General features: G+C 39.1%; 42 protein-coding genes and 1 pseudogene. 38 read left to right on the forward strand and 5 right to left on the reverse strand.

Annotated features, from left to right (window positions below; genetic code table 11):
* Positions 1–643: isopeptide-forming domain-containing fimbrial protein (locus BCAMP_RS06705; RefSeq protein ID WP_035314650.1), on the forward strand; the 643-nt coding region annotated here is incomplete at its 5' end.
* 180 nt (positions 644–823) lie between these two features.
* A complete protein-coding gene (locus BCAMP_RS06710) occupies positions 824–1,498 on the forward strand; it encodes a CPBP family intramembrane glutamic endopeptidase (protein ID WP_035314652.1) in 675 nt (224 codons plus the stop codon).
* Between the two features lie 120 nt (positions 1,499–1,618).
* Here the strand turns inward: BCAMP_RS06710 and BCAMP_RS06715 are convergent, their stop codons facing one another.
* A complete protein-coding gene (locus BCAMP_RS06715) occupies positions 1,619–2,380 on the reverse strand; it encodes a DeoR/GlpR family DNA-binding transcription regulator (RefSeq protein ID WP_035314654.1) in 762 nt (253 codons plus the stop codon).
* Between the two features lie 158 nt (positions 2,381–2,538).
* Between BCAMP_RS06715 and BCAMP_RS06720 the strand changes: the two genes are divergently transcribed.
* The 21 genes from BCAMP_RS06720 to BCAMP_RS06815 all read left to right on the forward strand — a co-directional run bounded on the left by BCAMP_RS06720 (position 2,539) and on the right by BCAMP_RS06815 (position 24,006).
* A complete protein-coding gene (locus BCAMP_RS06720) occupies positions 2,539–3,042 on the forward strand; it encodes a hypothetical protein (RefSeq protein ID WP_035314656.1) in 504 nt (167 codons plus the stop codon).
* A gap of 284 nt (positions 3,043–3,326) precedes the next feature.
* Positions 3,327–3,569, forward strand: a complete 243-nt coding sequence (locus tag BCAMP_RS06730; protein ID WP_035314658.1) for a hypothetical protein — start codon at positions 3,327–3,329, stop codon at positions 3,567–3,569.
* 15 nt (positions 3,570–3,584) lie between these two features.
* Positions 3,585–4,301, forward strand: a complete 717-nt coding sequence (locus BCAMP_RS06735; RefSeq protein WP_035314659.1) for a hypothetical protein — start codon at positions 3,585–3,587, stop codon at positions 4,299–4,301.
* A 161-nt stretch (positions 4,302–4,462) separates the two neighbouring features.
* On the forward strand, positions 4,463–4,864 hold the full coding sequence (locus BCAMP_RS06740) for a (deoxy)nucleoside triphosphate pyrophosphohydrolase (RefSeq protein WP_035314660.1): 402 nt from the start codon (positions 4,463–4,465) through the stop codon (positions 4,862–4,864).
* A gap of 101 nt (positions 4,865–4,965) precedes the next feature.
* Complete coding sequence (locus tag BCAMP_RS15035) at positions 4,966–5,496, forward strand: phospholipase D-like domain-containing protein (RefSeq protein WP_408605181.1); 531 nt, start codon at positions 4,966–4,968, stop codon at positions 5,494–5,496.
* A gap of 49 nt (positions 5,497–5,545) precedes the next feature.
* Positions 5,546–6,850: a DEAD/DEAH box helicase gene (locus tag BCAMP_RS15040; RefSeq protein ID WP_408605182.1), complete on the forward strand. Its 1,305-nt coding sequence runs from the start codon at positions 5,546–5,548 to the stop codon at positions 6,848–6,850.
* Between the two features lie 64 nt (positions 6,851–6,914).
* On the forward strand, positions 6,915–7,709 hold the full coding sequence (locus tag BCAMP_RS15045; protein WP_408605183.1) for a DUF3427 domain-containing protein: 795 nt from the start codon (positions 6,915–6,917) through the stop codon (positions 7,707–7,709).
* Positions 7,710–8,167: 458 nt separating this feature from the next.
* Positions 8,168–8,464 (forward strand): DUF2089 family protein, encoded by a 297-nt coding sequence (locus BCAMP_RS06750; protein WP_035314664.1) that lies wholly within the window; start codon positions 8,168–8,170, stop codon positions 8,462–8,464.
* Complete coding sequence (locus tag BCAMP_RS12610; RefSeq protein WP_051456937.1) at positions 8,457–8,693, forward strand: hypothetical protein; 237 nt, start codon at positions 8,457–8,459, stop codon at positions 8,691–8,693. Before BCAMP_RS06750 ends, BCAMP_RS12610 begins: the two co-directional genes overlap by 8 nt.
* Before the next feature lie 175 nt (positions 8,694–8,868).
* A complete protein-coding gene (locus BCAMP_RS06760; RefSeq protein WP_035314666.1) occupies positions 8,869–9,606 on the forward strand; it encodes a helix-turn-helix domain-containing protein in 738 nt (245 codons plus the stop codon).
* A 10-nt stretch (positions 9,607–9,616) separates the two neighbouring features.
* A complete protein-coding gene (locus BCAMP_RS06765) occupies positions 9,617–10,339 on the forward strand; it encodes a PRD domain-containing protein (RefSeq protein ID WP_035314667.1) in 723 nt (240 codons plus the stop codon).
* Positions 10,305–10,808, forward strand: coding sequence for a PTS sugar transporter subunit IIA (locus BCAMP_RS06770; protein WP_084038642.1), 504 nt, complete (start codon positions 10,305–10,307; stop codon positions 10,806–10,808). The genes BCAMP_RS06765 and BCAMP_RS06770 overlap by 35 nt, the downstream gene beginning before the upstream one ends.
* A gap of 500 nt (positions 10,809–11,308) precedes the next feature.
* A complete protein-coding gene (locus BCAMP_RS06775; RefSeq protein ID WP_035314669.1) occupies positions 11,309–11,776 on the forward strand; it encodes a PTS sugar transporter subunit IIA in 468 nt (155 codons plus the stop codon).
* Positions 11,773–12,048 (forward strand): PTS sugar transporter subunit IIB, encoded by a 276-nt coding sequence (locus BCAMP_RS06780; protein ID WP_035314670.1) that lies wholly within the window; start codon positions 11,773–11,775, stop codon positions 12,046–12,048. Before BCAMP_RS06775 ends, BCAMP_RS06780 begins: the two co-directional genes overlap by 4 nt.
* Positions 12,049–12,062: 14 nt before the next feature.
* Positions 12,063–13,334 (forward strand): PTS galactitol transporter subunit IIC, encoded by a 1,272-nt coding sequence (locus tag BCAMP_RS06785; protein ID WP_035314671.1) that lies wholly within the window; start codon positions 12,063–12,065, stop codon positions 13,332–13,334.
* Positions 13,335–13,358: 24 nt separating this feature from the next.
* Complete coding sequence (locus tag BCAMP_RS06790; protein ID WP_084038644.1) at positions 13,359–14,459, forward strand: zinc-binding dehydrogenase; 1,101 nt, start codon at positions 13,359–13,361, stop codon at positions 14,457–14,459.
* Entirely contained in the window at positions 14,422–15,471 is a 1,050-nt protein-coding gene (locus BCAMP_RS06795; RefSeq protein ID WP_035314672.1) for a galactitol-1-phosphate 5-dehydrogenase, read from the forward strand. Before BCAMP_RS06790 ends, BCAMP_RS06795 begins: the two co-directional genes overlap by 38 nt.
* Before the next feature lie 286 nt (positions 15,472–15,757).
* Positions 15,758–17,476: a DNA phosphorothioation-dependent restriction protein DptF gene (dptF, locus tag BCAMP_RS06800; protein ID WP_035314673.1), complete on the forward strand. Its 1,719-nt coding sequence runs from the start codon at positions 15,758–15,760 to the stop codon at positions 17,474–17,476.
* Positions 17,473–17,979, forward strand: a complete 507-nt coding sequence (locus BCAMP_RS06805) for a hypothetical protein (protein WP_035314674.1) — start codon at positions 17,473–17,475, stop codon at positions 17,977–17,979. The genes dptF and BCAMP_RS06805 overlap by 4 nt, the downstream gene beginning before the upstream one ends.
* 19 nt (positions 17,980–17,998) lie before the next feature.
* Positions 17,999–18,874: a DNA phosphorothioation-dependent restriction protein DptG gene (gene dptG / locus BCAMP_RS06810; RefSeq protein WP_035314676.1), complete on the forward strand. Its 876-nt coding sequence runs from the start codon at positions 17,999–18,001 to the stop codon at positions 18,872–18,874.
* A 74-nt stretch (positions 18,875–18,948) separates the two neighbouring features.
* On the forward strand, positions 18,949–24,006 hold the full coding sequence (locus BCAMP_RS06815) for an ATP-binding protein (protein ID WP_035314678.1): 5,058 nt from the start codon (positions 18,949–18,951) through the stop codon (positions 24,004–24,006).
* Here the strand turns inward: BCAMP_RS06815 and BCAMP_RS13520 are convergent.
* From BCAMP_RS13520 to BCAMP_RS06830, 4 genes and pseudogenes are all read right to left on the reverse strand, one after another.
* A complete protein-coding gene (locus BCAMP_RS13520; RefSeq protein WP_156921179.1) occupies positions 23,979–24,236 on the reverse strand; it encodes a hypothetical protein in 258 nt (85 codons plus the stop codon). The genes BCAMP_RS06815 and BCAMP_RS13520 overlap by 28 nt on opposite strands.
* Before the next feature lie 462 nt (positions 24,237–24,698).
* Positions 24,699–25,839 (reverse strand): annotated as a pseudogene (gene tnpB / locus BCAMP_RS06820) (IS200/IS605 family element RNA-guided endonuclease TnpB).
* A gap of 5 nt (positions 25,840–25,844) precedes the next feature.
* Entirely contained in the window at positions 25,845–26,252 is a 408-nt protein-coding gene (gene tnpA, locus BCAMP_RS06825; RefSeq protein ID WP_035314681.1) for an IS200/IS605 family transposase, read from the reverse strand.
* Positions 26,253–26,476: 224 nt separating this feature from the next.
* Positions 26,477–27,295, reverse strand: a complete 819-nt coding sequence (locus BCAMP_RS06830) for a hypothetical protein (protein ID WP_156921180.1) — start codon at positions 27,293–27,295, stop codon at positions 26,477–26,479.
* Positions 27,296–27,621: 326 nt separating this feature from the next.
* On the opposite strand from BCAMP_RS06830, the gene BCAMP_RS06835 reads away from it, so the two are divergent.
* From BCAMP_RS06835 to BCAMP_RS13525, 15 genes are all read left to right on the forward strand, one after another.
* Positions 27,622–28,185: a DUF981 family protein gene (locus BCAMP_RS06835; RefSeq protein ID WP_198015733.1), complete on the forward strand. Its 564-nt coding sequence runs from the start codon at positions 27,622–27,624 to the stop codon at positions 28,183–28,185.
* A gap of 85 nt (positions 28,186–28,270) precedes the next feature.
* Positions 28,271–30,847: a bacterial Ig-like domain-containing protein gene (locus tag BCAMP_RS06840; RefSeq protein WP_051456940.1), complete on the forward strand. Its 2,577-nt coding sequence runs from the start codon at positions 28,271–28,273 to the stop codon at positions 30,845–30,847.
* 240 nt (positions 30,848–31,087) lie between these two features.
* Entirely contained in the window at positions 31,088–31,720 is a 633-nt protein-coding gene (locus tag BCAMP_RS12615) for a hypothetical protein (RefSeq protein WP_051456941.1), read from the forward strand.
* A 29-nt stretch (positions 31,721–31,749) separates the two neighbouring features.
* Complete coding sequence (locus BCAMP_RS06850) at positions 31,750–32,094, forward strand: hypothetical protein (protein ID WP_035314682.1); 345 nt, start codon at positions 31,750–31,752, stop codon at positions 32,092–32,094.
* A gap of 125 nt (positions 32,095–32,219) precedes the next feature.
* Complete coding sequence (locus tag BCAMP_RS06855; RefSeq protein WP_035314684.1) at positions 32,220–32,753, forward strand: hypothetical protein; 534 nt, start codon at positions 32,220–32,222, stop codon at positions 32,751–32,753.
* Between the two features lie 18 nt (positions 32,754–32,771).
* Positions 32,772–34,511, forward strand: coding sequence for a BspA family leucine-rich repeat surface protein (locus BCAMP_RS06860; RefSeq protein ID WP_035314685.1), 1,740 nt, complete (start codon positions 32,772–32,774; stop codon positions 34,509–34,511).
* Positions 34,483–34,719 (forward strand): hypothetical protein, encoded by a 237-nt coding sequence (locus BCAMP_RS06865; protein ID WP_035314687.1) that lies wholly within the window; start codon positions 34,483–34,485, stop codon positions 34,717–34,719. Before BCAMP_RS06860 ends, BCAMP_RS06865 begins: the two co-directional genes overlap by 29 nt.
* A complete protein-coding gene (locus BCAMP_RS06870) occupies positions 34,709–35,341 on the forward strand; it encodes a bacterial Ig-like domain-containing protein (protein WP_035314689.1) in 633 nt (210 codons plus the stop codon). The genes BCAMP_RS06865 and BCAMP_RS06870 overlap by 11 nt, the downstream gene beginning before the upstream one ends.
* A 551-nt stretch (positions 35,342–35,892) precedes the next feature.
* Complete coding sequence (locus BCAMP_RS06875; RefSeq protein WP_035314690.1) at positions 35,893–38,484, forward strand: BspA family leucine-rich repeat surface protein; 2,592 nt, start codon at positions 35,893–35,895, stop codon at positions 38,482–38,484.
* Positions 38,485–38,586: 102 nt separating this feature from the next.
* Positions 38,587–38,904: a hypothetical protein gene (locus BCAMP_RS06880; protein ID WP_035314692.1), complete on the forward strand. Its 318-nt coding sequence runs from the start codon at positions 38,587–38,589 to the stop codon at positions 38,902–38,904.
* Positions 38,905–39,030: 126 nt separating this feature from the next.
* Complete coding sequence (locus tag BCAMP_RS06885; protein ID WP_035314694.1) at positions 39,031–39,270, forward strand: hypothetical protein; 240 nt, start codon at positions 39,031–39,033, stop codon at positions 39,268–39,270.
* Between the two features lie 674 nt (positions 39,271–39,944).
* Positions 39,945–41,168 (forward strand): BglG family transcription antiterminator, encoded by a 1,224-nt coding sequence (locus tag BCAMP_RS13850; RefSeq protein ID WP_198015734.1) that lies wholly within the window; start codon positions 39,945–39,947, stop codon positions 41,166–41,168.
* Positions 41,169–41,238: 70 nt separating this feature from the next.
* Positions 41,239–41,847: a PTS sugar transporter subunit IIB gene (locus BCAMP_RS13855; protein ID WP_198015735.1), complete on the forward strand. Its 609-nt coding sequence runs from the start codon at positions 41,239–41,241 to the stop codon at positions 41,845–41,847.
* Positions 41,848–41,882: 35 nt separating this feature from the next.
* On the forward strand, positions 41,883–42,146 hold the full coding sequence (locus BCAMP_RS06895) for a PRD domain-containing protein (RefSeq protein ID WP_269479273.1): 264 nt from the start codon (positions 41,883–41,885) through the stop codon (positions 42,144–42,146).
* Between the two features lie 21 nt (positions 42,147–42,167).
* The coding region (locus BCAMP_RS13525; protein ID WP_269479274.1) for an SFCGS family glycine-rich protein at positions 42,168–42,291 on the forward strand (124 nt) is incomplete at its 3' end.

Consider the following 42,291-nt stretch of genomic DNA (forward strand, 5'->3'; position numbering starts at 1 on the left):
AAATAAAAAGCTGAGAAAAAACGTCTTCAATGCCAGCAATGATGCGATTGATCACAAAGCCGTTAAAGTTGGCGCGGTCATTAGCTATCAAATTAAGGCAACGAACACATCAGCGCCAACGACGATTATTAACAAGGTGAAAATTGGCGATGCGATTCCAGCAGGACTCGTGTATCAACGAGGCAGCCTGAAAGTAACCGGAGTTGATGGCAAAGAAAAAGCGTTAACAGATGATGTGGTTACCGGTCAAAAACTAGCGACAGGTGACCTCGGGTCACTCAAAGGTGGCGAAAGCCTCTTTATCAGTTTCAAAGTGAAAGTAAGTGCGGAAGCTAAAGGCAAGGTTGTCAACGTGGCAACAGTCGATGGCAATGTGCCACCGCCAACACCAGGTGAGCCAGATGTGCCACTTGTACCAGAAAAACCAACCACCGATATTAACGTTCCTGAAATAGAAGTTCCAAACACTCCACCGAACAAGCCTAATATTACTGTTCCAGAAAAACCATCAGTTTCTAAGAAAATAACCATCTTACCGAAAACTGGTGATAAAGCTGAGAACAATGAATTAGGAATAGGGATGATTTTGTTAGTATTGACAACCTTGATTATCGTAAGAAGAAAAGAAGTTTTTAACAAATAAGGACGTATAAAAAAATTCTTCTTGAACAAATATAAAATCCTCCGAAGAATTTTTCGGGGGATTTTATATTTTATCTAATTATAATTAGTGACGAGGAAAAGGATCTAATAAAAGGGCTAACTAGCTACATTAGCTACTAGGTAATGTATTGAAATAGAAGATAGATGGAGGGAACATCAGATGCTAAACGCTATTTTGAATAATAATAAGTTTAATTATTGGACACTATTAGTGATAGTGCCTATTTTAGGACTGGGAATTTATGGTGAGCTGTACGGTGAAGATTTGTCATGGCTTTCTTTTTTAGGGGCAGGACTTATTTGTTTATGGCTGTCGTTTGGAACTAGTACCACACAAGCTTTTTTTCGGAAGATGGAAGGTCACTACTATGTTCACATTACATTAGCTATCGTGGCCGGATTTTTGATATCTTTTCTGTTTCTCTATCTGGGAGATTGGTTAGGGGTATCATCGGGAACAGATAATCCAATAATTAAAGATTTTGAGCAGGCTGATTTCATTGTATCGATAGTACTGTTAGTCGTAATATCAATTTCTGTTGCAGGTGAAGAAGTTATTACAGCCAGTATGACCTTCTTAATCTATCGGTTATTTGGAAAGAAACTAACGGAAAAAAGGGCATGGTACATTGCTGTGTTAGTCGGTTCGGTTATATTTGGTCTGCTGCATTGTTCAACTTATGATGGGGACTTATGGCAGTGTCTATTTGTTATTGGAATAGGTCGATTGCCATTCACATACGCTTGGAGAATGACTAATAGTCTCTGGGGCGGTATATGTGCCCATATCATATATGATTTAATCATTTTAATTCCTGTTATAGTGATGTATTAGTTCGTAATTGAGCTCAATGCGTATTGTTTTTTTATTGTATCAGAAGGTAGTTCGGAAGTAGTGATTGCTTTATTGAAAATAAAAGCCAGTCAACCATTCACTGTGGTCGTCTGGCTTTTATTAGTCTTGTACCTGTTCCACCGCAATTGATTGTGCTTCAAAATAAGCGAGGTAGCTGCGTGGAATAGAGGCAGAGGTAATCACCGTATCGATAGCGCTCAGTGGCGCATAGGTTAGCAAGGTCGCCTTATCGAATTTAGTCGCATCCGCTAGTAAAAGGACCTCATTTGCGACAGCGACAATGTTTTTCTTGATGTCGTATTCGAGCAAATCGCTATTCGTTACACCAGCAGTGAGTGAAACGGCTGTGGCAGCCATAAACGCCTTTGTAATATTATAATGCTGAATTGTGTCACCAAGATTGATGCCGACGAAAGAACGCGTCGCCTGCTTAAAAGTGTTGCCAATCGTGTGCAAGGTAATGTTGCTCCGATCGGCACAGGCATTCATAATATCGAGGTTATTCGTGAGCACCGTGCAGGCAATATCTGCGTCAAGATAGTCAATCAGATGGCGCGTTGTTGTACCTGAATCGATATAGACGAAGTCACCTGGTTCGATATGTTGTGCCGCCAGGGCAGCGATTTTATCCTTGTCAGCAGCTGCGACGACATCACGCTCAGTATAGGGTTTAAGAGGGTTTGTCTCAAGTGCTTGCACGCCACCATAGACCTTAGTAATGGTACCTTTTTTTAAAATAATATCGACGTCCCGACGAATGGTATTCTTCGAAACCTTAAAAACATCACATAATTCATCTAATGAGACTGAACCATGCGTATGTATGTATTTTTCAATCGCAATGATGCGTGAGGCTTTCATTGTAAGACTCCTTTCGGTGAGAAAAAGTTCTCTTCCTTTGAAATTTAGCATATTCCCCAACTATAAGCAAACAAACCTGACTGAAAGATGGATTAGCTGTTACTTTAACGCCATTTCAGTTAAAATAAAAGAGAGAATAGTCTTAAAGGAGGGCCCATATGAGTGGCGTAAAACAACTGATAATCGTGGCAATCATTGCCATCTGTGGTGTGGGAGGTACAATCTGGTATTGGCAAACACAACCACCAACAGCAACACAGGAGTTAGAAAAAGTGGTGGCCCAAAAAGAAGCCGATGCACAAGGCTTAGTTGATGATCTGAATAAACTGAAACGAGCGGCTGAAAGTGAAACCGCCGCAACGAATAATACACTCTCAGCAGAGGCGATTAATAGGATTAATAGCGGCATTTTACAAGCAACCGACCTCGGTGCCAGTTATACAGGCAAACAATTGTTGGTGACACCGTTAACGACCGCAGCAAATGATCGTATTCAAACAGAGCAAGCGTCACAGGATAAGAACGGTTATTTGAGCGATACAATTGCACCGTATTTGCGCCAAATTAGTGAAACACATCAGGATGTAACGACAGTTTTAGTGAATCAAACAGGCGAAAGCGTGATAGTGATTGAGGATGGCAAAGTGCGTTATAACTTTTAATAGGAGGCATTCGCCAAGCGACTAACCGAGTGAAGGGAGTGGATATCAATGACAGACTTCGAAACGAAGATTGCAAACATTCTGAAGAGCCATACGAGTGAGGGCTTTATTGATTATAAGAACTGTAATGCAGTCTGCCGCAGACTAGAGGATCTTTTAGAAGAAGTCTATACAAATTGTCTGAATGATCGCTTTGTACTAACAGCATCAGTTCGTGAGACACTCTACGTGTTACGCACAGCCGTGACAATACGGCCTATGCCGATAGCAGTTCAGGCTACTTAATGGAGTTATTCGAGTCGTCGCTAGCGACACTTGATTTAATCGTAGACCTGCTGGTGATAAGTGATGAAGTTGGTTGTGATATTGCAGGCAACATTACCGAATTGGTTGGGGAGGAACTTCAACTTGAGGTCTATCACGATTTTGTCGAATTTTTGTATCCATTGTTAGGAATCGTGCAACCCTTGATTACAACGAAAAATAAAGCAGCCTTAATCGCAGCGTCTGCGGCATTGGCAGAATGACATCAACAACCATATGTGACTGACTGGCATCATCAGTTTTGTAACGATTTAGCAGGAATTCCAGATAAACGAACGATTGAACTATCCACGGAAGAAACAGTCGAAGATGTGTTGATGGCTTATGACGAGGCGTTGGCTGCAGGGCATCGAGAGCGTGCCATTGCGCTTTGTCGAGCAGCTATCACCCAACAAATTGGTGAGCAAAGTACGTGGCAGTTTAAATTGTGCCTGCTTTATCTCGACTCGCAACAACCCGAATTAGCAGTGATTGAATTTCGGGCGCTGTTTCAATTAGATACGCTCGTTTTTAGTGACGAGTATTTCGCTTTACTTGAACGTTTAGGTTATGAGAAAGAACGTGAGGCAGCCTTCAATCAGCTGAGCAAGAGCTACTGGGTGCAGCAAGCCAATGAACTGTTTGCAAACAATCAAAAGTGGCACCATTTAAGTATCAATATTTCACGAGACTTAACTGAAATCACAACCTATGCAGAAGTGCTGCTTGCGCATGACCCTGAAGCAGTTTATCGATTGTACACTGCCTACTTAATGCATGCGGCTAAAGAATGTGAGAATCGCCGGCAATACCGGAGATTATGTCAGCAACTGCGACACTTAGCAAGTCTCGATTGTGATGGGAAACAGACAGCCGCAGTTGTTGTGGCTAATTTGCGGGAAACTTATCCCAAGAAACGAGCGTTGTTGGAGGAATTGGATGATGTATGGGAGTGATAGTCAGCATAATTGTGTATTAAAGGTGCAACTGATGATTGTTCGTTTTTATCTATTGAAGATTCTGTAATAAAATCATCTAAAATCAGATGAATATTAAAGGGATTCTAGCGTATAATTAACTATAAGACAATTAATGGAGGATTTCATGAAAAAAAAACATATATGTTGTAGGTGCGGTCATAATTAACGACGGTAAAGTGTTATGCGCACAGCGTGGTGAAACAAAAACACTGGCTCGTATGTGGGAATTTCCTGGCGGAAAGATAGAAAATGGTGAAACAAATGAGCAAGCTTTGACTCGTGAAATTAAAGAAGAAATGCATTGTGAAGTAGTAATTGGTGAACATATTACTACTACAACCTATGAATATGAATTTGGCACCGTTCATTTAGCAACCTATTTTGCGAAAATTAAAACAGGTACACCGCTTTTAACAGAGCACATACAAATCAAATGGTTGCACCCCCTGGAAATGGACGAACTGCAGTGGGCGCCGGCAGATATTCCAGCAGTGAAAATAATTAGTGAGACCAATATAGCAACACTGACATTTAATTAGGAGGCGCTCTTATTAATATTTTAAGTGATTTACAACAAGGATTAAACACAGGGTTTATAAATCGTCAAAGTGGTAATTCAGGACGTTTTTCTCCGAAGCTATTGACGAATGCAGCTAACGAGAATGTATTAGAACATTTAAAAGTTCAGCTCGAGACCTGTGAATCGTTTGTGATTTCAGTTGCATTTGTGACCGAGGCAGGTTTAGCTGCACTTAAAAGTCATTTTATCGATTTAAAGGCAAAAGGTATCCGTGGAAGATTGATAACATCTGATTATCTAGGTTTCAATAATCCTAAAGTTTTTTCGGAATTATTAAAAATAAAGAATCTCGATGTTCGTATTTTTCCAGAAGAAGGCTTTCATGCTAAAGGCTATGTATTTAAACAAAAAGATTATTATTCGATTACGATTGGCAGTTCAAATTTGACGCTGAATGCGCTACAAAAAAACTATGAATGGAACATTCAGTTAACATCATTAGAGAATGGTGATATTGTTAATCAAGTATTAGCGGCTGTCGATGACCAATGGCAAAAATCGTTTGAGCTAACATCAGAATGGATTAAAAATTATACAACTGTTTTCGAGACAATTATACAAGCGAAACGTGTACAGCAAAAAAAATTCTGACACAATTGAAATAACACCGAATACAATGCAAAAAGAGGCATTAACTTGTTTGGCTGATTTACGAAGTACCGGAGCACGTCGAGGGTTAATTATTTCCGCTACTGGTACCGGGAAAACATTTTTATCAGCCTTTGATGTTAAGGCATATAATCCTGAACGCATGCTATTCATCGTCCATCGTGAACAGATTTTGCAAAAGGCAATGACTGATTTCAAAAAGATATTAGGTGGTAAAAATGATGACTATACTCTTTTAACAAGTAAGACTTATAATAGAGCATCTAAATATGTTTTTGCAACAATCCAAAGCTTAGCTAAAGAAGAACGTCTAAATTCGTTCAATAAAAAAGCTTTTAATTACATATTGATTGACGAGAGTCATAAAGTGGGAGGCCATTCGTATCAGCGAGTCGTGGATTATTTCACACCTGATTTCTTATTAGGTATGACGGCAACCCCAGAACGAACTGATGCCTTTAATATATTTGAACTTTTTGATTATAATGTGGCTTATGAAATAAGGCTGCAAGGAGCAATGGAAGCAGAGATGCTTTGTCCCTTCCAGTATTTTGGTGTGACTGACTATGAAAGAAATGGAGAAACCATCGATGATCATACTAATTTAGACAAATTGGTTTCTAAAGAACGAGTGTCTCATCTGATAGAAAAAGTAGAATATTATGGTTATTCTGGTAAAACATTACGAGGTCTTATTTTTTGTAGTCGCAAAGAAGAGGCCAATGAGTTAGCTGTCGAACTATGTCACCGTGGTTATGAGACAGTTGCTTTAACAGGAAGTAACTCAATTGCTGAACGAGAAGCTGCAGTCGATCAATTAGAGCAAGGTACGATTAAATATATAGTAACCGTTGATATTTTCAACGAAGGTATTGATATACCAAGTGTTAATCAGGTCGTAATGCTACGCCAAACACAATCAAGTATTATTTTTGTACAACAATTAGGACGAGGATTAAGAAAAAGCAATGATAAGGAGTACGTGACTATCATTGATTTTATTGGGAATTATAAAAATAACTATTTGATTCCTATTGCTTTAACAGGAGATACGTCAAAAAATAAGGATAATATCCGGCATAAAATGTCTCAACTCAATTACATGTCAGGTTTATCGACAATTAATTTTGAAGAAATTGCTAAACAACGTATTTTTTCATCAATAAATCAAGTGAAACTAAATTCGATGGTTGCATTAAAAGAGGCCTATTTTGGTCTTAAGCAACGTTTAGGATATCAACCAAAGTTAACGGATTTTATAATGAATGACTCAATAGACCCAGAAGTTATTATAAAAGCAAAAAAAAACGTATCCTGCTTTTTTAAATGCGATTAAGGAAGATACAAGTTCACTGAGTGACTATCAACTTAAGGTAATACAATTTATCTCGATCGAGTTATTGAACGGTAAACGTCGCCATGAACTTTTAATCTTAAATAGTCTATTACAAAGGCCAGTTGCTAAGCATTCAATTTTAGATGAGATGAGAAAATTAGGATTGATCACAACAGCAGCAACAATCAAGTCTGTTGAAAATGTACTTAATTTAACCTTTTTTGTCGAAAGTCATAGAAAGGCTTATGGAGAAGCACCAATTGTAATTTTAGAAAATAGAAATTATCGACTAAATAGCCAGATTGAAAAATCAATAGAAAATGATGAATTTAAGCAAGCGATGCAAGATGTGATTACTGCAGGATTTTTAAAAAGCAAACAATATGATATTGATAAATTTCTAACAATAGGTAGGAAATACTCTCGTAAAGATGCCTGCCGTATTTTAAACTGGGAGAAAGATGAGTCGAGTACTGTATATGGATATAAAACTAAATTTGATACATGTCCAATTTTTTTCACCTATCATAAAAGTGCGGACATTGATGCAAGTATTGCTTATGAAGATGAGTTTTTAAGTCAAAAAGTTATTAAATGGTATACACGCTCACCAAGAACACTTAGTTCAGAAGAAGTCATAACGATTACATCATCGAATAGGACGGCCTTAACGCTACATGTTTTTGTGAAGAAAAGTGACGGCGAAGGAGCAGATTCTTATTACTTAGGAACTGCTACAGTAAATGAAACGAGTGCCCGTGAAGTGATAAGAAATGGTAAACCAATTGTTGAAATGCAATTAATACTTGATAATGAGATTGATCATGGACTCTATCATTATATTAGTGGAGAAGTTTAGGGTGTTCAATTCGAGAGTTAATTCTAAAAATTAATATTGTTAGATACAGTTTAAGAAAACCAACACAATCATTACTTGTGTTGGTTTTTTAGTGCAGGATAGAAAAAGATTCAACGTACGTTTCTTCTTTGTAAATCGATGATAACAAGCTTCAATTAGCGTATAAGTAATGATGAAACAAAGTAACTGAATAGATAGAGATAGAATCGTTGCCGATTTTTCACGGGTATGTTAAATAAATACTCACTTGCAATGGTAATACAAAAAATATAACAAGTTAGAAAAATGATTGTTTTAACATGCATAGAGCTGCTTTCTGATCTATTAAATAAGTAATGTTGTGGTCAACAGCATAAAGAGAAATGTATTAACTAAATTGAACATTAAATAAACAATGTCAATGTTTTGTTGATATTATTTATGTGTTAGCCTCTTATTTAGAGAGGGGCAGTGGGGAAATGTCTGAAACAGATTGGCTAAAAGAACTGAGCAATGAAGATATTGTTTTTATGAAAAATTTTATTGTAGCATCAGGTTCCTTAAAGGAAATGGCAAAAACCTATGAGGTTTCTTACCCGACAGTTAGAATTAGGTTAGATCGCTTAATAGAAAAAGTTAAATTAAGTGATAAAAAAGAAAATTCTTCGCTTATTCGATATATTAGAGAATTAACAATTGATGAAAAAATAGCGATTGAGGATGCGCAAGAAATCATTCGCATTTATAACAAGGAAGAAGGTAATAAAAATGAATGAGTTTATACGCTTGGTAATTTTAGCAGCAATGTTTGCAGCGCAATATTTATTATCAATGAACCGACATCTGTTTATGAGTTTTATTATACCAGCTATTTTCTTTGTGATGGTGACCATTGGGCTATATATGGGAGAATTAAATTGGATTATGTACATTGTCTTTCTAATTGTTGCCGCAATTCTTTTTACCGAAGAAGCGAGATCTGGTCGAAAAAAAATACAACGATAAAATCAAAAGTGAATTGAATAAAATGAAAAGTAAGGATTTACTATAAAAAGCTTCCTCAAAATCAAAAAAATAGTAAACGCTCCTGATTAGAAATGTCGGCAGAAAACTGCGAGAGGTAATCACTTTACGATCTCAAACGATCTTGCTAACCTATATGTATAGGGAGGCGAAATCGATGATATTAGACAGTCGAACAAGTAAGGTATTGCTCTATATCATTAAAAACAGACGCTCGCGAGTGACATCAATTTACCAACAATTCAGTGTTAGTGAAAGTCAGTTACGGTATACAATTGCTAAAGGAAATGACTTTTTAGCCAGCTATCAATTAGGCGTAATTAAGATTGATAAAAAATGCATCGAAGTGATAAGTCCACACGAAGAACAATTGTGTGGGCTTATTTCGCTTATTGTTACGTATGTGCCATCCGAGGCAGAACGACAACAGTTGCTCATTTTGATGGTGGCCACTTTAGTAGAAGAACTATCGTTGCTGAGCCTAGCGTTACAATTACAGGTTAGTAAAAATACGGTATTAAAAGATTTAAAAGAAACGAATAAGCTACTTGAAAAAAAGGGGATAAGGATTAAGTATTCACGTAAAAAAGGTTATCTTTTAACCGGTGATGAATGGCAGATTCGTTCGCTTCTCTTTGAAGCATTGGATCGCATCATGGACGAACGCTCAATGAGTCAAGTGCTACGCTACTATCTTGATGTTAAGGATGAAGAGGTCATTGCGGCAAAAGATAAAATTAAAAAAATAGAAGCGGCTCTGAGAGTACGTTATATTGAACGTCAGTCACATGTATTAGCCTTTTTTTTTGATTACGCTGTTACGACGTATAAACAGTCAGAATCAGCTAGATCGTTATTCGTTAATAAAGCTTACTGCGTTAGCAGATACGATTGAATATCGGATAGTGACAACGGTCATTGATAAAAATGAGCTGTTTTCTGAAAATGATCGGCTGTATTTTACACTCCAATTTTTAGCACTTGGCAAAGCCCGTCCATCGCCTCCGCCGTCACAAAAAGAAGCGTTAACGACTGCTTTAAACGCCTTTTTATTAAGCTTTGAATCAACAGCGGTTTACCTTCTCCCTAAAAAAGAACAGTTGTTACAAAAACTCTCCCGTCATTTTGAACCAGCCTATTATCGTATCATGTATGGTTTAACATTAAAAACGGTCTCTGTTGATAACCTCCCATTAAAATATAAAACGCTTAATCAGTACGTAAAAAATGCGCTGTTACCTCTCGAGAAATTAGTTGGTCGTACGATCCCTGAACATGAAGTTATTTACTTGACTATTTTTTTGGCAACTCATTTAATTGAGTGTCAGCATGCTATAAAGTTGCAAAAACAAGCGGTCGTTGTTTGTACGAGTGGAGAGAGTATTGCACAACTATTACGTATTCGTTTGATTGCTTTTTTTCCGGAATTCTCTTTTTTAAAAGCAATGAGTAAACGTACTTTTTACGATAACGCCCCAGTCGTTGATTTGATATTTTCGGTAATACCACTACAAATAAATCAGCCCTATTATTTTATCGAAACAATACCTAGTGATGAGGCGTTAAACCAACTTCGGAGTACTGTTTTGCAGGATGGTTTCGAAAAAAAAAGCAGCATTAGACCATAAGTTTGTCAGCAATTGCAGCATACATCCCTATCAAAAACTGTTAGCTTTATTACCGAGAAAGCACGTGCAACATACAAGTTATGCTAGCTGGAGGGAGGCGATGATACAAGCTGCCACACCGCTTTTAAAAGGAAATATTATCAAACCACGTTATCTTGAGGCAATGCTGCAACGATACCCTCGTATGCATGTGAGTATCTTTTTAAGGGAAACAATTGCGCTTCCACATGAGTCTTCACATCATGGTGTTAATGGTGTTGGTTTTAGCTTACTATTTATTAAAGAAGGGATTAAAACCGAGCTCGGATTGGTGCATTGTCTCGTGCTAATTGTGAGCGATGATGCCTTTAAACAACTTGAACCGCTTAAGTGTCTTGTGGAATTAGCAGAGAACAAAACCTTGTTAAAAGCCTGTGCTAATGAAAATTCAGCTGGGAAAGCGTATCAACGACTACTCAATGAAATCTGAATCAAAACGATAGCCTTCACACCTCCTTATTGGAGGTGAGAGACTGAAGATAAACGCTGTTCTAGGTCGTCAATGCCTCGCCTTCTCGAAGTTGAGTGCCATCTGTATACTCACCTCGAAGGCGCGTTTTTCCTAGAACGAAAGTAATTTAAAGCCGTTCTAAACTGCAGTGATTGGAGAAAATAACGTCTCGACTATTTCCCGTCGCAACTTTCCCATGAAAAATCATAGGATTTAGCTGATGTAACTAGAGGAGATAACCGCATTTCTATTAAGCCTACTCATTTCGTAGACAAAGTCACTGTCATATAATTTGAAAGGAAAAGTAGTTTAATTCGACGTTGTCAACAATCTGACACCTCCATATTGGAGGTGCTTTTTTACTTTCATCACACTGAAATCAATACGTCTGTTAAAAACTGTGATGAAAAGGTGTAGCTATGCTCAAAAAGCACTTTTATACTTGAGGTAAGAACTAAAAAGACAAAGAGGTGCAAGCAATGAGTTTGAAAGATATGATTGAAACTAAACTGCTCTATGTACAACAGCAAGAGGATAGTGTTGAGACGATCTTCAAAACCATTTGTAAAAAGGCCCAGCAACTCGGATATACGAAGGCAAGTTATTTTAATGCCCTACAAACGCGGGAATTAAGCTACCCAACAGGTTTAGCGTTACCTCATTGTGGCATCGCGATTCCGCATACTGATTTCAACCATGTGAAACAACCGTTTATTAGTGTGATGACCTTGCGGAAACCAGTGTTTTTTCATGCGATGGATGGTGTGAATGGGGTCGCTGTTCAAATTGTTTTTGTATTAGGATTGACGACAACGACAGCGCAATTAGCCAGTTTAAAAGCGGTGATGGCTATTTGTCGAAGTGAAACGCGGGTTGAACAGCTATTACATGCGACAGATGCGAGCGAACTATTCGCAATCTTAACGAAAGAGGAGGCGGAGTTATGAAGAAAATTCTAGTGGCCTGTGGTGCAGGCATTGCAACATCGACGGTTGTTTGTCAAAAAATAGAGGAGTTGCTAAAACGCGAACGGATTCAAGCAGAAGTTATCCAATGTAAAATAATGGAAGTTAAGGCGAAGCAAACACAGGCGGATGTCATTGTATCGACAACGATCTTGCCAACAAGTTATCACCTGCCAACTATTATTGCCACAGCCTATATTACAGGTATTCAGATGGAACAACTCGACCAACAAATTATTGATGCATTAATTTAAGGAGGAGTGAGGGCATGCAAACGTTATTAGCTGGTGTACAATATGTGCTGGATTTAGGACCCACAGTGATTTTACCGTTAGCTATCTTTCTAATTGCGGTTGCCTTTCGTGTCAAACTAGCAGAAGCCTTTGCAGCTGCAATTACAATTGGGATTGGTTTTGTTGGGATTAATTTAGTGATTTCGGTGTTAACAGGTAACATTGGCCCCGCGGCGCAAGCAATGGTGAAGCGGTTTGATTTACATTTAACAATTATCGATACAGGGTGGCCATCAGCTGCGGCTGCTTCATTTGCTTCACCAGTTGCGGCGATATTATTACCGATTTTATTAGGAGTGAACGTGTTATTATTAATGGTGAAGGCAACAAAAACATTAGACATCGACATTTGGAATTATTGGCATTTTATATCAGCAGGGGCCACAGGCTATCTCATTACCGGCAATTGGTGGTTTTCGATCGGGTGTGCGATTCTTTTTCAAGTCATCACCTTATATATTGCGGATAAAACCGCGCCAATGGTGCAACGTTTTTATGGCTTGCAAGGAATTTCATTACCAACAGGTTCAACCGTTGCGTTTGCCATCATTGGCATTCCAGCGGGGTGGCTAATTGCTAAAATCCCTGGTTTGAAAAAAGTGACAGCAGACCCGGAAACGATTCAAAAACGATTCGGTATTTTTGGCGAACCGATGATTATGGGATTATTATTAGGGATTGTGATTGGTTTTTTAGCAGGTTATGATATCGGCAATGTTTTTAAGCTCGGAATTTCAATGGGAGCAGTCATGCTATTAATGCCACGAATGGTAAAAATCTTAATGGAAGGTTTGATTCCAATTTCGACGGCAGCTCGTGATTATTTACGAGACCGCTTTAAAGGGCGTGATATTTACCTTGGATTAGATGCCGCGTTAGCAATTGGGCATCCTGCCAACATTGCCACCGGTTTAATATTGGTGCCTATCACGCTCTTATTGGCCGTGTTTTTACCAGGAAATCGAGTCCTGCCATTTGGTGACTTAGCAACGATTCCATTTTATGTGGCTTTCATTGTGGCCTCACGTAAAGGGAACATCATTCATTCCGTCTTGGCAGGTGCTGTCGTCATTATGGCAGCGTTGTTGATGGCGACCAATTTTGGGACAGTTCATACTGAAATGATGCAAGGAATATATGAATTTCCGGCAGGTGCTACCGAAGTTTCTTCGCTTGATATGGGGGGCAACTTACTCAATTGGTTGATTTTGAAATTATCAGAGGGGTATCATAGCATCTTTCAATAACTTTTACTAAAGGAGTGTGAAGTGATGAAGGCGTTACAGAAACAAAGGTCAGGTAATGGGCACCTAAAGTTAGTTGAACTAACAGAACCGGAAATTCAGCCTGATGAGCTTAAAATAGCAGTAGCATATTCCGGTATTTGCGGGTCAGATGTGAAAACGTTGCAAGGTCACTATCCCAATAGCACAGTTCCAATCATTCTTGGACATGAATTTTCCGGTGTTGTAGCAGCAGTTGGGTCTGCAGTGACGCGATTTAGCATTGGTGACCGTGTGACGAGTGAAACGACCTATGCCACATGCAGACGTTGTGAAGCCTGTATGAAACAGGCTTATAATCTATGTGATGAACGTCGGGGAATTGGCACACAAGTTAATGGCAGTATGGCGATGTTTGTCGTGAGCCGTGAAGCAAGCTGTCATCACCTACCACCGCAGATGACCTTAGCAGAGGGGGCGCTGCTCGAACCACTCGCGTGTTGTGTACATGCCGCGCTTGAATGTACAACAATTACAGCAGGAGAGGTGATTTTAGTGACCGGTCCAGGCCCAATTGGCTTGCTGATGGCTCAGGTGATTCGCTCACAAGGCGCAACCGTTATTTTGAGTGGACTTGCACGTGATACCCACCGTTTACGGTGCGCGCATGCATGTGGGATTCGAACAACGGTAATGACAGATAAGCAATCACTCGCAGCGATCGTTAATCAATGTACGAACGGTCAAGGCGTGACACAATTGTTCGAATGCAGCGGCGCGAGCGTTGCCCTCAATGAAGCGCTCCCACTTGTTGCCAAACAAGGACGTGTGATTCAGGTGGGATTATTTCCGACTGTGTGTGAGCCGATCAATGCTTATCTTATCCTGCAACGCGAATTGCAGTATTGTGGCAGTCGTTCACAAAAACCAAGCGCTTGGCAAACGGCATTGAGGCTATATCGAGAGCACGTCATTCAACTCGCCCCACTCATTAGTACTGTTTATTCGTTAGCTGAGTGGGAAACCGCCTTTGACACAGCAATGAAGGGTAAGGGTTTAAAGATACTGTTGGCATCGAATGAGACGTTAGCACAGCAGGAAGGGTGGTTACATGAAAGCACTGCGCTTTTATCAACAACGAACGGTTAGACTTGAAACAGTGCCAATGCCGACGATTGAAACCGTTGATGATGTCATCGTAAGAATTAAAGCAGCGGGTATTTGTGGTTCAGATGTGTCGCGTTATGCCAAACTTGGCCCCCATCAGGCTGGTATTACATTTGGTCATGAAGGCGGAGGCGTTGTCGTTGCAAGGGGGACGAATGTCACAGCAATTGAAGTGGGGGACCATGTGGCCATATGTCCCAGTCAACCGTGTCAAACGTGTCAAGCATGTTTACGTGGCCAGTACTCGCAATGTGACCAAATGCTTGTGCTCGGAGCGCAATTACCCGGCGTGTTTGCCGACTATGTTTGTGTGCCTCAAAAAATGCTGATTCCGATTCCGCAAACGATGCCGTTTGATGAACTCGCTTTTGTCGAACCGACGGCGGTTGTATTGCATGGTCTACTTAAAACGGAACTGCGCCCTGGGAGTACCGTCGCAGTGATTGGTTGTGGCACGATTGGTTTGCTTGCCATCCAATGGGCTCGCATCTTTGGCGCGAAAATGATTCATGCCTTTGATATTGATCAAATGAAATTACAACTGGCGACGACAGTTGGGGCTCATCAAACGTATCAAAGCCAAGAAGCAACGACCACCTTAGCCGCTTTCCAGCAGCAAACAAACACAGCAGGCGTCGACCTCGTGATTGAGGCGAGTGGCTCACCCGTTGCGACAGAGCAAGCCTTTGCCTATGCAAAGCGCGGTGGCGAGCTGTTGCTACTTGGTATTCCCTATGCCGATGTCACCTTACATCGTAGCTTCTTTGAAAAAATCATGCGACATGAACTGACGATTAAGGGGTCTTGGCATAGTATGTCAGCGCCATTTCCCGGTCAAGCGTATCACACGAGTATTCACTTTTTAAATCGACAGCAGCTCAAAGTGGCGCCTCTGATTACGCATCGAATTGGCTTGAGCGATTTACCAGCAATGTTTGAACGAATTGTAAGTGACAAAGAAATAGTAGGTAAAGTGATTATATATCCGGAGTGAGATGAAGAGGACAAACCGAGAGTGGTTTGTTCTTTTATTGAGATTTTTTTATGATGAGTTTATTTAAATGTTATATAATGAATCGAATTTTCTCTTTTTTAAAATTACCGATAATTTATGCAAGAAACATAGTAAGTAGTATGTTTCTTTTGGTATAATATATCATGCTACCACATCGTTAAAAGATAGTTAAGTTGAAGATTTTTTCTGTTTTTTAGATACATAATTAATTGAATAATTAGACAAGAAAAACAACATGAGGCAATAAAATACAGGAGGCTATAACATGAAACACATTCAAAAACGCTCCCACTTTATTGAAGCGTTTACATCGCTTAAGATATCTTCACAGGAGGCAGTCATTGACGGAAACAGCGGCCTTTCTGCTGACAAAAACTATTACCATGTAAAGCGACCAGTTGAAACTGAACTGATTGAGCGGTTGCAACATGTTCAACAACAACTTAAACCGCAGGTCGTCTTTTTATGTGGGAATGTTGGTGACGGAAAGTCTCACTTATTATCGTATCTCAAATCGGTTCATCCAGAATTACTCAAAAATGTTCGTGTCCATAATGATGCAACAGAGTCGTTCTCACCACAAGAAACCGCGTTAGATACATTGAAAAAATTACTCGCAGATTTTAAAGATAATCCTACACTATCGCATGCAGAGCCACAACATTTGTTAATCGCAATTAATATGGGTGTCCTTCACAAATTAATTTCAGATGAAGAGGTGATGGCTGAATACGCGACCCTTTGTCAATTCATTCATGAGAGTAATCTCTTTAATGATCAAAAGATCGGTGGTATAAAATCACATCAACACCTTCATATTGTGAATTTATTGGAACATCAATTATATACAATCAAAGAAGGCAAGTTAACATCAACCTTTTTTGAGCAATTACTCGTTAAAATTACACAGCCAACAGATGACAATCTGCTCTACCAAGCTTGGCTGCGTGATAAAAATAATGGTATTAAAGAAATAGCGCATCGTAACTACCAATTATTAATGGATAAAACGATTCAGCGTAATGTCATTGATGTATTACTTGAAGCGATATTTAAAGGGAAATTGATTTTATCAGTGCGTTCCTTTTTGGATTTTATCAACGGCATCGTCATTCCTGATACATCTCAGGCTGAGCCAACAATCGATGATTGTTTCCCGCAACTTATCTTTAATCAAACAGGAAAAACGAAGCTATTAGACGCTTTATATAATCTTGATCCAGCCAAGCAACGCACACTTGAATACGACCAAGTCTTAAAAAATTTCATGGTCGACACTAACTTTGATGAAATGATTGCCCGTTACATTGAAAACGATCAAATGATTGACTGCTTCTGGAAAAATGAAGCCAAAATAAAAGAAAATATTAGTCAATCGCTTGGTTTTTTGATTCGCAGTGTGTCATTAAGCAAACAAAGACCGACAGAAACATCGTTTAAACGATTCATTACAATGTTATATGGCTGCCTTACAGGCAAGGGTGATGTAGCAAATGAATTAGTTACTTTGATAAACAATGTCCAAACAACTCTCTACAGTGAAGGGTTTGGGCAACTGGTGTTTGATTACCGTCAAAAAGCTAAGTTTGCAATCGGTTTTGATATGAGTCAGTTTGAGGTGAAAGATTTGCATCTATTTGGAGCGTTTTCGAATGAAACAGAGATAACTAATTTCAGTACAACCATCAAAATTGACTACGGCTATAAAGAAAATGAAAATAGGCAATCGCTCGAAATTGATTACGCCTTGTATGATTTTTTAAGTCAAGTTGTAACTGGGTATCGTCCTAATCGTCAAGCCTTGAATAAAATGACAAAATACACCGATTTTATTCATCAAATGATAGATAATTATCCATTAACGCACAATGTCTTTATTTTAAATAAAGAAACGGGGTATCTTGTTGAAATGAATGAACAAAAAGCCCTCTTTGCAACGGATAAAAATGCCACACAAATGACAGCGAAGGAGTACAAACGATGAATCATACACTGAAAACAGAGCTGCTTTCAAAAGAGGGTAAAACCTACAAGCATACGCGTCAGGCTGTACTCCCTTTTATTACACGTGAACCAGAACGGGTTAAATTCACGAATGATTTTAGTCGGATAACTGCCGAGTTTATCCGCTTAATTCTGCGTATTAGCACACCAGATGAAACTAAAATGGAAGAAATTATTGCAGGAACCTTAGCTAAAATTACATTTGGAACCGCAGCAGATAAAGAAAACGTAAAAATGTATTTGAAAACAGCGTTAAATCAGCAAAATAAAACAGGTGATCTAACAAACATTACGAATATACCATTATCTACTGATAATACAAAAAAAGGTGAAAAAGAAATTGCTCATTTTTTATATGATGTCTTTGTTAGAAGTCACCGCACCGAGTTAGATGAGCTACTATTACAGCTAGAGGATGCCAAAAATATTTTTTCTAACTTAGTCGGTACTGTATCAAAAGAACAAGAAAAAAAACACCACTGAAATTAAAGCTAAATATAAAGTGTTTTCAGAAACGTTTACGGCAACTTTTATGCAGGACTTTAAAGCGATTTTAGCCAAACAGTCTGATTTACTAGCCAACCTTAATGCTCTTTTGAGCCACTATTATTTTGTTGCTACCACACAACTAATCCTTAGTTTGGATAAAAAAGCGGCATTTAATCCGCATCAGTTTACAAAAGTTGTTTATCTTTTAACAACCGAAAAGGCGAGTCAATCACGTGATAGCTACTTGTTTGGAATGAAAGATATTTCAAAAAAACTAAAGTATACCATCACGCATGATCATATTTTATACATTTTAAATACAAATAATTTTTCAACACTGTCAGAAACGCAAACGTACTGGGATTATCTCGATTTCAAAAACTACTTTAAAGACCAAGGACCTCAAGTAGAAGCGGAGTTTGTTGTTTCGGTGATGGCGTGGTTACGTGATTATTACTGTGTCAAAAACAAAATAGCGTATACCGCAGCACATGCCAATGTCGAAACGTTCAGTGAATGTATCGCTTATATGCATGATATGATTCAGTATAGTTGGTCAACAGACCCAACAAATCGAACTAAACCCGATGCGGTACACTCACGTTATCCCAAAAACTATACGGATTTTCAAAAAGCGTTTTTCCGTAAAAATGCGGGCTCTCTAGGTCAGTTAATTGCTCTCCCACAAAATTATTTGTTGTTATTGACAGGTTTAAGTGTGGGTGAAGAACCGCTACTTGTTTCTGATTTATGGCTTGAACTCGAAAAACGAGGCGTTTGGCTCGATTACCAATCGAAAAATGAAGTTGTTAATTTGTTAACGAAATTAAATTATATCGATAAAAAAAGTGATAGTGGGGATGCGCAATATGTTAAACGAATATTATAATTATATTTTAAAGGTTTTTAAAGAGATGTTTGATAAACCGATGTTTGGCGGACGCTACTTTCTTGATTTTCCGAATGAACCGACGGCAAAAAAAACATTTTGAAATGCTTGTGAATAGCGATGAGTTTGAAGTTTTTCGCTATGTTAATCCACATTCAAACAGTGTGTATGAGACAATTTCACTTAACCAAAACCAAAATAAAGTCTTATTTGTAGTTGAAGATGCGGCACAGGTAACGGTTGATTTTTTAGTCACCTTGCGTAATGAAGTGAGTAGTCAACAAGGTGCGTTTAAGAATACCAGCATCGTTTTTCTAACTTATAGTGATTTAGATAGTATTAAAGGCGGTAGTATCGATTTAACAGCAAAAGGTGGCGCCTTTAACATTGATTTACTTATCATGGAAGTTAAGAAGTTGATGACCTATTCACATTTATCAGATATTGATAAAACTTATTTAGAAGCTTATATTAACCAAAGTAATGTTTCTGAGTATAATAAACTTACTAACTTTTTGGAACTTGAAGATGTGATTGCGCTTGTTTATAAGTCCGCTTTGGATCAAGCTGACTATCGGCTAATGGGTTATTTTAAAGACAGTCAAATGGAAAAATTAGTGACTGAAAAGGAAACAGCACCCTCATCGAAAAAACGGAAAATGCAAAAAGAAATTGAACTGCGTTTGCAAGCGAATAAAGAGACTTTTAATGCTGTGAGAGGGGCTAAAGAATTTGGTAACCCTGAAGAAAAATTAGAAGAGGATTACACAAAAGAAGGCAAAAATAAATTGATGTCGGAACAGTGGGCCGATGAAGATTATAAAGATATCGAACGCTACCGTGACAAGGCTGCTGCTAGTAAGAAAATCGATATGTATAGCGATAATGTGCAACTAGAACCAGCTGCGCTTAAAGCGGATGTTTGGATGAAAGTTAATGGGTTAACAACCGTTGGAAAACGTACGTTAAATATCATCGTCTTTAACACGGGTAACTATGAAAAAATGAAAATTAAAGTGCCGTTTAGTACCCCTCTTAAAAATGAATTTTTAAGCTCACGAGGCAAGCAAATCGCAGTTGAAGCAAGTGGTAAGTCAATTGCCATCGAATTAAAGCGATTGAGCGAGGACAAAGCCTTCGATAAGGTTATATATAATACTAAAACTGGCAATAACTCGTTCACAATTAATGTCTTATTTATTGATTGGCAGGCAGACTTTTTAAAACGCTATAAAACACATTTTAAATTAAGTACTAAAGGGGCATTAGTTATCGAAGGTGATATTGCACGCAAACTTACATTCGGTGATGGCGAAAATAACTATCGCTATAACGATGAAAGTGATGATGCAGCCATCGATTTAGCAGAGGGTGGGGATGTCTTGTTTGAATCCGATGCCTTTGATAATTTAGGGAAGGTAAGCCTGCATTTAGTGCATAATAATGTCGTTTTACAGTTAAATATTAAAGATCGTTCAAGCAAAATTATACCTATAAACGAAAATGATATTTGGCAACGTAAACGGATAGCCCAGGCGAGCTATGAAACAAATGAAGACTTCAGTAAAGTGTCACTCAATAATATGACCTATACAACAGCTAGTGATATTCGAACGTTCTTGCAGTACGAAAAAGAAATCCGTGATCAACAGTATTGCTGTGCAGCGATTAATGAAATCGGTCTATCCGAGATTAAGCTCAACTTGAATGACGCCTTAGTTGCAAGTTATCGAGCATTATTATCCTATTATGTTGCGCACGATACAGTGCCATCTTTGGCTCATCTTACTGATGAACTACGTGAAAAAATGATTGTCTATGTAACCTGTTATTTTGAACAATTGAACAAGATTGAACAAAATGAAATTATGACAGACCAAGAAAAACAACTCGTCTATTTAGGCATGGTAAAAGGGCATAACGCGGTTTATTTAACGCCCTATTCGCCAGTCGTGATGGCATATAATTTACAAGTCGAAGCAATTGTGAAAACCGAAAAAATCGATTCAAAATTATTGCAGCGCTTAAATGCAGGTTACCTGTTACCTTACTTAGAAATCGATAACCAAGTCTTTCGTCCCAACGGTCATGAGACCTTAAAAGATTGGCAAAAATTCGTTCCCAATATGGCCTTTTCAATCGGTGAAGTGAATACTTACTTAGCTGGCTTAGTCGAAGAAAAAATCAAACAGTTTTCGGCTTACTATCCTTATTTATTCAATTATTCGAATAAAACCTCGTTCATTATTAATGTGGTCGACATTATTGACGACAAAGAGCTTTTACGGGGCATCATTAAATACATGAAAAAAAACATCGCTAAACAAGGCTTAGATAACTTAAAAGACATACGTTTGAATTTATACAGTGCAGATGTCAATACGCCAAGCGCCTTTGATGCCTTTAGCAACGCAGAAACAATCGCTGAGGCGTTTGAAATTGTGGATATTGACTATAAAATCATCAACAAAACAATTGATGAAATTGACGTGTTTGAGGCGATTCAAGCAGCAATTAGTTATACTAAAAAACCAATTGATGGCACGATTGATTATGCTCATTTGACCTTCTTTAAAATGAAATCAGTCGGAACATTGTCGTTGTTCGAAGCGGATAAACTACCTGATAGTTTAAGCTTTAAAGGACTTGTAAGTGAGATTAGTTACTTAAATCTTAACGATACGGATTACCGTTCGGGTTATGGTCAATCACAAGTGAGTGATAACCAAAAGTTTGAGCGTTTTATTAATCGAATGAATAACTATGTCGCTAATTTACATGACAATGGTGACTCAATTTATCAAGACAATGTCGTCTTATCCGAAAAAATTGCGGTATCGGGTCATACTAAATTGAAAAAATTATACGATGCATCGAACTGGGTGACCTTTGTTGAACCTTTGGCAGACATCGATTACTTCCAACGCCAATCCGAAAACCTCGTTGTTGTGCATTATAGCGATCAATTGAGCTCAACCAATCATTATGATGCCATCACTGTGACTGATAAATCGCAACAATATGAACGGGTGCTGGAATCATTTTTAAATAACCGTAATATTCGTGTCGGAAGTCCCGAAATACGCCAAACCATTCAAATGTTCAATACGTTCAATGGTGAATGGTTATTGCGTGTCATCCAAGATAAAGGACATGACGCCCGCGAAAAAATGAGTATTATTTCAGCCATCAAACATAGTTTGGTCGAATTGACGAAAAAACACCCGGATATTATATGGGTACCTATCTCAATGGAAGAAATTATCCGTATTAGTGGAGCAGCTGGATTGAAACAAACAGACTCGCCATTTGCTAAATTCTCGAGTGCCTATAAAGGAGCCGTTTCGGATGATTTACTATTAATGGGGCTGGAGCAAGGCAAGTGCTTAAAAATGCATCTGCTACCAGTCGAAGTGAAAGTCGGTCAAAACAGTAAAAGTGTGATCAAAAAGGCCGGTCAACAAATACAATCCTTAAGTAACCGTCTGAAAGAAGCCTTGACAAGTGAAGAAAAACCATTCCAATCACAGTATTTACGTTTATTCTTTATGCAACTTTTTTATAATAATATGAAAAAAATGCAGGCCAATAACATTTGGCCAGAACAACTTAGCCGCTACTCAATCAATGAAACAGACAAACACCGTCTAATGAATGATGACTTTACGCCTGTGTTTGATGAAATTTTAGAAGGTATGATTATTTCGTATCAAAAAGATAATCAGTTTGAAGGATTAGTGATGCATGAGAATAATACAATTATGGAATTAAACTACAGTGAACAAACAGGATACAATACAATAGCCCAACCGATTGAAGACGTATGGAACGGTGTCAAAGTGAAACAATATAAAACGATTCATACCGGTAAAATATCCGCTTTAATGGATAAACATAAGGGCAATCAGTTGAGTGATGCCAATGCAGGTGAAAATAAATTATTAAATAACTCGCAATCAGATGTGAAACAAGTCTACAATCAAGCAGTGGAAGCAGTGGAAGCAGTGGAAGCAGTGGAAGCAGTGGAAGTTAGTGATGTAGTCCAACCCGTACATGCGACTACGAACACTGATATATTACTCGGACACAGCTCGCGAATGACTCCAATCAAATGGGCCTATTGGAATAAAAGTTTAAACAATCGTCATTTGTTAATTGGTGGTAAGTCAGGTACTGGTAAAACGTACTTTATCCAAAGTTTACTTAAACAAATGACGCAATCACAGCTATCAACCTTAGTGGTCGATTATTCAAACAGTTTTTCGATGACACAGCTAGATGCACGTTTTGTAGCGAGTACAAATGGGAAAATCGTTGAAATTATTGTCAAAACGAACAAATTACCGATTAATCCGTTTAAAAAAGGCAATCACAGTGAGTTTGATGTGGCCTTACGGATTGGACATACGCTATCAGCAATCTATTCGACAATGGGAGACCAACAAGTCAGTGCGATTATTAAAGCGATTATGTCAGCCTTCAAAACCTATGGGGACGATATTACCTTCGCCAATGTTTTCGCTAAATTAGAAGATATGGATACGACTGTATCAAAATCAGTCTGCGACAAACTTATTCGTTTGCAATATGACGATCCTTTCACATATGATGCGACTCATTCTTGGGACGACGTCTTTGATAAGACAGGTAAATTAACAGTGATTCAATTGGACGGTTTCGATATCGAAACGAAGCAAATGCTTACCGAGTTTATCTTATGGGACATTTGGAACTATTCACAAACCAATACGGCGACATTACCATTACCTGTTGTACTTGATGAAGCGCAAAATCTTGATTTTTCTAATAAAGGTCCAGTTGAAAAAATCTTGCGTGAAGGTCGTAAATTTGGTTGGTCTGTGTTATTGGCAACGCAATCGTTTAGTAACTTTAAGAAAGCTGAACTCGCTGTGCTCGATAATGTTGCAACTAAAGCCTACTTCCAGCCAGCCGATTCCGAGTTTACGATGATTACGAAAATGATTGCAAGTAAAGAGACAATGGAACAAACAGATGAGATGTTGCGCCGCCTCCAAAAAGGAAACTGTGTAGTCAGTGGTCAGTTCCCTATAGATAGTGGGGAATTGAGCGTAACGACACAAATTCAAATTAAAGTCCCACCGATTGAATAAGACATAATGGAAACCGAACTTCGGGTAGAAGTTCGGTTTTTTGCCATAATATCCTTAAATCCTAGCAATACCGTTGCCACACAGGCAGTCATGAAGTATAAGGATAAGTCGATTAAATAATGCAGAAGGGTATCGCCGACAAAGGCGGGGATGGTCGTTATCCCACCAAATACAAAGGCATGTGAGATACCACCTGTGGCACCAGTATAAAATATTAGTGCCGAATTCACAAATGTGCGCATTTTCATAATTTTGAATTGAATACTAAGGTCAAGAGGGACTTGAGGTTATTATTTGTCGTACACAGACGTTCGCGATAGGTACCCTCTTATTTTTTACGCAACGCAAGCACTAAAAACAGCATGCTAAAGGTCGCCAATCCGATTGATGTGACAATCACTGTTAGCAGTTGCTGTTCAAAATAAGCATCTGCTGTTTGCATCATTTTCGGGCTGAAAAAGATTGCAACAGCGCATAAAAAGGATAGGGTGAGGCATGTTTTTTTTCATTTGTCACCTCCTATGTCTGTCATCAGATTACCAAAAGTCATCACAATTGACTATTGAACCTCTCATGACTGAAGTCACGAGATTCTTAGGAACAGAGCATACTTGCAAGTGTATTTCTTTACTCACAGAGGTTTCTCTTATTTACTAAGCTACTCCCGCAGTCCCTGCGGTTCTATATTTTATCTAAGCTAACACTTGTAATCTTAGACCTTCGGTCAATATGTTTTTACTCGCATTGATATCTCTATCATGATTAGAATTACACTTACTACAAGTCCATTCACGAATGTGTAAGCCTTTTTTTTTCATCATTATTTCCACATTCAGAACAAATTTGACTTGATGGAAACCATTTATCAATCTTAACTATTTCTTTTCCATACCAGTCAGATTTGTATTGTAATTTAGATACAAACTCAGACCAAGACACATCAGAAATACTTTTAGATAATTTGTGACTTTTCAACATACCTTTAACATTTAAGTTTTCAATACAAATAATATCGTGGTTATTGATAATATCTGTACTCAACTTATTGAGAAAATCAGTACGTTGATTCATTACTTTTTCATGAAGTCTTGCGACTTTACATTTTTGTTTTTGATAGTTACTGGCTTCAAATAGTTGAATACCATTCTTCTTAGCCATTAATGCACGTCTTGATAACTTACGCTGTTCACGTTTGAGTTTCTTATCCATTTTAGAGGTAAACCTATTATTATTAATTTTTTGTCCATCCGAAAGGATAGCAAAATCAGTAATACCTAGATCAATACCTATTGAAGAATTTACTTTAGGTAGTTCATAGATTTCTTCTTCACATAGCAATGAAACAAAGTATTTACCACTTGGTCTACGTGAAATAGTAGCATTGATAATACGTCCTCTAAGCACTTTACTTTGTGAAAACTTAATGAGTCCCAATTTAGGCAACTTCAATTTCTTATTAACAATAGCAATATTATTATTTGTAAATTGAGTAGTATAGCTTTGAACTGGGTTCTTTTTACTCTTGAATTTAGGTCTAGCATTTTGCTTCTTAAAGAAACGAGAATAAGAATCTGCCAAATGCTTTAAAGAGGATTGAATAGCAATGCTATCCACTTCTTTCAACCATACTGTTTCTTCTTCTTTTTTCATCTTAGGAAGCATCGCAGAACAAGCGTTATATGTTAAACCTTTTCCAGTTTGAGTATATGTTTCATTCCATAAGCCCAGAAAATGATTATAGATGAAACGAGAGCAACCAATTGTTTTAGCAATAAGTATCTCTTGTTCTACATTGGGATAGATTCTAAACTTGTAGGCTTTGTGGCGTAGCATTGCATTCACCTCATTTCTTTTTTTTGACGTTGAATATATAGTTTAATCTGTTCTTCTGTATTTTCAATAACTGTGGCTACGAAGTAGCTAGGATTCCATAAGTGACCGCCCCATAATTGTGTTTTCAAGTCAGGATGTTTCTTAAATAGAAAACGAGCAGAGACGCCTTTCAAAGCTTTGACAATATTTGGGATGTAATGTTGTGGTCTACATTCAATTAGTAAATGAATATGGTCTTTATCTGACTCCATTTCTGTGATTGAAAACTCATTATCATATGCAATTTGTAACAAAATATGTTTCAAATCATCTTCTACTTTTCCACAGAGTATAGATCGTCGATATTTAACGCACCATACAAGATGGTACTGTATAGCATAGACATAACCACGTCCATAATGTACTTCTGACATAGGTTAATCACCTCATGAAAATTATAACCTATGTACAGATAGAGATGCTGTTAAAACAATATTTACATATTAGAATATAATAATATATGTCGGTTGATTGACACAGTAAAATACTGTGCCTCAACCGAAGCCGATTCATCTACACGACTAAAGTCGCGAGTGTTCTCCGCTAGTTAATAAAATAGCCCACCTATGTCTCTGGTTGACACGAGTGGGCGCATTCATTATTTCTTAAGTTTCAATCGTTTTTGATACGTCCGTTCTGTCATCGGCATGAATTTACCCGCAAAGGCATATTTATCACGATTTTTAATATAGAGCCACCCGAACACTGAGAAGACGAACGCGCCGACAAAGTTGACGAGTAGGTCCTTCATTGTATCGATAAGGCCTATATCTAAATATCCACCAGCAATGACTGTCTGGCTTAAGTTGTTCATATCGGTCCCTGAATAGATTTGGGTGTACTGAATATTATCAACCACCACGGGAATGTTTTGGCCATTCGGTTCTAAGGTGACGGTTGCAATCGACTGGACGATGCGATCCTTTTGCATATCCATTGCCATAAAAGTATCGACACCGTATTCGAAAAACTCCCAAAGCACGCCGATTGTCATCGAAAAACAAAAGGCTACGAGGGCAACAGACAGTGGTGATAAATTGATTTTAACGCTGTCGTGCCGGTTTAAAATATCGACAAGTGAGAAGCCAATCGCGGCACATAAAAAGCCATTAAGTGTATGCAACATCGTGTCCCAATGGGTAAATGTGCCATAAAAATTATGAATTTCACCAAGTATTTCAGACGAAAAAATAAACAATAAGATGACAATTTGCATCGCCTTTGGTATATGTATTTTTAATTGACGTTCAACAATGGTCGGTAGCGTAAACAGCATTAGCGTTAAGGCACAGAGAAAAACATTATGCCAATTACCGATAAAGATTTGTCGAATCAAGGTCACGGTCACTAAAATGTTCAAAATGAGCGGTATTGTCAACGCATGATGCGTGACTCTTTTAAAGCGAGTTTGTTTCAAAATATCATCTCCTTAGTCTTATCCCAACTTTCAGTATAACATTTTTGCGTACTGGAAAGCAGTTGTTTTCTGAAAATAAAAGTTGGAATGATAGTTCTTTCATTTTCTTACACTTTCATCCTTAACTATTTATAAAGTAAGAAAAACGGTAATTCCTTTGACAAATGACAATAGAAAAAGTTATGGTGAAAATGGAGGTGGGTGTATGTCAATCGCATGGGCATCGACACAGGTTTACACTACACTAATGACTATCTCTGCTGGTTGCGGGTTACTGCTCATTGTACAAGTGATGCAACAATTGGCAGCGGGTACGTTACGAAATCTTGAGGGCTGGTCTTTGGCGTTTTTTTGTACCAGGCCTACTCTTAGTTATTACTGGTCTACACATGACGTTAACATGGCCGTTAGCAAAGATTGGTTATGCTTATGCTGCTATTATTTTCGGCGAGCCGTCACTCGTATTTGGCATACTGCTGTTAGTGCTCAGTTGGCATTTGTGGCGCACACGATTACTGCGACCAACGACTTACAAAATTGCTCTCATTGCAAAAATGCTACCGCAGCGTTTGTTTATTGTCAGTCTGGGCGGTGTGTTACTTGCCATCGCAGTTGCTGGGGTCACATACCGCTTATTTGCCGCGTCTGCAGCAGAACCGTTGATGAGTCTCTTTGCTAACTACTCTTGGATTGAATCTTGGTTCATCTCGTTGCTTTATGCCGGTATCAGCGTGTTTGCCTTGCTGTTGCCAATTTGTCTCAATGAGCAATTAGAGGGTCAGTTAACCACACAGGTCATCAAGTTAGCCAAGGTAATTGGCGTTATCATTGTTTTATTTGGCATCATGAATTATTTCACACACATTGGGTCAATCGTTCATACACAGTAGACCCCTTGCCCAGGTGGTCGACACAGCACTCAGCTCTACCGTAAGACCAACAATCAGGTTAATACGATATTGAGGGGGGAATTTTGTGGAAACAGGACGTAGCTTTAAATGGTTAGTGGTAGTAACGTTGTTCATTTCATTAGTGATGGCACCATTCAGTGCACCGGTCAAAGCCGAGACGCGTGAAGAGCCAGCGACGAGTGAACAGCAGCCAACGAGTAATGATGAGGTGATTGAGGAAGAAGCGGCGCCCGAAAGCGTGGGTGAAGAGCCAGCACAGCCTCATGAACCAGTCATCGAAGCGAGTGAATCTGAGCCAGCGCCAGTGGATATCATTGAAGAGCCCGAGGTAACGGAGTCAACCATAGAAGCAAGTGTTGCAAATGAACAACCACAGGTCAGTCAACCAGACCAAGCAGTGAAACAAACGAGTGCAGAAGCGGTCGGTAAAATTACCGTGCAATATAAAGAGAGTGGCAGTGGCAAAGTGTTAGAGGCGGACAAAGTCATTGCTGATGAGAATGCTAAAATCGGCGATCCATTTTCAGTAACCGCCGCTGCAATTGCCAACTATCTAGCCAAAGAGGTTGAAGTCGATGGCGTGAAACAAGACGGTTTGGCAGTAACAGGAAAATATACAGCGACAGCACAGACGATTGTTTATTATTATGTCGCTAACCAAACAGCCATTTTCGTAAAGGATATCACCTTGCATACCGGTGATAAATGGGAGGCAGCTGACAGTTTTGTCTCTGCTATTAATGAAGAAGGCAACGCATTAACGCTTGCCGATTTAACAGTCACTGGCTATGTGTCGACCGATAAAGCCGGCAGCTATAAAGTGACCTATCACTATGGTGGCATTGAAGCAATTGCAACCATTACCGTTGTTCAAAGTCAGGCATTAATCGATGCTAAAAACAGCGTCCTTTATATTGGAGATAAATGGGAACCGGCCGATAATTTTATTGGTGCAACCGATAAGGATGGCAAAGTGATTCCATTCGAACAAATCTCAATTGAAGGCACTGTTGATACGACGAAAGCGGGAGAATATAGCATAAAATATATCACAGCTGATAATGTGAGCATTACAATTACTGTTACTGTCAAAGCTGATGAATCTGTCTTTGAATTAAAAGACAGCACGCTCTACTTGGGCGATAAGTGGCAGGCAGAGGATAACTTTGTGAAGGCGTTTGATAAGGATGGTAAAGAGATTGCCTTCGCAAGCATTAAAGTTGAAGGAACCGTCGATACAGCCAAAGAAGGAAGCTACCAAGTAACCTACACGGCGCCTGACGGTCAAACGGCAACGATTACGGTCACAGTGGTCGTTAACCAAGCCACGCTCGTTGTCAAAGATAGTAGCCTTTACGTGGGTGATAAGTGGGAAGCAGCTGATAACTTTGTGTCGGCTACCGATAAAGATGGCAATGTAATTGCTTTTGAAAAAGTGACGGTGACAGGTGAAGTTGACCTCACCAAAGAAGGGCTCTACAAAGTAACCTACGCGACAGCAACTGGTGAAACAGCGATTGCATCCATCACTGTCATTGCTAACAAAGCTAGTATCGAAGCAAATAATAGCATCGTCTATGTCGGCGATAAATGGCAGGCAGAAGATAATTTTGTATCGGCAACGAATAAAGAGGGTGAAGCAATTACGTGGCCACATATATCAGTGCAAGGGACAGTCGACACGACCAAGGTTGGTGACTACCCAATCACGTATATTACACCTGATGGCATTAAGTTGACGATTATTGTCACTGTCAAAGTCGATGCGTTTAAATTTGAGGTAAAAGACAGTGTTATTTATACGGGTGATGTGTGGTTGCCGGTAGATAACATTGTAACTGCCCTCGATAAAGAGGGTGAAGTCATTCCGATGACAGACATTAAAGTAGATGGGACGGTTAACTCACTTGAAAAAGGGGTATATACGGTTACGTATACGATTGGTGAATTGAGCGAAACAGCTACAATTACCGTTAAAAAGAACCGGTCGTCATTGAATGTGCAAAATACCTTCTTATTTGTCGGTGATGAGTGGGATTTAGCTGATAACTTTGTATCAGCTACCGCTAAAGACGGCAGTGTCTTAACGTTGGATCAAATCGATGTGGAAGGCAGTGTCGACACGACGAAGATCGGCTCAAATAAACTGATCTTCACCTCGCCAGCGGGCTTAACTCGGACGGTGTTTGTGACCGTGTTTGCCAGCGGTGAAGTGAATCTAGCATCATTAGAGGCACACGATAGCACGCTTGTTGTTGGTGATGAATGGCAGGCTATGGATAACTTTGATTACGCGACTGACAGCGAGGGCAAAGCAATTGCCTTTGCAGACATTAACGTAAGTGGGGCAGTGGATTCAGCGGTAGTCGGTGCGTATCCAATCACATATGAGAGCCCAACCGGACTGCAAAAAACAATTACTGTCACTGTGATAGAAGAAGCGGGCGAATCAGAGCCACAACCAGAGCCAGGACCAACACCGACACCACCGAAAGGACCAAATGGCGGCCAGAACAAGCCGAGCGATAGCAAGAAGAAATTACCGAAAACAGGTGATGCAGCATCAACTGCGCCACTTGCAATGGGGATGTTTGCGACAGCACTGGCATTGTATGTAGTGTCACGTCGGAAAAAAAGTTAAGCACCACAGTAAACAACCAGTAAGATAAGGTAACTATAGCGACACGCTCGAACCAGTCACTTAGCCGTGGCTGGTTTTTTTCTGCAGAGGCTTCTTTTTTTTTGTCAAATCCACGTCGTTCTAAGGAAAAAACATAAAAGACAGTTTGATCAAGCAGATGTTATTCTTACGTTAAGTTGTTAAGAGGACGACAAACCTTTTTAATAACCAACAAAAAATAAGAGGAAGAAGGCGTAATGAATGAAAAAAGGTTTACAAGCATGTGCAGCCGCAGTTTTAGTAGGAACAATGGTAGTTGGAGCAGGAACATCAGTTTTTGCCTACGAAGGGCAAGATGTTGTTGGTGAGAACGCCGCATCGATTCAAACAAAAGGATTACTCGGTAACAGTGATAACACGGATCCAGGTGAAACGTTACCAGAGGGAAGCGATAAGTGGATTAATGTTACCCTACCGACTGCCGTAGTTTTCAACTCTGATGAAACAACTGACAACAAAACAATCACGTCACCTTCGAACTACCAAGTAATGAACAACTCAGGTCGTGGCGTTAAAGTATCACTCACATCATTTGATACAACTTCAGGCCATGAAGCGTTAACTAAATTAACTTTAGCACCAGCGGGTAACGGTCAACAAATTCCAGCAGTTGATTTAATTGGGGGAGAAGAACCAACCAACGTGACATTAGCTGACTTAGCAGCTGCACAAGGTGATACAAAAGATTACTTCAACTTCAAATTCACTGGTGATGTTGATACGTCACTCTTACCGACAATTGATGCCGAGCAACAAAGTCAAAAAGTCGAGTATAACATGGTCTTGAAATTCCAGTCGCTTGATTTAAACGGTAACACAGTGCCGCAGTCATAGGCCGACAAAGCAGAGAAAGGAGCTAAGCCATGAAAATTTGGAAACGAGTGCTGCTTTTATTACTCGTAGGCTATGCTTTCTCACCGATATGTTCAGTCGCGGCGAGTCAAACATCGGCCAATCAAACGGTGCAAATTAGTGGCGTGATTGGCTCACCAGCTAAAGCGCCCCCACAGCTTGCTGGTCATCAGGGAACGCCACAAAAAACCGATGAGTTGACCGTGCATACGACCATCAAACCAACCGGCACACTTCCAAAAACCGGGCTTGTTTACTCATTATATGTCTTTCTCAGTGGCTTCATTGTTGTAGCAAGCGCACTTGTGTGGTTGGTAGTGAAAGAACGACAAACATTTGGTGAAACACAGTGTTAAAGCCATGCGTTAATTAGACTCATACAACGTGTAAGTCCATAGCACACACCTATGGGCTTACATCCTTTTGATTATAACGAAGACAAACAAAACAATGAATGAAACCACTAAAGAAGGAGCTAATAATGACTGAACTAATCGATGAACAGGTACGCAACCGTAAAAAACGATTGAAAATAGTGAGCATTATCGGACTTGTTTTACTAATCGCCGTGAGCATTACAATGTATCAATTATTAAAGGATGCCGACAATGTCGAAATAATTGCCGGTGATTTTTTACCCGCTAATAAAGATGCTACGAAAGCGCAAAAAAAGGCCGCAGCCTCGGCAAAGGTTGATGCATCGAATTTCACCTTAAGCATTTACCCCGAAGCGGTTTATTCTGAAGGATCGGCGAAAGCAGGTTCGTTACAAATCCGCAACGATGCCAGCAATGCCTATCCCATCAATGTGAAAATTCGCCTCGATGCGAGTGGATTAGTCGTTTATGAGTCTGGAGCGATTCAGCCGGGCTATGAAGTGAAAAACGTACCGCTCGATGAGAAAGTAACGAAAGGTGAATACGAGGCGACAGCCGAAGTCGATATTTTCGACCCGAAAACGAAGGAAAAGCAGGGAAGTGCCCAAGCAGGTGTCAGTTTGAGTATTAAAAAATAAGCAGAGGGAGGGAATTCAATGAAAAAGTGGCCGATTGTGACACTAGCTGTTCTTATTATTAACAGTAGCTTACCGCTTTTAGCTGTCGAAACTGCAACAGCTCGTTCAATCGCAACGAATGGGACAACCGAGGCGGTCAGTTCCTTAGTTACAGATTTATCAGCAATCGAAGAAACAACCACAAAACGACTTGAAAGTGATATGGCATCTAGCAATCGACCAGATTCGCAGCAGCTTGCTGATACGACCGAAACAGCATCGTCGCTTGACAGTACGACTGAGTCTAGTACTAGCAGTGAAACAACCACTGCGAGTGAGTCGAGTGAAAACGAGGCAACACGACCGCAAACCGTTTCTGCTAAACCGGACATAAATGCAGCTGAAACGAATGAAGAAGCACCATTCGTTGCTAGAACAATACCGACAGCTGAAAAAAACCCAAAGGAGGGGTCATATGCTAATGGCAATTGGGGCGGATACGGTAGTGGTGGTACGAGGTTCACTTACTACTTTGATACAAGGGAACTCGTTATCGATGCCGGTTATGTTCCGAGCATGCATCCTCAAGCAGTGCCATGGTTGGGTCACCATGATGTTAAAAAAATCACCTTTAACGGACCGTTGACGTATGATAAAACGAGTATTTTAAATCGTTTACTAACAGGTTTTTTTAAGGATTTGCAAGATGTCACTACAATTAATGGGCTACAGTACTTTGATATGTCAAATGTGACAGCGATGAATGAAATGTTCAAAAACTGCTATCATCTCAAAAAATTAGATTTATCCTCATGGGATACGCAAAATGTTAGCTTTTTTAATGATATGTTCAACGGTTGCTTGGAGCTAGCGGACCTTCAAATTGCCAACTTTGATATTTCATTAGGGAGTCAATTTCAAAACATGTTCAATCACTGTGACCTGTTGACTGATCTTGACATCTCAAACTGGAAGGGTGTTTTTCCGAAGACGATTTTTGTTGATAAGATGTTTTCGAGTCTCAAAAATTTAAACAGTATTAGCCTTCCGAGTGGCGAGCAATTGGAAATCAATGCCGATTTACCGTTTATTGCTCCGAATGAAGTATACACGGGTAAATATTCGAGTACTGCTAAGCCAACTTTAGTCTATTCAAGAACTCAGTTGTTAGGAAGTCACACGCGCGAGGCCGGTGTGTATGTTGCTAATAAACAATTATATGGTGTGAGAGTCACTTATACGGATGAAAATGACCATAGTATTCGTTCGAGTCAAACAATACTCGGTTATTATCACGATCCGTATGACGCAACAACACCTGAGTATCAGTTAACGCTACCGGGCTATACGTTGGTGGGTATTCCTAAGAACACGACAGGGATACTTGATAATAGTGTCAAATCAGTCGATTATATTTATCGCAAATTCGTTACACCTGTGGTCGAAACAAACGACAGTGTGATGTATGCAGGACAAACGTATGATGCCAAGGTTAACTTCGTTAAAGGCACCGATCATCTCGGTAACGCATTAGCATGGAATAACCCGGGGCTCACCGTGGGCGGCGATACCGTTGATACACAAACACCAGGTGTCTATCATAAAACCCTGACCTATAAATTTGAGAAGGCTGAAACGGTCACGTCATCTTATACCGTCACCGTTAAAGCCGATCAAACAGCAGCCAACTTACAAGACGTTAAACTGTATGTCGATGATAAATTCGATGCCAATGCTCCACTAAAAAAAAGTGGTCGATCAAGATGGTCAAGCGATTAACGCACAAGACGTCTATAAATATTTTATTGATGGTGTTGAAACAAAAAAATTAAACACCAATAAACCGGGGGAACATACTGTGCGTGTTCAATTAAAAAAAGCGAATGGTGCGATTATCGATAGTGCGAAACCAGATGCGGTTGTGCGTGTCCACGAAGATAAAACGAGCATCGTAGCAAAAAAAAGTAACGTTATATGTGGGAGATAACTATGATCCAGCCGATGGTTTTGTGAGTGCCACCAATGCCGATGGTGAATCGCTCCCATTTAGTAGTGAGATGAGTTGGGTTGCTAATAACGCAATGATTGATACATCTGTTGCAGGTGATTATGTTGTTATTTATGGTTTACCTAATCACAATGGAGATATCGTTAAAACAATAACTGAAGTCATTGTTAAAGACCCAGCCGATGAGATTGATGTGACGATTCCGACGGCGATGTTGTTTGCTAACACCGAAAATAATGGTGTCGCTAAGCAAATCGAATCACGTGACTATCAAATTACAAATAATTCCTTCGAAAAAGGCGTCAATGTCGAACTCGCCGCCTTCAACTTCGAAGAAACGAACGGACTTAGCTTCTTGAAAACTGATGACGAAGACCCGATGGCAGAGAGTAACAGCCTGCGGTTGAATTTAAAGGCTGAAGGTAGCGCGGTCATTCAATCCTTAAATGAAACAACTAAGAACGTTTCGATTGGAACAATCAAGCCGGAAGAAACACTCACAATTGCATTTGACGGCGACTATTTTGGTTCAACCCAAGAAGGCGTCAAAACAACCATCAGCCAAGAAATGGTACTGAAATTCAATTTGATTAGAGAATAAAAGTGAAATCAGCGCGTTCAATTTCGAAGATATTGGAAGTGAAAAGGTCATCGACTATTTTCCGTCGATACTTTTCCACTGAAATATCACAGAAATTAGCTGATTGAACTGGAAAAATAAAAGTGAAATCAACCTGCTGGAACTGTATAAGTCAGACCTACTAAAGCCATGTTTTGCATCTCTTTTAGAGTCACACATTAGCTGTGGCTTTTTTTTGCGGGCAAGCACTTTTATTTTAGTTAATTAACAACCATGAGCGCGAAAAAATGAAAAAGATATCGACAAGAAGACATGTTAAATTAAACTTAAGTTATTAATAAGTGTCACATCAACTTTTAATAATCATTCAATAGAACAAATGGGGTGATTAACGCATACGATCGATTTCGATGACAGCAATTAAAGAGTAAACACACTAAGTTTGCGTTTTAGCAGTCGTCCTAGTTAAGCAAACGGTGTAAAACAACAGATGATAACCTAGTTAAGGCACTGTCTCACAACATCATAATGAAACGGACATCAAAAGATGACTAAAAAAGGAGAATAGCAGAATGAAAAAGTGGACAATTGTGACACTAATAACACTTATAATCAACCTCAGTTTACCACTGTTTTCTGTTATGACGACCATAACAGAAGCGGCAGAAAGGACAACAATAAATGATACGGAGACAACCGTGAGCCCATTTGTGACTGAAGTCAATCAAACGGAGGCAACGTCTGCCACTATGATTGAAGAAAGTCAAAGGGCAGCGTCAGCCCCCGATACAACTACGAGTGACCCAACGATAACAGAAAACGCACCGAGTGAGAGTCGCACCAGTGAATCAACTCAGGCGCTAAACGAGCCAACCGAAACGTTAGAAACAATAACTGAACCTAGTAGTGAAGCTTCAACCTCGACTGAGGTGAAAACAGAAGTCGGCGAGGATGGCAAAACGAGGAGTTACACGGAAGGCTATTGGGGTTACACAACCTACCGTTATTATATCGAGACGCAAGAGATCGAAGTCTTTGGTGGAAGTGTTCTTTATATCTTTGCCAACCAAACGCCTTGGTTCAAACATAAAGATGTTAAAAAAATCACGATTAGAGGCCCAATCCATTATGATACATCGTATGACAAAAACTTGTATTTAAATGACTTATTTGCAGGTTTAACGCAGCTAACTGCGATTGAGGGACTCGAATACATCGATATGTCGAGCGTGAAAAGCATGAAAGGCATGTTTAGCACGTGTCGTAAGTTAACAGAGCTGGATCTATCATCGTGGGACACACATTCAGTGCAAGATTTTTCGTACATGTTCAATGGGTGTGAACGATTAAAATCAATGGATTTATCAACCTTCAATACATCGAAGGCGACCGATTTCTCGTATATGTTTTTTGCAGATACCGCTATTGAAAGTCTTAATTTAGCCAACTTTGACATCTCTAAGGCGACCGCATTTATAGGTATGTTTGAGAGATGTCGCAAACTTGATACAGTCGATTGTTCTAATTGGCAGGGGGTACGTGCAGATAATGCGAATACGATCGATATCTTCAAAGAGAATGATCGCCTTGACAGCATTCAACTTCCGGCCGGTAGTCAATCAAGTTTTAAGGCTGAGATACCTCTCCAGGCGGATGTTATCACATATAATGGCAAGTGGGTAAATGGTGATAACATCACAGAAATTTATAGTCGAGAAGAGCTGTTAGGTCAAACAGATCGAACAGCGGGGCATTACTACCGAATGAAAAATGCTTATGAAGCTAAAGTGAAGTACGTTGATGAAAACCACCAACCAATCAGTGAAGAAAAAACAATTCGAGGTAGTTTGAGTGCGAATTACGATGTATCGACACCTGAATACCAATTAGATATACCAGGCTACACCTTTGAAGGCGTACCCGAGAATGCAACGGGTCACTTTACGATTTTCACCAAACCAATTATTTATCGTTATGCGGCCTTTATAACACCCGTAATTGAAACAACAGACAGTAGCTTGTATCAAGGCCAAGCGTTTGACGCAACCGCTAACTTTATAAAGGGTACAGATCACCTCGGGCAACCGCTAACACTTGATAATCCGGCCCTCACCTTAGGTGGCGATACGGTCGATCCAAATACCCCAGGCGAATACCACCAAACATTAACATACGAATTTAAAAATGCTGAAACAGTCGTATCAGAGTACACAGTAACTGTATTGCCAGATCAAACAACAGCTGCGTTACAAGATGTTCGCTTATTTATCGGTGATACCTTTGATGCCAATGCCCCCTTTAAACAGGTCGTTGATAAAGATGGTAAGGCGATTTTAGCTGATAAAGTCGACCATTATTTTATTGACGACATCGAAAGTCGTACAATCGATACGAGTAAAACTGGTGAGCATACCGTTCGCATTCAATTGCAAAAAGCCAATGGTGATATTTTAGAGAGCGACAAACCGGATGCAGTTGTTAGAGTCAAAAATGATGAGACTGCCATTGAGGCACAATCGATTGATGTGTATCTCGGAGAAGAATATAATCCTGCTGCCGGTTTTATTAGTGCAACGAATGCAGACGGCGAAACACTCTCATATACGAGTGATATGAGTTGGACAGAAAATGGCAAGCCGATTGATACGACCGTCGCTGGGAGCTATCAAGTCACCTATGGTATTCGTGATCATAACGGTAAGATGGTCGAATGTCATACCGAAGTGACGGTGAAAGATCCCGTTGCCGATATCAACGTGACGATTCCGACCGCGATGTTGTTTGCTAATACTGAAAATGAAGGACTTGCAAAAACAATCGCGTCAAATCCTTACCACATTATCAATAACTCACCAAAAATAGCTATTAATGTGGCAGTGAGTGCCTTTGATGCGGTCGAAACGAATGGATTGACCCTGTTAGGGGCAGACGAACCAGACCCGCAGGTTGAGAGCAATAGCCTCAGACTTGCTTTGAAAGCGGATGGGACAGAAGTTATTTCATCACTGACAGAGGCGACCACCAATGTTTCGATTGCCACCCTTAACCCGACTGACCAGCTGACATTAACCTTTGGTGGTAACTACTTCGGTTCTGCGAAACAAGGTGTAAAAACCGAAATAAAGGATAAAATGATATTGAAATTTAATGTGATGAGAGATTAAAAGTGAAATCAGCTTACCAAAGAATGTATCAAGCAAAAGCCTTCCTCAGCTAGAGGGGGGCTTTTGCTCGTTTAAGAAGAACAACAAGAAGGGGGGGAATCAATGCCCTATGTCGAAAGAGCTTGTCACAGTATCAGAATGACTCAAAGAAGAAAAAAACAATACAGTCCGGTAATGAAACAGAACATCAACAAGGTGTTTGATCGAACGGGGATGAAATGGAACCTTGTAAATGCCAACGACAACGCTAAAGTGATGGAAGTGATTCAGCGTCAAGACGGACGCGCAACGAGCTATTTGCAACATGCAAATTACGACAATCAACGCATTATGACATGCTTTTCGATGAAAATCGCCCATGATGTCGCGATTGTTTATGCGGATGAACCGTATATTATGGCAGTGATGAGCAAAAATTAGGTCGGTTACGAAAAAAGAGCAGTCGTATCACGCGACGTTTATAAAATATTGAAATAAGCTTGTTTGCGATATAAATCACACGTGAGTTATGGTATATTAGCAGTAATGTACCAAGGAGGATTTTAGATGGATAATAAGATGTTTCCGTATACTGCGTTACTCGCTTCAGCATTAATTTATATTTCAATGATTGTTTCATTCTTAAATGAGAAAAGAGGATTGGGGTTTCCGGTTTGGATACAAATCTTTTTGCTCGTGGCTTTCATTGCGGCCATCATGGATAGCTATGAACGTAAAAACAAACCGTTTATGGTGTTGTTTGCCTTGTCGTTTAGCCTCATTGTGATGAGCATCTTTATGCATTAAAGCGAATAAAAGCAACATATTAGAAAAAAAGGCAGTGACGCCAACGCGTCGCTGCCTTTTTTAGTCTGATTTTTTTGTCCAGAGTAGTAATAAATACACACATAAAAAGAATAACAGTGCAATAAAGTTTACGAGTAAGCCAGGAACAGCAAAGCCGAAACTAAAAAAAATGATTGTACAGTAAAAAAAGCGCCGGTAAGAATACTACCGATCAATGTGATTTTAACCATGACTCAACCTGCTTTCTAAAAGAGATAACTATCATTAATATAACATATTCAGAGAGAATAAATAAATATCAGTTATGATAACGTTTTGAAAGGGAGTGAAGGTCTCAAAAAAAAGTATCTGAAATGTCATATTTTGAAAAACATTGAAATAGTTGAGATAATCGTAAAAAATAGTATGGAAATATTGTGAAAAGTGCAGTGAAAGTTATCCTGTAAGAAAAGAAAATTGTGAAAGAGAAATAGCGTCATATAAAGATTTTCAGCAAAAGAACAACAAAAAAAAAGAAAACTTAGTCCGTCGATTATCTTTCATAAATGCAAGGCAACTCGATGTGATACACCTATTTGCACGATAATAAGTGCAATTAAATAGTATTGTATTAATGCAAGTGGTGTCCTATATTGGAAGTAGAGTGATATCACTAAAACAATAGAGGTGCAAAAATGCAACTTTCAAAACGAGAAATCAATATAATGTTAACTTTGATTGATACGGCCGCGCCCGTGACAACTGCATCATTAGCAGAACAGTTCAATCGAAGTGTGCGCAGCATTAAATATGATTTAGATAATCTTCGGACATGGTTAAAAATGAAAGAGCTTACAATTCGAACGAGACGTAATAAAGGAATCTGGATTGAATGGTCGGAATCCACCAAATTAGCTATAAAAAATGAACTGCTTCATGTTGAACGCAACGATCTATATCCTGATCAAACAAATCGAATTTATCGCTTGATTTTATGGTTATCGTTAGCAGATACACCGCTAACATCAAATGAGATGGCAGAAGCCTTAAAAGTATCACGCAATACCATTATTGCCGATTTAGATAAAATGGATTTTTTACTTTTAAAATATGCAGTAACACTCGACCGAAAAAATCATTATGGGTTTAAGTTAGTCGGTGACGAAGCAAATGTTCGCCATTTGATGGAGGCTGTTATTCAAAAAAGCTTAACTGATTATGATGTTTATTATTTAATGCAAATTGTTGTTAATCAAGAAGATAGTAACCCGACAAATACGTATGGCATGCCTCCCAAGATGGCAGCGGTTTTCAATGAAACCCTCCAGGCCATCGCTAAACTTATGGATAAGGAAATGCTTGATAAATTCAATTATAGTGAGCTACTAGCCATTATCTTACGAGTTTGTATTGCAACCATCCGGTTGAAAAACAACCGTACGATTAACAGTTACCGTATTCTTTCACAACAAACAATGCATGAAATAAAAGCTGAACTGCCATTTCTGTTAATGAAAAAAGTTTTTTACCACTATCAGTTTCCCTTTTTGGAAGATGAATACATTTATATTTTCAGCGATGTTTTAACTTCCAAAAAAGATGAAAATATTGCAGAACTGACCACGGCATTAATTGATGAGGTTAGCGAAAAAGAACAGTTACCCTTTAATAAGGATAAGCAGCTATTTAACAATTTATTCGCCCATTTGTCGTTACGACTCCATAAAAAACATGTTTTCGTCAACGAATACAATCCATTTGTTGATGATATAAAATCAAAATACGCCAAACTTTTCAGACATATTAAGGTGGTTTCAGAACGGCAAATAGATGACGCGACAATCTTTGTGAATGATTCTTTCATTTCCTATATTGCACTTCATTTTTTAGTAGCTTACGAAAAAAATAAAGCCGCGTAACGATACTGTTACCGTCGTCTATATTTGTTCGACGGGATTAGGTGTAACAAATTTAATACAACAAAAAGTGATGGAAGAAGTCCCAAATATTGAACTGATTAGTTTTGCCTCAGTCTTAAAAGCGCAAAAAGTGATTAGAGATACACAGCCAGATTTAGTTATAAGTATCTTTCCATTAGATAAAATTGAAAGTACTTTTGTCAAAGTACATCCCTTGCCAACACCGAGGGATATTGAAAATATAAAACTGAAGGTAACTGAAATATTATCAGGTCGATTAAATCAGAAAAAACCACCAAAACTGGTGGTCAGAAAACAAATTGCTAATAAAAACGGGGTAGAAGATATTAGCCGAGACTTATTATTAGCAGCTTTCATTGTTCAGAATGAACTGAAGAACTATTTTACAGCACGGATACAAGTTGGTTATGAAGAATCGTTTCTATTACATGTGATGATGATGGTGCATCGCATTCAGTTTGAGTCACAATATGAAAATGCTGGCTTTGAGGAAGTAGCTATCTTAATGAAACATAAAACAGATGTAATGAAAATCGAACAGATTATGGCAGCTAATAAGTTAGTCATCAATCGGGCTGAAATAATTGCCTTATTACAGTATGTAACACTGAAGGAGGAAATTAATGATAATTCCCAAAGAAGCACAGATGGTAATTAATCAGAGTGACTACCGTCTACAAACGCAAAAAAATTGTGGAATATACCCTCAATGAACTTGAAAAGGCAGAACTTAAGATGTCAGAACTTCAAATTGTTATTTTAGTGAATCATCTGGAAGCAATGATTACTCGAGCTGAAAATGGTGAAGCAGTGATGCCAGTTGATGCTAATTTATTCACTGAGGTATCGCAACGTTCACTTAATTTAGCAGAGCAAGTGGTCGAAACGATTGGTCAATTAGCCAAGGACGAGCTCTATTTATTATCGATTCATTTTGAAACGGCAGCACAAAACTAAAAATTAGAGGAGGAAATTAAAATGATTACAGTAGTTATTGCAGATCGATTAGGAAAAGGACAAAATGTTGCAAAGGGTGTTGAGGCCGCGGGTGGTCGTGCAGTAGTAGTTCCAGGTATGGGAGCAGATATGCGTCTTGGTGATG

Origin of the sequence: Brochothrix campestris FSL F6-1037 (assembly GCF_000525915.1) — a bacterium.
Lineage (GTDB): Bacteria > Bacillota > Bacilli > Lactobacillales > Listeriaceae > Brochothrix > Brochothrix campestris.

What these genes read in the sequence shown, in the direction of transcription:
- BCAMP_RS06710 (WP_035314652.1), top strand. Translation starts at nt 824, where the DNA reads ATGCTAAACGCTATTTTGAATAATAATAAGTTTAATTATTGGACACTA.
- BCAMP_RS06715 (WP_035314654.1), bottom strand. Translation starts at nt 2,380, where the DNA reads ATGAAAGCCTCACGCATCATTGCGATTGAAAAATACATACATACGCAT.
- BCAMP_RS06720 (WP_035314656.1), top strand. Translation starts at nt 2,539, where the DNA reads ATGAGTGGCGTAAAACAACTGATAATCGTGGCAATCATTGCCATCTGT.
- BCAMP_RS06730 (WP_035314658.1), top strand. Translation starts at nt 3,327, where the DNA reads ATGGAGTTATTCGAGTCGTCGCTAGCGACACTTGATTTAATCGTAGAC.
- BCAMP_RS06750 (WP_035314664.1), top strand. Translation starts at nt 8,168, where the DNA reads ATGTCTGAAACAGATTGGCTAAAAGAACTGAGCAATGAAGATATTGTT.
- BCAMP_RS12610 (WP_051456937.1), top strand. Translation starts at nt 8,457, where the DNA reads ATGAATGAGTTTATACGCTTGGTAATTTTAGCAGCAATGTTTGCAGCG.
- BCAMP_RS06760 (WP_035314666.1), top strand. Translation starts at nt 8,869, where the DNA reads ATGATATTAGACAGTCGAACAAGTAAGGTATTGCTCTATATCATTAAA.
- BCAMP_RS06770 (WP_084038642.1), top strand. Translation starts at nt 10,305, where the DNA reads ATGGTTTCGAAAAAAAAAGCAGCATTAGACCATAAGTTTGTCAGCAAT.
- BCAMP_RS06775 (WP_035314669.1), top strand. Translation starts at nt 11,309, where the DNA reads ATGAGTTTGAAAGATATGATTGAAACTAAACTGCTCTATGTACAACAG.
- BCAMP_RS06780 (WP_035314670.1), top strand. Translation starts at nt 11,773, where the DNA reads ATGAAGAAAATTCTAGTGGCCTGTGGTGCAGGCATTGCAACATCGACG.
- BCAMP_RS06785 (WP_035314671.1), top strand. Translation starts at nt 12,063, where the DNA reads ATGCAAACGTTATTAGCTGGTGTACAATATGTGCTGGATTTAGGACCC.
- BCAMP_RS06790 (WP_084038644.1), top strand. Translation starts at nt 13,359, where the DNA reads ATGAAGGCGTTACAGAAACAAAGGTCAGGTAATGGGCACCTAAAGTTA.
- BCAMP_RS06795 (WP_035314672.1), top strand. Translation starts at nt 14,422, where the DNA reads ATGAAAGCACTGCGCTTTTATCAACAACGAACGGTTAGACTTGAAACA.
- dptF (WP_035314673.1), top strand. Translation starts at nt 15,758, where the DNA reads ATGAAACACATTCAAAAACGCTCCCACTTTATTGAAGCGTTTACATCG.
- BCAMP_RS06805 (WP_035314674.1), top strand. Translation starts at nt 17,473, where the DNA reads ATGAATCATACACTGAAAACAGAGCTGCTTTCAAAAGAGGGTAAAACC.
- BCAMP_RS06815 (WP_035314678.1), top strand. Translation starts at nt 18,949, where the DNA reads ATGAACCGACGGCAAAAAAAACATTTTGAAATGCTTGTGAATAGCGAT.
- tnpA (WP_035314681.1), bottom strand. Translation starts at nt 26,252, where the DNA reads ATGTCAGAAGTACATTATGGACGTGGTTATGTCTATGCTATACAGTAC.
- BCAMP_RS12615 (WP_051456941.1), top strand. Translation starts at nt 31,088, where the DNA reads ATGAAAAAAGGTTTACAAGCATGTGCAGCCGCAGTTTTAGTAGGAACA.
- BCAMP_RS06850 (WP_035314682.1), top strand. Translation starts at nt 31,750, where the DNA reads ATGAAAATTTGGAAACGAGTGCTGCTTTTATTACTCGTAGGCTATGCT.
- BCAMP_RS06855 (WP_035314684.1), top strand. Translation starts at nt 32,220, where the DNA reads ATGACTGAACTAATCGATGAACAGGTACGCAACCGTAAAAAACGATTG.
- BCAMP_RS06860 (WP_035314685.1), top strand. Translation starts at nt 32,772, where the DNA reads ATGAAAAAGTGGCCGATTGTGACACTAGCTGTTCTTATTATTAACAGT.
- BCAMP_RS06875 (WP_035314690.1), top strand. Translation starts at nt 35,893, where the DNA reads ATGAAAAAGTGGACAATTGTGACACTAATAACACTTATAATCAACCTC.
- BCAMP_RS06880 (WP_035314692.1), top strand. Translation starts at nt 38,587, where the DNA reads ATGCCCTATGTCGAAAGAGCTTGTCACAGTATCAGAATGACTCAAAGA.
- BCAMP_RS06885 (WP_035314694.1), top strand. Translation starts at nt 39,031, where the DNA reads ATGGATAATAAGATGTTTCCGTATACTGCGTTACTCGCTTCAGCATTA.
- BCAMP_RS13850 (WP_198015734.1), top strand. Translation starts at nt 39,945, where the DNA reads ATGCAACTTTCAAAACGAGAAATCAATATAATGTTAACTTTGATTGAT.
- BCAMP_RS13855 (WP_198015735.1), top strand. Translation starts at nt 41,239, where the DNA reads ATGGAAGAAGTCCCAAATATTGAACTGATTAGTTTTGCCTCAGTCTTA.